The 57,671-nt window shown below is 48.8% G+C and carries 45 protein-coding genes, 1 tRNA gene and 1 riboswitch (1 of these 47 only partly in view); of the genes, 27 read left to right on the forward strand and 19 right to left on the reverse strand.

Going from position 1 to position 57,671, the window contains the following annotated elements; translation table 11 throughout:
* Nucleotides 1-58: 58 nt before the first annotated feature.
* The 4 genes from BLU99_RS10420 to BLU99_RS10435 all read right to left on the reverse strand — a co-directional run bounded on the left by BLU99_RS10420 (nucleotide 59) and on the right by BLU99_RS10435 (nucleotide 4,645).
* Nucleotides 59-838: an ankyrin repeat domain-containing protein gene (locus BLU99_RS10420; RefSeq protein WP_091901841.1), complete on the reverse strand. Its 780-nt coding sequence runs from the start codon at nucleotides 836-838 to the stop codon at nucleotides 59-61.
* A 36-nt stretch (nucleotides 839-874) separates the two neighbouring features.
* Nucleotides 875-1,186 carry a mediator of RNA polymerase II transcription subunit 6 family protein gene (locus BLU99_RS10425; RefSeq protein ID WP_176771123.1) on the reverse strand — a complete coding sequence of 104 codons (312 nt, stop codon included), beginning with the start codon at nucleotides 1,184-1,186 and terminating at the stop codon, nucleotides 875-877.
* Between the two features lie 124 nt (nucleotides 1,187-1,310).
* Complete coding sequence (locus BLU99_RS10430; protein WP_176771124.1) at nucleotides 1,311-2,630, reverse strand: RHS repeat domain-containing protein; 1,320 nt, start codon at nucleotides 2,628-2,630, stop codon at nucleotides 1,311-1,313.
* A gap of 356 nt (nucleotides 2,631-2,986) precedes the next feature.
* Nucleotides 2,987-4,645, reverse strand: coding sequence for a nucleoside kinase (locus BLU99_RS10435; RefSeq protein WP_091901847.1), 1,659 nt, complete (start codon nucleotides 4,643-4,645; stop codon nucleotides 2,987-2,989).
* Nucleotides 4,646-4,754: 109 nt separating this feature from the next.
* On the opposite strand from BLU99_RS10435, the gene BLU99_RS10440 reads away from it, so the two are divergent.
* The 3 genes from BLU99_RS10440 (at nucleotide 4,755) to pnuC (ending at nucleotide 9,642) form a co-directional block, all read left to right on the forward strand.
* Nucleotides 4,755-6,485, forward strand: coding sequence for a Na/Pi cotransporter family protein (locus BLU99_RS10440; protein ID WP_091901848.1), 1,731 nt, complete (start codon nucleotides 4,755-4,757; stop codon nucleotides 6,483-6,485).
* Nucleotides 6,482-6,577, forward strand: a riboswitch (TPP riboswitch). Its footprint overlaps the gene before it by 4 nt.
* A 52-nt stretch (nucleotides 6,578-6,629) precedes the next feature.
* On the forward strand, nucleotides 6,630-9,056 hold the full coding sequence (locus BLU99_RS10445; RefSeq protein ID WP_091901850.1) for a TonB-dependent receptor: 2,427 nt from the start codon (nucleotides 6,630-6,632) through the stop codon (nucleotides 9,054-9,056).
* Nucleotides 9,057-9,060: 4 nt separating this feature from the next.
* A complete protein-coding gene (gene pnuC / locus BLU99_RS10450; protein ID WP_091901851.1) occupies nucleotides 9,061-9,642 on the forward strand; it encodes a nicotinamide riboside transporter PnuC in 582 nt (193 codons plus the stop codon).
* An 82-nt stretch (nucleotides 9,643-9,724) separates the two neighbouring features.
* On the opposite strand, the gene BLU99_RS10455 is transcribed toward pnuC, so the two are convergent.
* From BLU99_RS10455 to BLU99_RS10475, 4 genes are all read right to left on the reverse strand, one after another.
* Nucleotides 9,725-10,375, reverse strand: a complete 651-nt coding sequence (locus BLU99_RS10455) for a DUF6563 family protein (protein WP_144006135.1) — start codon at nucleotides 10,373-10,375, stop codon at nucleotides 9,725-9,727.
* Between the two features lie 20 nt (nucleotides 10,376-10,395).
* A complete protein-coding gene (locus tag BLU99_RS10460) occupies nucleotides 10,396-10,827 on the reverse strand; it encodes a hypothetical protein (RefSeq protein ID WP_091901855.1) in 432 nt (143 codons plus the stop codon).
* 249 nt (nucleotides 10,828-11,076) lie between these two features.
* Nucleotides 11,077-11,511: a hypothetical protein gene (locus BLU99_RS10465; RefSeq protein WP_144006136.1), complete on the reverse strand. Its 435-nt coding sequence runs from the start codon at nucleotides 11,509-11,511 to the stop codon at nucleotides 11,077-11,079.
* A gap of 391 nt (nucleotides 11,512-11,902) precedes the next feature.
* Entirely contained in the window at nucleotides 11,903-12,658 is a 756-nt protein-coding gene (locus BLU99_RS10475; RefSeq protein ID WP_144006137.1) for a hypothetical protein, read from the reverse strand.
* A 226-nt stretch (nucleotides 12,659-12,884) separates the two neighbouring features.
* Between BLU99_RS10475 and BLU99_RS10480 the strand changes: the two genes are divergently transcribed.
* A complete protein-coding gene (locus tag BLU99_RS10480) occupies nucleotides 12,885-13,679 on the forward strand; it encodes a Cof-type HAD-IIB family hydrolase (RefSeq protein ID WP_091902046.1) in 795 nt (264 codons plus the stop codon).
* 106 nt (nucleotides 13,680-13,785) lie between these two features.
* Here BLU99_RS10480 and BLU99_RS10485 read toward each other — a convergent pair whose 3' ends face one another.
* The 4 genes from BLU99_RS10485 to dapF are packed head-to-tail and all read right to left on the reverse strand — an operon-like array spanning nucleotide 13,786 to nucleotide 22,847.
* Entirely contained in the window at nucleotides 13,786-16,002 is a 2,217-nt protein-coding gene (locus BLU99_RS10485; protein ID WP_091901865.1) for a glutamine synthetase III family protein, read from the reverse strand.
* Between the two features lie 29 nt (nucleotides 16,003-16,031).
* On the reverse strand, nucleotides 16,032-17,387 hold the full coding sequence (locus BLU99_RS10490) for a glutamate synthase subunit beta (protein WP_091901868.1): 1,356 nt from the start codon (nucleotides 17,385-17,387) through the stop codon (nucleotides 16,032-16,034).
* Between the two features lie 20 nt (nucleotides 17,388-17,407).
* Nucleotides 17,408-21,940: a glutamate synthase large subunit gene (gene gltB, locus BLU99_RS10495; RefSeq protein ID WP_091901870.1), complete on the reverse strand. Its 4,533-nt coding sequence runs from the start codon at nucleotides 21,938-21,940 to the stop codon at nucleotides 17,408-17,410.
* A gap of 49 nt (nucleotides 21,941-21,989) precedes the next feature.
* Nucleotides 21,990-22,847 carry a diaminopimelate epimerase gene (dapF, locus tag BLU99_RS10500; RefSeq protein WP_091901872.1) on the reverse strand — a complete coding sequence of 286 codons (858 nt, stop codon included), beginning with the start codon at nucleotides 22,845-22,847 and terminating at the stop codon, nucleotides 21,990-21,992.
* A gap of 309 nt (nucleotides 22,848-23,156) precedes the next feature.
* Between dapF and BLU99_RS10505 the strand changes: the two genes are divergently transcribed.
* The 7 genes from BLU99_RS10505 to asnB all read left to right on the forward strand — a co-directional run bounded on the left by BLU99_RS10505 (nucleotide 23,157) and on the right by asnB (nucleotide 32,286).
* On the forward strand, nucleotides 23,157-23,504 hold the full coding sequence (locus BLU99_RS10505) for a P-II family nitrogen regulator (RefSeq protein WP_091901875.1): 348 nt from the start codon (nucleotides 23,157-23,159) through the stop codon (nucleotides 23,502-23,504).
* A 118-nt stretch (nucleotides 23,505-23,622) separates the two neighbouring features.
* The gene (locus BLU99_RS10510) at nucleotides 23,623-24,876 is read left to right on the forward strand and encodes an ammonium transporter (protein ID WP_091901877.1); all 1,254 of its coding nucleotides are present in this window, start codon (nucleotides 23,623-23,625) and stop codon (nucleotides 24,874-24,876) included.
* Between the two features lie 30 nt (nucleotides 24,877-24,906).
* Nucleotides 24,907-25,608, forward strand: coding sequence for a TorF family putative porin (locus BLU99_RS10515; protein ID WP_369807722.1), 702 nt, complete (start codon nucleotides 24,907-24,909; stop codon nucleotides 25,606-25,608).
* Nucleotides 25,609-25,682: 74 nt separating this feature from the next.
* On the forward strand, nucleotides 25,683-27,071 hold the full coding sequence (locus BLU99_RS10520; RefSeq protein WP_091901881.1) for an ammonium transporter: 1,389 nt from the start codon (nucleotides 25,683-25,685) through the stop codon (nucleotides 27,069-27,071).
* 197 nt (nucleotides 27,072-27,268) lie between these two features.
* Nucleotides 27,269-28,879, forward strand: coding sequence for a CTP synthase (locus tag BLU99_RS10525; RefSeq protein ID WP_091901884.1), 1,611 nt, complete (start codon nucleotides 27,269-27,271; stop codon nucleotides 28,877-28,879).
* A complete protein-coding gene (locus tag BLU99_RS10530; RefSeq protein WP_091902049.1) occupies nucleotides 28,860-30,599 on the forward strand; it encodes an amidophosphoribosyltransferase in 1,740 nt (579 codons plus the stop codon). Before BLU99_RS10525 ends, BLU99_RS10530 begins: the two co-directional genes overlap by 20 nt.
* A gap of 22 nt (nucleotides 30,600-30,621) precedes the next feature.
* A complete protein-coding gene (asnB, locus tag BLU99_RS10535) occupies nucleotides 30,622-32,286 on the forward strand; it encodes an asparagine synthase B (RefSeq protein ID WP_091901886.1) in 1,665 nt (554 codons plus the stop codon).
* Nucleotides 32,287-32,350: 64 nt separating this feature from the next.
* Here the strand turns inward: asnB and BLU99_RS10540 are convergent, their stop codons facing one another.
* Complete coding sequence (locus BLU99_RS10540) at nucleotides 32,351-33,616, reverse strand: LL-diaminopimelate aminotransferase (protein WP_091901889.1); 1,266 nt, start codon at nucleotides 33,614-33,616, stop codon at nucleotides 32,351-32,353.
* A 321-nt stretch (nucleotides 33,617-33,937) separates the two neighbouring features.
* Here BLU99_RS10540 and BLU99_RS10545 point away from each other — a divergent pair, with 321 nt between their 5' ends.
* Genes BLU99_RS10545 through BLU99_RS12320 form a run of 3 tightly spaced genes read left to right on the forward strand, consistent with a single transcriptional unit; the run spans nucleotide 33,938 to nucleotide 37,075 of the window.
* Nucleotides 33,938-35,746: an AMP-dependent synthetase/ligase gene (locus tag BLU99_RS10545; RefSeq protein ID WP_091901891.1), complete on the forward strand. Its 1,809-nt coding sequence runs from the start codon at nucleotides 33,938-33,940 to the stop codon at nucleotides 35,744-35,746.
* Nucleotides 35,747-35,767: 21 nt separating this feature from the next.
* Entirely contained in the window at nucleotides 35,768-36,892 is a 1,125-nt protein-coding gene (prfB, locus tag BLU99_RS10550) for a peptide chain release factor 2 (protein WP_091901893.1), read from the forward strand.
* A 27-nt stretch (nucleotides 36,893-36,919) separates the two neighbouring features.
* On the forward strand, nucleotides 36,920-37,075 hold the full coding sequence (locus BLU99_RS12320) for a hypothetical protein (protein WP_176771125.1): 156 nt from the start codon (nucleotides 36,920-36,922) through the stop codon (nucleotides 37,073-37,075).
* Between the two features lie 71 nt (nucleotides 37,076-37,146).
* Here the strand turns inward: BLU99_RS12320 and BLU99_RS10555 are convergent, their stop codons facing one another.
* Nucleotides 37,147-37,431 carry a VanZ family protein gene (locus BLU99_RS10555; RefSeq protein WP_255397550.1) on the reverse strand — a complete coding sequence of 95 codons (285 nt, stop codon included), beginning with the start codon at nucleotides 37,429-37,431 and terminating at the stop codon, nucleotides 37,147-37,149.
* A 177-nt stretch (nucleotides 37,432-37,608) separates the two neighbouring features.
* Between BLU99_RS10555 and BLU99_RS10560 the strand changes: the two genes are divergently transcribed.
* The 8 genes from BLU99_RS10560 (at nucleotide 37,609) to BLU99_RS10595 (ending at nucleotide 45,760) form a co-directional block, all read left to right on the forward strand.
* The gene (locus tag BLU99_RS10560; RefSeq protein ID WP_091901895.1) at nucleotides 37,609-38,973 is read left to right on the forward strand and encodes a sodium-dependent transporter; all 1,365 of its coding nucleotides are present in this window, start codon (nucleotides 37,609-37,611) and stop codon (nucleotides 38,971-38,973) included.
* Nucleotides 38,974-38,979: 6 nt separating this feature from the next.
* Nucleotides 38,980-40,350, forward strand: coding sequence for a sodium-dependent transporter (locus BLU99_RS10565; RefSeq protein ID WP_091901897.1), 1,371 nt, complete (start codon nucleotides 38,980-38,982; stop codon nucleotides 40,348-40,350).
* Nucleotides 40,347-41,051: a ComEA family DNA-binding protein gene (locus BLU99_RS10570; protein ID WP_091902053.1), complete on the forward strand. Its 705-nt coding sequence runs from the start codon at nucleotides 40,347-40,349 to the stop codon at nucleotides 41,049-41,051. The genes BLU99_RS10565 and BLU99_RS10570 overlap by 4 nt, the downstream gene beginning before the upstream one ends.
* Nucleotides 41,052-41,133: 82 nt before the next feature.
* Nucleotides 41,134-41,334 carry a Sec-independent protein translocase subunit TatA/TatB gene (locus BLU99_RS10575; protein WP_091901899.1) on the forward strand — a complete coding sequence of 67 codons (201 nt, stop codon included), beginning with the start codon at nucleotides 41,134-41,136 and terminating at the stop codon, nucleotides 41,332-41,334.
* Nucleotides 41,335-41,344: 10 nt separating this feature from the next.
* On the forward strand, nucleotides 41,345-42,079 hold the full coding sequence (tatC, locus tag BLU99_RS10580; protein WP_091902056.1) for a twin-arginine translocase subunit TatC: 735 nt from the start codon (nucleotides 41,345-41,347) through the stop codon (nucleotides 42,077-42,079).
* Between the two features lie 18 nt (nucleotides 42,080-42,097).
* Nucleotides 42,098-43,573: a 4Fe-4S binding protein gene (locus BLU99_RS10585; protein ID WP_091901902.1), complete on the forward strand. Its 1,476-nt coding sequence runs from the start codon at nucleotides 42,098-42,100 to the stop codon at nucleotides 43,571-43,573.
* A gap of 37 nt (nucleotides 43,574-43,610) precedes the next feature.
* Complete coding sequence (locus BLU99_RS10590) at nucleotides 43,611-45,029, forward strand: aldo/keto reductase (protein WP_091901904.1); 1,419 nt, start codon at nucleotides 43,611-43,613, stop codon at nucleotides 45,027-45,029.
* Between the two features lie 5 nt (nucleotides 45,030-45,034).
* Nucleotides 45,035-45,760, forward strand: coding sequence for a DUF2461 domain-containing protein (locus BLU99_RS10595; RefSeq protein WP_091901906.1), 726 nt, complete (start codon nucleotides 45,035-45,037; stop codon nucleotides 45,758-45,760).
* A gap of 88 nt (nucleotides 45,761-45,848) precedes the next feature.
* Here the strand turns inward: BLU99_RS10595 and BLU99_RS10600 are convergent, their stop codons facing one another.
* The 5 genes from BLU99_RS10600 to murF all read right to left on the reverse strand — a co-directional run bounded on the left by BLU99_RS10600 (nucleotide 45,849) and on the right by murF (nucleotide 51,856).
* On the reverse strand, nucleotides 45,849-47,111 hold the full coding sequence (locus BLU99_RS10600) for an alpha/beta hydrolase (protein ID WP_091901908.1): 1,263 nt from the start codon (nucleotides 47,109-47,111) through the stop codon (nucleotides 45,849-45,851).
* A gap of 280 nt (nucleotides 47,112-47,391) precedes the next feature.
* Nucleotides 47,392-47,467: transfer RNA gene (locus BLU99_RS10605), tRNA-Pro, on the reverse strand.
* A 104-nt stretch (nucleotides 47,468-47,571) separates the two neighbouring features.
* Entirely contained in the window at nucleotides 47,572-49,611 is a 2,040-nt protein-coding gene (locus BLU99_RS10610) for a hypothetical protein (RefSeq protein ID WP_091901910.1), read from the reverse strand.
* A complete protein-coding gene (locus BLU99_RS10615) occupies nucleotides 49,589-50,455 on the reverse strand; it encodes a hypothetical protein (RefSeq protein WP_144006138.1) in 867 nt (288 codons plus the stop codon). The genes BLU99_RS10610 and BLU99_RS10615 overlap by 23 nt, the downstream gene beginning before the upstream one ends.
* 45 nt (nucleotides 50,456-50,500) lie before the next feature.
* On the reverse strand, nucleotides 50,501-51,856 hold the full coding sequence (gene murF, locus BLU99_RS10620; protein ID WP_091901915.1) for a UDP-N-acetylmuramoyl-tripeptide--D-alanyl-D-alanine ligase: 1,356 nt from the start codon (nucleotides 51,854-51,856) through the stop codon (nucleotides 50,501-50,503).
* 88 nt (nucleotides 51,857-51,944) lie between these two features.
* On the opposite strand from murF, the gene folP reads away from it, so the two are divergent.
* The 5 genes from folP to BLU99_RS10645 all read left to right on the forward strand — a co-directional run.
* The gene (gene folP, locus BLU99_RS10625; protein ID WP_091901917.1) at nucleotides 51,945-52,745 is read left to right on the forward strand and encodes a dihydropteroate synthase; all 801 of its coding nucleotides are present in this window, start codon (nucleotides 51,945-51,947) and stop codon (nucleotides 52,743-52,745) included.
* Nucleotides 52,746-53,525, forward strand: coding sequence for a diadenylate cyclase CdaA (gene cdaA, locus BLU99_RS10630; protein ID WP_091901920.1), 780 nt, complete (start codon nucleotides 52,746-52,748; stop codon nucleotides 53,523-53,525).
* A gap of 23 nt (nucleotides 53,526-53,548) precedes the next feature.
* Complete coding sequence (pta, locus tag BLU99_RS10635; RefSeq protein WP_091901923.1) at nucleotides 53,549-54,559, forward strand: phosphate acetyltransferase; 1,011 nt, start codon at nucleotides 53,549-53,551, stop codon at nucleotides 54,557-54,559.
* A gap of 9 nt (nucleotides 54,560-54,568) precedes the next feature.
* Nucleotides 54,569-55,759 carry an acetate kinase gene (locus tag BLU99_RS10640; protein WP_091901925.1) on the forward strand — a complete coding sequence of 397 codons (1,191 nt, stop codon included), beginning with the start codon at nucleotides 54,569-54,571 and terminating at the stop codon, nucleotides 55,757-55,759.
* A gap of 248 nt (nucleotides 55,760-56,007) precedes the next feature.
* Nucleotides 56,008-57,671, forward strand: partial view of a CotH kinase family protein gene (locus tag BLU99_RS10645; RefSeq protein ID WP_176771126.1) — the 5' portion only. It continues 61 nt past the right edge of the window; 1,664 of the gene's 1,725 nt are visible here — the first part of the coding sequence; its start codon is at nucleotides 56,008-56,010; its stop codon lies off the right edge, out of view.

Below are 57,671 nucleotides of genomic sequence, written 5' to 3' on the forward strand. Positions count from 1 at the left end.
AGTCGTAAGGGGCAAGCCATTGGGACTTCCCTTTCTACCATCCATTCCTTGTCACAAATTAAGGCTGTTCTTTTCGAGATTGTGCATCTATATAGTCAATAATCCGTTTTGCAACAATACTATCTTCTGCAGTAACGATCCTTCTTTTTAGCATCAGATCCCTAAAAGACAAAGTATCTCCCGTATCTATAGTTACCACATATGAGTTCTTATAATCTGCCTTGCATTCAAAAAACAGATATTCTAATACGTCGGGAGCCATTTTCTTTTCGGCAGATAATAAAGGCGTATCATGATGATCAGCTTCAACAAAGAAATTTACGTCTGCTCCTGCTGCAACTAGCATTTTCGTTTTTTCCAGACTTGTAAATGCTGCTCGTATCAAAGGAGTCTCTTCGCTTGGAAGATACGATAGAGTCTCATTTCTTTTAACATGATCATTGGGATCTCCCCCATGTGCAAGCAGAAACTCTAATATATCTGAACGAATGAAATAGTCTGAAGCAATTGCTATCGGTGATGCCCCTCTATAAGTATCATGTGCATTCGGATTCGCGCCATGATTTATAAGGAACCTGACGGCATCTATGTTCTCATTTAAGATAGCCCAAAACAAAAGAGTTTCACCAAATCTCGGTTCTCTGAAATCAACATCAATTTGTCCTTTAGCTAATATCTTTTCAGCCTTGGCGAAATTGTTCTTTGAAACACACCTTGCAAGTTCCCACGCTTCCGTTTCCTTCCATAGTCTTATATCATCTCCAAGATAGTTTCTCTTTCCAGAACAACCCATAATGGCTAATGCCACTAATACACAGATATACTTACATGCGTTCATTTTCTTTATTCCCCTCCTGTAATCTAATTGATTATTTTACTTATCTACTTCCATTAGAATAATCTCTGGCCCTTCTTCTCCCTGTTTCCTATACACTTTATTTACCCTTCCTCTTCCATCAGTCACGAAATATAATCGATATGCCGTAGCATCACCAATTGAGGAATGCAGTATCTCATATGTTTCAGAAGCAACTATCGGTATATTTTTATATTCCTTAGGAGCCTGATATATATTTCCATCTGCGACTATCCTATAATAATTTCCCAAAGAATCCAACTTTACAGAGGTCGATCCCTTTACCTTTTCCACTTTTGATATATGAAAAGACATCTTTGCATTCTCCATATATACATGAAGTCTTATTATCGGATAATTATCAACTGTATATACAGTAAAACTATTAGGGTCAAAACCTATCACGTTACTGTGACAAGATGACAAAAACAATGTCATAACAAATACTAAAACACTATTGAGTCTGCTCATTCCTCTTCTTTTGCTCTTCATATAACTTCCACCATTCGTCAATTTGCTGGACTTTCTGCATATTCGACATATTCGAATTGAGTAAATCTTGTAAACAGTTCTTTCCATAATTAGTATTTAGAAATCTATTAAATTCTAGAAAACGGTCCCCATTAGCATTTGCTTCTTTCTCTTCCGGAACATCATCATGACTTCCATATCTCATATACTGTGATACAAAATGAAGAAGATACTGGAGTTTGCCTTCGGCCTGCTCTATATGTTTGATGTGTGTCACTTCATGTGAAGCCATAAGCAACCATTCTGAAACATCTTGTCCATAACCATTTCCATTATAATCTGCTTTTTTGTCTGCAAAATAATTTTCGGTAAAGGTCATCGTAACATTATTTGGGGCACTTCCTATGGTGATTCCTCCACCTCCCTTATTCGGACTATACCATGGATATTCTCTGCCAAATCCTCTCTCCATAATATTCACATCTCGAATATACTCTTCTTTAACTCCTGTAACCAAAGAGAGAAGATGTGCGGCGGGTTTTGTAAATGTGTAATAATCTGCTCTATAGAAACTCGCTTTATGAAAAGTCAATACTCCTTTGGGATATAATCCTTTGATATCTATATATTTCACCGGATTATTCAAACAATACGCATACGGGCTGACGCCGTAGTACTTCTCGCAGAGGGGATCGAGGCGGTCCCACCTTGCCAATATCGGGTCGTGCTGGCGGGCGCCGTAGTCGTAGGTGTTCAGGCCGAACGTGCCGTCGAACTCCTTGCCGTTGTACTTATACTGCTGGAAATTGGGGCTCAAGACCATCGCCTTCAGCGTGTCCACGAGCTGGCCGCCGAACGGGTAGTAGTTCACGCGCTGCTTCATCGCGCCCGACGAGGTCACCGTCTCACGCACCGTGCCCAGATGGTCCTTGTTCTGGTAGTAGAACGTGAACTTGTCCGTCGTGCCGCTGGCCGTCGCCTGGGCATAGCCGCCGTCGAAGAGGTACTTGTCGATCTTGCCGTTCCTCACCACCAGGCTGCCGCCCAGCAGGTAGTCCGTCGAGTCCGTGCTCTGGATCTCCGATGCCTTCAGCTCCACCTGCTGCCCGATCGCACGGCTGATGTTCGCCTTGGCCGTGTAGTGCACCATGCGCAGCTTCTGGCCCGTCGCACTGTAGACGTACTTCGTGATGCTCCCGTTGGTGAAGTAGATCTTCTGGGGATTGCCGCTCAGGTCGTAGGTATAGCTATCGCTTATCATCTTCCAAACCGTATGGTTGATTCCGAGGACAAATATAGGCAAATTGTTCGAGACTACCAAATCTGTGAGGTAAATTGTGGGATGGTCCTTCGATGCTTCGACAAACCCAAAAAGGAGATACCCCCCCCCCCTCGCTTTTTCTAGTTCACAACTTCTTCCGAGCACTTTTTTAGGCACTTTTTTAGGACAAAAGGAGAGATGGCGGTCCGTCAATCCTAGTCCCTTCGACAGGCTCAGGGACCGCGGTGGTTGGGGCTCAGCAACCATGGAAATCGGGGATTTCCGACTGACAGAAAACGCGGAGGCCCCCTCATATACTTTTAGCCCCCCATAGGGGGCCAAGTATAGAGGGGGACACCTCTGGCTTATTCTGTCAGTCGGCCGCCGCCATCGTTCAACTAATACTTGAACGACGAGCCGCCGAGGAATTCACGGAGGAGGGAGGTCGGGGGGATCTGGGTGTCGGGGATGGGCGTGATGTAGCGGAGGAACTTCAGCAGGCGGTAGGCCTCGGCATATTCCGGACAGTTCTCCGGCACCTGCTCCAGCAGTGGCTCGGCCTGACTCTTGATAACAGCCAACTCGAAGAGCATGGCGGTGTTGAACATCGCGTCGGCATTCTCCTGGAAGGGGAAGATCCATTTGTTCTCACCAGCACGGACCGACGGCCATCGGCGGATGGTCTCACGGGCACTGACAGCCCGATACTTATGGTCGCGGATGATGCGCCGCAGCAGACGGTTGTCGGTGGTAGGGATATAGTTGTGGTTGTCGAGCAGCACCGTCGTAAGTGCTGAGGCATAGACACGGAAGATCTGCTCCTTGGGTATCTGTGCGGTCAGCTCGGGGTTCAGGGCGTGGATGCCCTCCACCACCAGAATCTCATTGTCACCGAGGCGCAGGCGTCGGCCGCTCTTCTGACTGGTACCTGTGGGGAAGTCGTAACGTGGCAGTTCCACCTCGTCGCCGCGGAAGAGGGCGGTGAGCTGTTCGTTGAGCAAGGGCAGGTTCAGGGCATGCAGGTGCTCGAAGTCGTAGTCGCCTTTCTCGTCGCGCGGTGTCTGGTCACGGTCCACGAAATAGTCGTCGAGTGAGATGTTGACGGGACGGATGCCATTGACGGCCAACTGTATGGACAGGCGCTTGCAGGTCGTGGTCTTGCCCGAGCTCGAGGGGCCGGCGATGAGCACGAGCTTGACGCCTTTCCGTTGTGTGATCTCATCGGCAATCTTCGCGATTTTCTTCTCCTGCAGGGCTTCCGATATCTGGATGAGGGTGGAGCTGTGGCCTTTCTGTACCACATCGTTCAGGTCGCCGATGGTGCTCAGACCAAGGATGTTCTGCCAGTTGTGGTGCTCCTTGAAGATGCCGAACATCTTATCCTGAGGGATAATCTCGCCCAGCTCGTCGGGATGCTCGCGAGAAGGGATGCGCAACAGCAGACCATCGTAGTATTTCTCTAATCCGAAGAGATAGAGTTGCGAGGTGTTCGTCAGCAGTGAACCGTAATAGTAGTCCATGTAGCCGTCAATGTCGTAGAAGGTGGTGTAGAGCCGTCCAAGTCCTTGCAGGAGCTTCACCTTCGACTTATAGTGGAGACTCTCGAACAGTTTAATAGCTTCTTCTGTGGTGGTCTCATGACGATGTATCGGCAGAGCCGCGTCGATAATCTCCTGCATCCGTCGGCGGATGGCGCCCGCATCGTCGAGGGTGACGGGGCGGCCGATATGCAGGTTGACATAGTAGCCGTTGCTCACGGGGATATCGATGACCACCTTACATGGGTCGTAGAGATCGCGGACGGCCTTACAGAGCACGAAGAACAGCGTCCTCGTATAGGCGCGGGAACCGCTTGTCGAGGTGATGTCGAGGAACTCCACCTCTTTCTGTTTGTAGATACGGTAGTGCATACCTTCTACCTTGTTGTTCACGTGGGCTGAGATAGGACCGTGCTTCAGTTCCAGTCCGCTGAGATGATACACATCTGCCAGTGTGGCACCGATCGGTACGTTGATGGTGGTGCCTGTATTGCGACAAAAAACTTGTGCTGTTTCCATTTTGATGATGATTTTCGACCACAAAGATAACGAAAAAACCAAAGAAGTGTTGGTGCATTTAGATTTTTTTATTATTTTTGCAGCAAAATTCAAATCATAGGATTTCTTTATGCTCGTTTTGTTCAAACTCCTTGGCTCGCTCGCCCTTCTGATGTTTGGTATGAAGTCGATGAGTGACGCCTTGCAGAAGATGGCGGGTCCGCAGTTGCGACACGTCCTCGGTGCAATGACCACCAATCGTTTTACGGGAATGCTGACAGGTATGCTGGTGACAGCATCGGTCCAGTCGTCGACGGCTACGACGGTGATGACGGTCTCGTTCGTCAATGCCGGACTGCTGACGCTGGCACAGGCCATCTCGGTGATTATGGGTGCGAACATCGTAACGACGCTTACGGCCTGGATCATGTCGGCCGGAATGTCGTTCGACATCACCAATGCAGTCTATCCTGCGTTCCTCATCGGCATTGTGCTGATCTACCTGAAACGCTATCGTTATATCGGTGACTTCCTCTTCGGCTTGTCGTTCCTGCTCTTAGGACTGGGCACGCTCCGGTTGACTGGCACGGAGATGCATCTGGGTGAGAATCAGGTACTGCTTGATTTCTTCGCCTCCTTTGATCCCGACTCCTTCGTGACTACATTGATCTTCTTGTTCCTTGGTGGTGTGATGACATTCTGCGTGCAGTCGTCGGCAGCCGTCATGGCCATCACCATGATTCTCTGCTCGAGTGGCGCTTTGCCGATCTATCAGGGTATCGCCCTGGTGATGGGTGAGAATATCGGTACGACGGTCACGTCTAACCTTGCCGCCCTCTCGGCCAATACCCAGGCGCGTCGGGCCGCCTTGGCGCATATGTTCTTCAATGTGTTCGGCGTGGTGTGGATCCTGTTCGTCTTCCGTCCGTTTATTGATGCTGTCTGTGGTCTGGTGGGTTACGATGTCGCCATGGTGAAGGGAGAGGTAGCCATCAAGGTGTTCCTGGCCAATGCCGCTAAGCTGAGCTTCGTGCTTGCTGCCTTCCATACCTGCTTCAATGTGGTGAACACGTTCATCCTCATCTGGTTCATCCCACAGATCGAACGTTTCGTATGCTGGGTCATCAAACCAAAGAAGGTCGACGAGGAAGATGAGTTCCGTTTGCATTTCATCACTGCTGGCTTCATGAAGACTCCGGAGCTTTCCGTGTTCGAGGCCCAGAAAGAGATACAGGCCTTCTCAGAACGTATGCAGCGTATGTTCAATATGGTGCGTGAGCTGCTGACGCTCTCGTCGAGCACCAGTAGTAAGAAAGACAGTAATGGGGCTGACTTCAACAAGCTCTACTCGCGGATTGAGAAGTACGAGGGTATCTCTGATAACATGGAGTTGGAGATAGCCAACTATCTCGACCAGGTCTCAGATGCTCATCTCTCCGATGACACCAAGGCCAAGATCCGCTCCATGCTCCGTGAGATCTCCGAGCTAGAGAGTATCGGTGACGCCTGCTTCAATATGGCACGTACCATCTCACGGAAATACAACGGCAAGCAAGATCACTTCAATGAGAGACAGTATGAGCATATCCATCAGATGATGGAGCTGACCGACCAGTCGCTCACACAGATGAACCGACTGATGATGGGACGGAAGGAGACCTTCGATGTGAACCGCACGTTTAACATCGAGCATGAGATCAATAACTTCCGTAGTCAACTGAAGTCGCAGAATATCACCGACGTGAACAACCACGAGTATACCTATGCCGTAGGTACAATCTATATGGACCTCATCAACGAGTGCGAGAAGCTCGGCGACTATGTGGTGAATGTCGTGGAGGCCCGTATGGGTATTCGCTGATTATCAAGGGGTGCCCACGGGCGTGGGCTGAGATGATACCCTCTAACCTGATCCGGATCATACCGGCGTAGGGATGGATAGTAGGCTTAATCAACACAAATCCCCCTTTACAATAGATGAAAATAGTAAAAGGTAAGTAAAGGAATGAAAAGATTATTTTTAGGAATGACAGCGCTGCTGGGCGCCATGAGTGTGAATGCCCAGAACAAGGCTGCCTTGTATGACTCCACACAGGTGGAGCAGTTGCAAGAGGTCGTAGTGAAAGGTGTACGTGCGCAGAAGAACGCACCGTATGCCGTTACAAACATGAAGAAGCAGCAACTCGACGCCTTCTCGAAGACGGGGCGCGAACTGCCTCTCCTCTTCTCACAGACACCCGGTATCCTGGCGTGGAGCGAGAATGGACTGGGCACGGGAACGACGGCCATGCGTATCCGTGGTGCCGGTGGCTCACGTATCAACGTGACGCTCGACGGTGTGCCCCTGAACTCGCCCGAGGACCAGTGCGTGTTCTGGGCCAACATGAACTCCTATGGTTCTCTGCTCGGCAGTGTGCAGATACAGCGCGGTGTGGGAACATCGACCAATGGTGATGGTGCCTTCGGCGGTACGGTGGCCCTGGCGTCAGCCTCGCCCTTGCAGACCCCGAGTCTGGAGGTGTCGGCCTCGTATGGCTCCTATAACACCTTTAATGTCGGTGGAAAGTTCTCATCCGGTCTGTTGTGGAACCATCTGATTATCGACGGTGCCTATCATGAGACGCATACCGATGGTTTTGTCCATGGTACCAGTGGCCGTTCTGGTTCTTACTATGGCGGTCTGACATGGCTAGGCGATAACTTCCGTCTGAGCTATAAGAATATCGGCAACTTCGAGCGTACCGGTCAGGCTTGGAACGGTGTGACGGCAGGTAATGATGATTACTCTCTGATGGATGGCAGCTACGACGACGGCTCATGGTCGTACAATGCCAAGACGGGTATCAGAACTTATCAAGATATGTGGAACGCCGGACTGGGTAAGTTTAATTCTCTTTATGAGCGACTTGCTACCGGTAGCGACGGACTCTTCGTGAAGGATGCCAACGGAAACTACCAGACGGAACGCTACCGCATGGCCGACGGCACCATCTGGGACAAGACTACCGATAACTTCTGGCAGGACCATAACATCCTCTCCGCAGCATGGACTATCAATGACCACTGGAGCACGACAGCCTCGCTGCACTACACCTATGGTCATGGTTACTACGAGGAGTTCCGCTATAATAATAAACTGGTGAAGTATGGCATTAAAGCGGCCGATGCCGATGGTACGAACATCAAGCGCTCGGACTTCGTGCGTAAGAAAGGACTGACACAGCATACCTATGGACTGGTGTGGAGCGCCAACTACAAAGACGATCTATGGGATGTCATCGGTGGACTGTCAGTCCAGAATTTCGATGGTAATCATTTCGGTTTCCTGACCTATGCCTCCAACGAAGTCGTCAGACAGCAGTTCCTGGGCGGCGGTGCCTATCGCTACTACGATTCAGATGCTCATAAATTCGACGGGAATGCGTACCTGAAGGCTGCTCGCCATCTTGGTGAGCAGTGGGATGTATTTGCCGACGTGCAGTATCGGTATGTGGGTTATAAGACTGATGGCTATAACGACAAGTACAAAACCGACAAGGCTACCGGTGAGATCCTGACCCATTATCTTGACATCAACGAGAAGTATCACTTCTTTAACCCGAAGGCTGGCTTCTCATGGCATACGGGTGGCCATCGCGTCTATGGTTCTGTGGCCCTGAGTCATCGCGAGCCTGAGCGAAACAACTTCACCGACAATGGTCACCGTGCCTATCCGAAGGCAGAGCGACTGACGGACTATGAATTGGGCTATACCTATAACAGCGGTATCTTCCGTGTAGGGGCGAACTTCTTCTATATGGACTATACCGACCAGTTCGTGCAGACCGGAGCCGTGAGCGATATCGGTGAGCCTCTGACCACAAATATCAAAGACAGCTACCGCATGGGTGTGGAGCTGCAGGCCGGTGTGGATCCCACATCGTGGCTGACCATCGAGGGTAACGCCTCACTGAGCAGGAACAGGATCAAGGACTTTGACGAGACCGTGAACATCGACTGGGACGACGACCCCGACGACGGACAGTGGGAGACCATCCACTATGATCACTCTACGCTGGCCTTCAGTCCTTCTGCCATCCTGAATGGCTTCGTCACCCTGCATCACAAGGGGTGGCAGGCCGTATGGCACACCAACTTCGTGTCGCGCCAGTATCTCGACAATACAGAGAACGCCGACCGCTCGCTGCCCTGCTACAGCGTGTCGAACGCTTCTGTCAGTTATACTCTGAAGCCAAGGAAGGTCATCAAGGAGACGATCTTCGGCCTGAACTTCAATAACGTGTTCAACCGTCGGTATGCCGCCAGCGGATGGTCGTACTCCTGCATTCTCCGCAACTATGGCAATCATCCGAACGACAACCGTTACTACCAGCTCGGCTTCGTTCCGATGGCGGGCTTCACGGTGTCGGGCAGTGTGACGGTAAGGTTCTAAGAAGATGATGGACTTCCTGATAGCACACTGGCTTGATATCCTGACCACCATCCTGGGTCTGGCCTATATCCTGTTGGAATATAAGGCGAGCGTATGGATGTGGGTCGTGGGTTTCCTGATGCAGGCATTGGGCATCGTGCTCTACTACCAGAAAGGACTCTATGCCGACTGCGGCATGGAGTTCTACTATCTGTCGATGACGGTCTATGGCTACTGGAAGTGGGTCCGTGGGTCAGCCTCGAAGACCGTCCTGCCCATCCGTCATTTCCCTTGCCGGCTGGTACTCCCGTGGTTGGCATTGATCGTTGGTGTGTGGGGCCTTATCTATTGGCTTCTCGTGACGTACACCAACTCGACCGTGCCCCTGGCCGACAGTTTCACGACCGCCTTAAGCATCGTCGGTGTCTGGGCCCTGGCTCACAAGTATCTGGAGCAGTGGTTCATCTGGATTGCCGTCGATGTGGTGACGTGCGTGCTCTATTTCTATAAGGATATCCCCTTCAAGGCCAGTCTCTATGGTCTCTACGTCGTGATAGCCATCCTCGGCTGGTTCAAGTGGCGACGGATGATGAAGGAAGAGTCATAAAGCATATAACCATCTAACCCTCTGGGTGTCGGTCTTTCGGCCTTGTCGGGTTAGATGGTTATATGATTACCTGATAACGTTATTAGTCTATCAAGCCCAGGTGTTGTAGAATCGGGAACACTGTTGCTGCAGACTGACGATCTTTTTTCTTTTTGATGGCATTATACTCATCGGCCACCTTCTGATGGTCCTTCAGAACCTCAGCCATGAAAGCATCGTCAATCAGTCGGATGTTCACCTTACCCTTCTTTGCGTCCGACTCTATTAGGTAGCACACCTGATTGCTCATCTGCGAAGAAGCAGCAATGGCTCCGCCAACAGCGCCGCCGAGACCTCCGAGCAAGCTCTGACGGGTAAGGGCTGCCTTCCCGATTATCTTATTGACGATGCACAGTTTGTCGCCATCATAGCGGTAGCCTTTCGTATAGCCGTTGCCGAAGCCGGTATTCTCGAAGCGCAGGTTGCGACAATTCACATAGATGGTGTCTTTGCATATCACTGCAAAGGCCTCTTTCTTGATGATCTCATCCTGTGCTTTGTCGCCCGTTGTCAGCTTGTAGTCGTTGCCGCCTACCCACAACTGATGTGACTTGCTGTGACCATTCAGATAGACGGTGTCGATCTCTGTCCACTGGTCGGCCTTGAAATCCTCATAACTCTTACAATACTTGTTCTGTGCCGTTGCCGTCATGGCAATAGCGAGACATAACATCACTAATCCTTTTCGTTTCATTTTTTTATGGTTTATGGTTTTTAAAGAATGCTCCCTGTAAGTCTCCTCACGATATTGCTACATCCAAGAAGACACATGACTCCACCACATGCAAAGGCCACTGCATAAAGAAAACAAATCCACCTCATAATGGATGGCTTCTTGTCTAACTCCTCAAAGTCTTTTCTATATTTTTCTTTCTCATCCCAATAATATAGCCAACCAACAACAAATAGGCCAGGAATAACTGAAAGTAACCAAGCATCATTATCTGGCATATTATATGTTTTGTCAATAAAACCTCTAACCACTAATAACACCACAGTCCACACAATAGCCCATACATACAATGTGATAGATAGGCAAAACAGTACGCCACCAGTTCCAATATAATAGGATTGATAGAAGCGGATTCCAAAAACATAATCTATTTGATAAAATCCATAATAAATGTAATTTATGACTTTTTTCACTGCAGATGTTTAAAAGGCGAGTTGTATTCGCATAGTATGCAATATAATAAGAATTCGCCTGCAAAAGTAGAACAAATATATTAATTTTCCAAACATAAGAAGTACTATTTTATGCAAAAACTAAGCAAGACGCATGGGAGGGCGTGTTGGTTTGAGTGTTACTTTGCAGTTTTTCCTTAACCTGACGATGGGAATCTCGGTAAAAAAGCGTAATTTTGCAGCGCAAAAGACATCTTTGTCCCTATTCTGTCATTGAGAGTCCTCGTTTTTTAGAATGAGACGATAGGACCATTCTTCCCCCAAACCAAAGAAATGCCCTCCACTTTTGTGAAATGTCCAGTTCTTTTCGTTTCCCCATTTCTCTGGGGATAGTGTTTTATCCCCTATAGAAATAGAGCTGATATCCTCCCATAAAGGAGTGTGAGACTCTATAGTAGCATTCATCCATCCGAACTTCTCACAAATGAATTCACTCTTTCTTATAATTACATTCTCTTCATTTGGCGTATACCATTCAATGCTATCTTTTCTTTGAATATAGCACTCTGTAGAAGGTCGCATGACGATTGTTGCTGCGCTATCACATTCGTTACATATAGTATATGTAACAGTAGAATACGGATCACATGCACTCGTTAAAAGTACAAATGGCAGGATAAACCTCAAATTAACTTCCTTTCTCATAAGGCTATATAATTAAGTAACTAAAGATATAGAATTGTCTTGCTCTTTATACGGTTTGCCTTTCCCCGTGACAACCATGATCTTCAATCAATATGCTAAAATATAATTCCCTGTTTTAATTTTGCTTACGATATCCTCATATCGAAGAATCGTATGTGCATAGAAGTATACTTTATCTTTGACGATATCATCAAATACTGGAACATAATCTATTGGATAGTGTTTTGAAAACACACGTATAACCGAACTATTAAGAACCGTCATATCATTGGCTACATATTGAAAATAGCATTTATAATCATTATCTACTTTCACACAGAAAAGATCACCTATCTTTGTTATAATCCTTTTAGCCATATCAAAAGTTGATCTTAATTTATCGTTCTTATACTCATTCTGCATCTATTATTCTCTCGATATTCTCTCTATCGATGGAATACCCCCCTAGAAGTTGCATCTTGTTGTTTGTTGGGAAAGTGAAATCACGTATCTCACCATCTACTAAGAAATCAGGACCAAATGCACATATCGACAAGAACATATTGTCACTATTAATATTTATCGAAATAGTATCTCCATCTAACAGCTTGGTTATTTGTGACTTTAATAAGTCGACATCTTCATGACACATGCAGTTCCTTCTGATTATCTTATCCTCAGACAAAGAAAAACTCAAAGAAAGAATGCCGGAATTCCTATTGTTATATACTTTGATATGTAAGGCATCATCTCTGTTCAATTTAGGATCATAATCAAAATCCCCACTTCTTATATAATCCAACATACAGTCAAACGACTCAAGATAACTAATGTCTAATGGCAGGTTAAACTCATAATTAATATTATACTTTTCTTTCCAGATTTCAATCTGATGTGTTATGCCTTCATCATTTTGAGCAAAATGAAAGGACAAAGATTTGTCACATGACTTAAAACCAAAACAATCTATCTTATTGTCGAGAAAATCATGAATGTTGTCGGTAATATATTGCAAGTCTCTGTTACTAAATCTAGTTGTGAAGTTTGTCGCAAAATCCGTGTCGGTTATGTCATTAAACAATCTTATGCCAAACTTAACATTATAGTATCCATTCCCATATGAACACTTTAAGACTTCTATCTCTAACGATTTATTTGTTATTTTCATAATGCAAAAGTAGAACAAATATATTAATTTTCCAAACATAAGAAGTACTATTTTATGCAAAAACTAAGCAAGACGCATGGGAGGGCGTGTTGGTTTGAGTGTTGCTTTGTAGTTTTTCCTTAACCTGACGATGGGAATCTCGGTAAAAAAGCGTAATTTTGCAGCGCAAAAGACGAAGAGTAATGAATGGGAAGGGGAGGCTTCCCGAAAAAGATACTATCAAGACATGAATAGAAGCTATGCTTTATTTTTCGATATCGATGGTACACTGGTGAGTTTTAAGACTCATGAGATACCGGACTCGACGGTCCGTGCGCTGACACAGGCGAAGGCCAACGGCCATCGTGTGTATATCGCCACGGGACGGCCTCCTATCATCATCACGAACCTTGGTGCGATTAAGCACCTGATAGACGGTTATGTGACCACCAATGGCGCCCGCTGCTTCGTCGGCGAGGAGACGGTGTCGTGTAATGCCATCCCGGCTGAGGAGGCCCGTCTGGTGGCGGATGATGCCAGGGAGAAGGGCTATGGACTGATCATTGTGGGGGAGCGTGACCTGGCTGTCTTCGACCCGAAAGGTGACGTGGATCGTATTTTCCGTCTAGAGCTGGCCGTGCAGAACCTGCACCTGGCACGACCTATAGACGAAGTGCTTCAGCAGCCCGTGCTCCAGTTGACGCCATTCTTCCCTGATGACTACGAGCCGCTGCTGATGGAACGGATTCCTGGCTGTATATCCGGGCGCTGGCATCCAGAGTTCACCGATATTACCGCAAGGATGGCCGACAAGGGGCGCGGACTGCTGGCCATGGCTGCCCATGAGGGGATAGAACCGGCACACACGATCGCCTTCGGTGATGGTGGAAACGATACCTCGATGATACGTACTGCCGGCATCGGCATCGCCATGGGAAATGCCGTCGAAGCCCTGAAGCAGGAGGCAGATTATGTGACGTCCTCTGTCGATGACGATGGCGTATGGTCTGCCTTGCAACATTTCGGTATCATATCCGAATAAAAGAAAAAAGGCATCCGGCACTATCACAGTGCCGGATGCTACGCAAACTTCAAACCGCTCGGCTCGCAGGTCATGCAAGCCTGAGCAAGAACCAAAAAAAGAAATATTACCGAATGAACAGCAGTTCGCGGTACTTAGGCAGTGGCCAGAGGGCATCATCGACGATGAGCTCGAGCTTGTCAATCTGATAACGGATATCGTCAAGCTTCGGTTCTACCTTATCGTGATACTCGATGGCTTTCTCATGTTCATCTGTGATCTTGTTGGCCAGCTTACGGGCGTTCACCAGTTCCTCTACACCCTTTTCGATGGTTGAGGTGCGCTCGGCAATCTCCTCGATGAGCTTGATGTTACGGGCAGACAGCTTCTCGGCCTTGTCGGCGGGGAAGATGGCCGACATATCCTCTACGTTGTGGAGCAGGGCGCTCTGGTAGCGGGTGGCCACAGGGATGATATGGTTCATCGAGAGGTCGCCCAGCACGCGGGCCTCGATCTGGATCTTCTTCGTGTAGGTCTCCCATTTTACCTCGTTACGTGCCTCCAGCTCCTTCTTCGACATCACACCGAGACTCTCGAACATCTTGATGCTCTCGGGGTCGAGGTAGCGCTCGAAGATCTTCGGACAGCTCTTCTCCACGTCAAGACCACGCTTCTCGGCCTCCAGTACCCATTCGTCGCTATAGCCGTTACCGTCGAAGCGGATGGGCTTGCAGGTCTTGATGTCCTCACGGAGTACGTCGATGATGGCATGGAACACAGCACTGTGCTCTGTACCGTCAAATTTCTTGGCGGTCTCGGCTACACGGCTATCGACACGTTTCTTGAAGTCTACCAAGGCCTCGGCCACGGCACTGTTCAGGGCGATCATCGCACTGGCGCAGTTGGCCTCTGAACCTACGGCGCGGAACTCGAAACGGTTGCCGGTGAAGGCGAAGGGTGATGTACGGTTACGGTCGGTATTGTCGATGAGCAGTTCCGGAATCTCAGGGATATCAAGCTTCATACCCTGTTTGCCGGCCATCGAGAAGAGATCGTCCTTGTCGGCCTTCTCGATATGATCGAGCAGTTCGGTGAGCTGCTTGCCGAGGAATGAGCTGATGATGGCTGGGGGAGCCTCATTGGCACCCAGACGATGAGCGTTGGTGGCACTCATGATGGAGGCTTTCAGCAGTCCGTTGTGCTTATAGACACCCATCAGTGTCTCGACGATGAAGGTGACGAAGCGGAGGTTCTGCTCGGCAGTCTTACCAGGAGCATGGAGCAGGACACCATTGTCGGTGCTCAGCGACCAGTTGTTGTGTTTACCGGAGCCGTTGATGCCTGCGAAGGGCTTCTCGTGGAGCAGGGCGCGGAAGCCGTGCTTGCGGGCCACACGCTTCATCAGCGACATCAGCAGCATGTTATGGTCGACGGCCAGATTGGTCTCCTCGAAGATAGGAGCCACCTCGAACTGGTTGGGTGCCACCTCGTTGTGACGGGTCTTACAAGGGATGCCGAGTTCCAGGGCCTGGATCTCAAGATCCTTCATGAAGGCAGCCACACGCTCGGGGATAGAGCCGAAGTAGTGGTCGTCCATCTGCTGGTTCTTGGCTGAGTCGTGACCCATCAGTGTGCGACCGGTGAGCAGCAGGTCGGGACGTGCGGCGTAGAGGCCTTCGTCGACCAGGAAATACTCCTGCTCCCAACCGAGGTTGGAGGTGACCTTCTTCACGGCCGTGTCGAAATAATGGCAGACGTCGGTGGCGGCAACGTTGACGGCCTTCAGGGCACGTAACAACGGAGCCTTGTAGTCGAGGGCCTCACCTGTATAAGAGATGAAGATCGTAGGAATACACAGGGTGTCGTCGATGATGAACACCGGTGATGTGGGATCCCAGGCAGAATAGCCACGTGCCTCAAAGGTGGCACGGATACCACCAGAGGGGAACGATGAGGCGTCGGGCTCCTGCTGAACGAGCAGCTTGCCGGAGAACTCCTCGATCATACCGCCCTTACCGTCGTGCTCGATGAATGAGTCGTGCTTCTCGGCCGTGCCCTCGGTCAACGGCTGGAACCAGTGGGTATAGTGGGTCACGCCGTTCTCCTTGGCCCACTGCATCATACCTGTTGCCACGGCATCGGCGATATTACGCTCCAGGCGCGCGCCGTTGTCGATGACGTCGATCATCTTCTCGTAGACGTCCTTCGGCAGGTACTTGTACATCTTCTCACGGTTGAAGACCTTCTTTCCGAAATACTCATAAGGTCTCTCACTCGGTGCCTTTACGTCGAGGGGCTTCTTTGCGAAAGCCTCGCCGACCATCTGAAATCTTAATGCTTCCATAATCTTTCCTTTCTATGATTTGGTTTGTGTTACTTTGTTGACAGATAAGTGTTGACTTTTGCGGCGGTCTGCTTGCCACTGGCCATGGCGCGGACAACGAGGCTGGCGCCATTGGCGGCATCGCCGCATACGAAGACGTTCTCCGCATATTGCGGATGGTCGGGCTTCAGGAATCCCATGGCCAGTAGCACGAGCTCGGCCTTGATGATCTCGGGCTTACCTTTCTCGACCATGATGGGACGACCGCCGTCGGGGTTGGGCTTCCAGTCGATCTCCTGGACGCGTACTCCCGTGAGTTTACCGTCTTTCCCGAGGAACTCCAGAGAGTTGATGTTCCAGCGACGTACACAGCCCTCCTCGTGACTGGAGGTGGTCTTCAACGTACGGGGGAAGCCGGGCCAGGGATTCTTCGGATCGACGGGTCCTTCGACGGGCTTCGGCATGATCTCGATCTGAGTAACGCTCTTACAACCTTGGCGGTGTGCCGTTCCGATACAGTCGCTGCCGGTATCACCGCCACCGATGACGAGGACATCCTTGCCCTTGGCCGTGATACGCTCCTCCTTGGAGAACTCCATGCCGGCGAGCACCCTGTTCTGTTGGGCGAGCAACTCAAGGGCAAAGTGTACGCCCTTCAGGTCGCGACCGGGGATATTCAGGTCGCGGGCTGTCGGTGTGCCTGTGGCGATGACGACAGCATCGTAACCGGCAAGACCGTTGACAAGCGACTCGCTGGTCATCTCCTCGCCGTAACGGAACTCGATGCCCTCCTCCTCAAGCAGTCGCAGACGACGATCGATGACCGCCTTGTTGAGCTTGAAGTTCGGGATGCCGTAGCGGAGAAGACCGCCGGCGGCTTCGGCTTTTTCAAAGACCGTGACCTGATAACCCATGTGGTTCAGATCGTTGGCGGCAGCAAGACCGGCAGGCCCTGCTCCTACCACGGCCACCTTCTTACCATTGCGAAGGGGATGATGAACACTGACGTAGCCCTCACGGAAAGCCGTCTCGGTGATGGCACACTCGTCTTCACGGTTGGTGGTCGGCTCATGCTCAATCAGGTTCAGCACGCATGCCTTCTCGCAGAGGGCAGGACAGATACGTCCGGTGAACTCTGGGAACGGGTTTGTGGCGTTGAGCAGACGGTAGGCCAGCTCCCAGTCGCCTTTATATAGGGCGTCGTTCCATTCAGGCGGTTTGTTGCCTAACGGACAAGCCCAGTGGCAGAAGGGAACGCCGCAGTCCATGCAGCGTGATGCCTGTGCTCTGCGCTCTTTGGTGTTGAGTGTCTGTTCGACCTCACTGAAATCGTGGATCCTATCTTGGATAGGACGGTAGCCGGCTTCCTGCCGGTGTATCTCTAAAAATGCTTTTGGATTTCCCATTGTCTCTTTCTGTTTGAAGTTTAATAGTCGCGCTGCATGTCTGCAATCTTCTGTTTCAGTTTGTTCATCTGCTCTTCGTGGAGCACACGCTTATATTCGATGGGGACTACTTGGATGAAGTCCTCGACATAGCGGTTCCAGTCGTCGAGCATCGTACGGGCCAGCTTGGAGCCTGTATAGAGGTAGTGCTGACGGATGAGCTCGTGCAGTTCCTTACGGTACTGACTCTCCTCGACGAGGTTGATCTCTACCATATCCATATTACAGAAGTAGTCGAAGTTGTGGTTCTTGTCCCAGACATAGGCGACACCACCCGACATACCTGCGGCGAAGTTACGTCCGGTCTCACCGAGGACGACCACCCGGCCGCCTGTCATGTACTCACAGCAGTGGTCGCCTGCACCTTCGAGCACGGCGATAGCACCGGAGTTACGCACACCGAAACGCTCACCGACTTTTCCGTTGATATAGAGTTCACCGGAGGTGGCTCCATAAAGACCTGTGTTACCTGCGATGATATTATCTTCTGCATTGAAGTTGGAACGTACCGGCGGAAGGATAGCGATGCGACCGCCACTGAGACCTTTTGCGAAGTAGTCGTTGGTCTCGCCCTCCAGCTTGAAGCTGACACCATGAGACAGGAAGGCACCGAAAGACTGACCTGCGGAGCCCTTGAACTTCACGTTGACGGTATTGTCGGGCAGACCGGCAAGACCGTACTTCAGAGCGATGGACCCTGAGAGCATGGCACCGACGGCGCGGTCGGTATTCTTGATGGCATAGTCGAGGTTCACCTCGTCCTGCTGGTCGATGGCTCGTTGGGCGGCTTGGATGATCTGCTGGTCGAGGGTTGTTCCTTGCATGCCCAGAGGTACCGACGGCTTGTGCACATCGCCGGTGAAGTGGCGCGTGCCTTCTGTCTGATTCAACAGTCGGCTGAAGTCGAGTACAGAGGACTCGGTCTCGATCAGTTCCGTATGACCGACAATGTCGGTCAGTCTCTTGTATCCCATCTCGGCGAGGTACTCGCGCACCTCCTGAGCGAGGAACGTGAAGTAGTTCACGAGATGCTCATATCTGCCGAGGAAATGCTTACGTAACTCAGGGTTCTGAGTGGCGACACCCATCGGACAGGTGTTGAGGTTACATTTGCGCATCATGACACAGCCCAGAACGATCAAGGCCGCAGTTCCGAAGCCGAACTCCTCGGCACCGAGGAGTGCCATCAGGATAATGTCGCGACCGGTCTTGATCTGTCCGTCAACCTGCAGACGCACACCGCCACGCAGTCCGTTCCGAACCAGTGTCTGCTGGGTCTCACTGAGACCGATCTCCGGTGAGATTCCCGCAAAGCGCATGCTGCTGGCAGGACTTGCGCCTGTTCCACCTTCGGCACCCGAGATGACGATGAGGTCGGCTTTCGCCTTGGCGACACCTGCGGCAATCGTGCCTACGCCACTCTCAGCCACCAGCTTCACGCTGACGGTGGCCTTCGGGTTGACATTCTTCAGGTCGAAGATCAGTTGGGCCAGATCCTCGATGGAATAGATATCGTGATGAGGTGGGGGCGAGATGAGTGAGATGCCTGGGATGCTATGACGCGTCTTGGCAATGACCTCGTTCACCTTGAAGCCAGGCAGCTGTCCGCCTTCACCGGGCTTGGCACCCTGTGCCACCTTGATCTGGATCTCTTCGGCATTTACCAGATATTCAACGGTCACACCAAAACGACCACTGGCCACCTGCTTGGTCTTACTGCTGAGGCTGATGCCGTCGACCTCGGTATGGAAGCGCTCGGAATCCTCGCCGCCCTCACCCGTATTACTACGGGCGCCCAGCTTGTTCATGGCCAGACAGATGGCCTCGTGAGCCTCTTTTGAGAGGGCGCCAAACGACATGGCACCTGCTACAAAGTGCTTGACAATCTCTTCGACGGGCTCCACCTCGTCGATGGAAATGCTCTTCTTGTTTCCACTCTTGAGCTTGAGGAAGTCGCGAATGAAGATAGGATCCTCTTTCTGGTCGACGAGCTTGGAGTATTCCTTGAATTTCTCGTAGGAACCAGTGCGGCAGGCCAATTGTAATGTAGCGATCGTCTCTGGGTTCCAGGCATGTCGGATACCATCCTTACGCCAATGGAACTGTCCGAGGTTAGGCAGGAACTTCTCGCTGGTGTTATCTGTGGAGATCGCTTTCTCGTGCATGGCGATGGCGTCCTGTGCGATCTTCTCCAGACCAATGCCACCGATGGTGCTGACTTCTGTGCCAAAGTAGGTCTTGAGCAGATTCTCGCTCAGTCCGATGCTTTCGAAGATCTTTGCACCACGATAGCTACGGATGGTAGAGATGCCCATCTTGGCCATGATCTTGAAGAGTCCCTTCTTGACGGCCTTGATATAGTTCTTCTCAGCAGTCTCGTAATCCTCCTGTATCTTATGACGCTTGACAAGGTCGTCGAGGATGGCGAAGGTCATGTAAGGACAGAGTGCTGATGCACCGTAGCCCAACAGTAGGGCGGCGTGCATGGTCTCACGGATTTCACCCGACTCCACGATCAATGCCGTCTGAACGCGTTTGCCGACGGAGATCAAGTAATGGTGCACGGCCGAGACGGCGAGCAGAGAGGGAATGCAGCCTCCTCCGATCTCTCCAAAGGTGGGGAGTGCCTTGCGTATCTCTTCCTCACGGTCGGTCAGGATGATATAGTTGTAACCATCGTCGACGGCCTTTTCCGCATCCTTGCATAACTGATCCAGGGCGGCCCGCAGACTCTCCCCACCTTTAGAAGGGTCGGGGGAGGTGAAGGCGATTGGCAGTTTGATGGTGTTGAATCCTTTGTAACGGATGTTACAGAGGATGTCCAGTTGCGTGTTGTTCAGGATGGGGTGCGGCAGACGTACCATCTTACAGTTGGTCTCGTCGGGGTTCAGGATGCCCGTGCCGACACGTCCGATATATTCTGTCAGCGACATCACCAGTTCCTCACGGATAGAGTCGATGGCGGGGTTCGTGACCTGCGCGAACTGTTGACGGAAGTAGTTGAAGAAGACCTGAGGTTTGTCGGAAAGAACAGCAAGCGGGGTGTCGTTACCCATCGAGGCCGTCGGCTCCTGACCGTTGACGGCCATCGGTGCGATCGTTCCGTCGATGTCTTCCTCGCCATATCCGAACATCTGCTCTTTTTGCAGCAGATGGTCTACGGCATTCTCGACATGACGACCGCTCTTTAGCTTCTCCAGCTGAATACGGTTCGTCGACAGCCACTGGCGGTACGGATGTTCGTTGGCCAGCTGCTGCTTGATTTCTCCGTCGTAGTAGATTTTTCCTTCCTGGGTGTCGATAAGCAGGATCTTTCCTGGTTGTAGTCGTCCCTTCTCTGCAATCTCTGTCGGGTCGAAGTCCATGACACCGACCTCTGAGGCCACGACCATCGTGTCGTTTTTCGTGATGGTGTATCTTGCCGGTCGCAGACCATTACGGTCGAGCATACCTCCAGCAAAGCGGCCGTCGCTGAAAAGCAGGGCGGCAGGACCGTCCCATGGCTCCATAAGTATGGAGTGGTATTCGTAGAATGCTTTCAGGTCTTCACTGATCGGGTTCTTGTCGTTGAACGATTCTGGTACGAGGACGCTCATGGCATGAGGCAGTGAGAGACCGCTCATGACGAAAAACTCCAATGCATTATCCAGGCTCGCCGAGTCGGACATGCCCGGTTGTATGATGGGCGAGATCTGTCTGATATCGCCAAGCGTCTCACTGCTCAGGACACTCTCGCGTGCCTGCATCCATCCTCTGTTACCGCGGATGGTGTTGATCTCTCCATTGTGTGCTAGAAGACGGAAGGGCTGGGCCAGCGACCATGTGGGGAATGTGTTGGTGCTGAAGCGTGAGTGTACCAGAGCCAGTCCGCTCGTGAAGTACGGGTTCGTCAAGTCAGGGAAGTACTGACGTACCTGTATGGACGATAGCATACCCTTATAGACGATATTGGAGTTGCTCAGTGAGCAGATGTAGAAGTCTTTGTTTGATATACGGCATTCGATCTTCTTACGGATCATGAATAAGGTGCGTGCGAAGGTGTCGACCTTATCGTCGTTCACGCCGGTGATGAAGATCTGTTTGATGACAGGCTCTGTCGAGCGGGCTGCCTCACCGAGACAATCGGGGTTTGTCGGTACATTACGCAGGTGCATCAACTGCAGTCCCTCGCGCTCGATCTCCTCGATCATCACACTGAGAATGTCACGCTGTTCTTTCTCGTCCTTTGGCAGGAAGACCAGACCTGTGCCGTATTTGCCTTTTTCAGGTACGGGGATTCCCTGAAGCAGGATAAACTCATGCGGAATCTGCAACATGATACCTGCTCCGTCACCGTCTTTTCCGATCTCCGCTCCACGGTGCCTCATGTTTTCAAGCACACGTAGCGCATTGTCTACCAGTTCGTGACTCTTACTTCCGTGGATGTTCACAATCATTCCAACGCCACAGGCATCATGTTCGTATTCTGCCTGATAGAGCCCTTTCCGGGTTTCTGTTTGCTCTTTCTTTTCCATTTGGTTTATGATCATCTCTTTTTGGGTTGTTTGAAGTATTTGTTATCTGTTATTCGGGAAGGTTGATCTCACCGTCGAAGACGAATGCGGCTGGTCCTGTCATGTAGACGTGTCCGTCGCTCTCACGCCATTCGATATCGAGCGTTCCTCCGTCCATGACGATACGACTCTTCCGACCCGCTCTTCCGGTAAGACATGCTGCTACGGCGGTGGCGCAGGCACCAGTGCCGCAGGCCATGGTGATGCCGCTACCCCGTTCCCATACCCTTGTGCGGATGCTTCCGTCGGACAAGATCTGTGCGAACTCAATGTTACAACGCTGCGGGAAGTACGGGTGGAGCTCAAGGAAAGCACCATAATGAGCGACATCGGTCTGATTGATGTCGTTAACGAAGATGACGAAGTGGGGGTTGCCCATCGAGACAAATGTTCCGATGAACTCGGTGTCGATGGCCCCCACGACACCGTCGCGCATCTCACCACCACCGACAGCCAGCTGCTTGCTGTTGCGAAGCACCGGCTTAAGCATGTCGACGGTAACGCTCTTAACCTCTCTCTCTTCGTTTATATCTAATGAGAGCGTTTTGATGCCTGATGGGGTGAGAAGTTTAATCTCTGACTGTGATGTCATCTCTCTCTCATACAGGTATTTCCCAATACAACGGGCGGCATTTCCACACATCATAGCCTCGGAACCATCAGCATTGAAGATTCTCATGGAGAAATCGGCCTCGGGTACCGGTGACTTGCCAATCAGCACTAGTCCGTCGCTGCCGATACCTTGGTGGCGGTTGCTCCAGGCCATGGCTGCGGCAGTGGGGTCAGGGATACTATATAATAAGGTATTGACATAGATATAGTCGTTCCCGGCTCCGTGCATCTTGGTGAAGTGTATCTTTTCTGTCATTTTGCTTTCTTTTTCGACGAAAATCTTTCTTTTTGTCTTATTGACGATGCAAAGGTAATTCTATTTGAAAGAGAAAAAGAGGAATAGCTGACGATTTTATCTACATTTTGCGCTCAACTTATAGATTGTAAGATAAAGGGCGTGGTTTTCTTTCGAATTGAAAGCAAATGATATGTGGATTATGCAAAAGGATAGCTTTTGTGTATTATTGATATCAAAATGTATCACAAATGGTTTATTTTGCTTTCAAAATGTCGTAACTTTGCACTCGAAAGCTTTCGATGTGTAACAAATAATAGGTAACAAGGTATGAAAAGGATTGAAGCAATCATCCGTAAGACAAAGTTTGAGGATGTGAAAGAAGCGTTGTTACAGTCGGACATCGACTGGTTTGAGTATCATAACGTGCATGGTATCGGACAGAGCCGTGAGGAAAGGATATACCGTGGCGTCCAGTACTCAACGGATGTGATAGAGCGTGTGGCACTGACGATTGTCTGCCGCGACCAGTTCGTAGAGCCTACGGTGAATGTCATCCTGAAAGTTGCCCACACGGGTGAGGTCGGCGATGGTCGGATCTTTGTGAGCGACATGATCGACACCTGGAGCATTCGTACGGGTGAGCATGGTGATACCGTATTAAGGGATAAGAAATAAAAACCCTAGCCTCCTTCGAAAGGAAGGCGTAACAACACAAACACAAAAAACACAAACCCCACGTCTCCGTTCGGGTTCCCCCTCCAAGTGGAGGGGGTTAAGGGGAGGCTTATGAGATATGAATGAAATAGGATTATCACTCGATACTGTATGGATGTTGTTGGCTGCCATGTTGGTTTTCTGGATGCAGCCGGGATTCGCACTGTGCGAGGCAGGTTTTACCCGTAGTAAGAACACAGCAAACATCTTGATGAAGAACTTTGTGGACTTTATGTTCGGCTCGTTGCTGTTTTTCTTCCTCGGTTTTGGCTTTATGTTTGGCAGCGAAGGCGCAGGTTTTATCGGTATGCCCAACTGGGGCGACCTCTCATTCTATAAAAGTGATCTGCCGGTAGAGGGCTTCCTGATTTTCGAGACGGTGTTCTGTGCTACCAGTGCCACGATCGTGAGCGGTGCTATGGCCGAGCGCACAAAATTCTCGATGTATCTGATCTATAGTGCCGTCATTTCACTGTTCATATATCCGATTGAGGGTCACTGGACGTGGGGTGGAGGCTGGCTCTGCAACGATGCTGCCGACAGCTTTATGATGAGCACTTTTGGTGATGTGTTCCACGATTTCGCAGGTTCTGCCATTGTGCATAGCGTGGGTGGTGTGCTGGCTTTGATCGGTGCTTTGGCTCTCGGTCCCCGTATCGGTAAGTATGCGAAGGACGGCAAGAGTCGTGCTATTCCTGGTCATAACCTGACGATGGCTGCACTTGGTGTATTCATCCTCTGGCTGGGATGGTTTGGATTCAACCCAGGCAGTCAGTTGGCAGCCTCTGGCGAGGTGAACCGTGTGGCTATCTCGCATGTGTTCCTTACCACAAACCTTGCTGCAGCCATGGGTGGCGTAGCTACGATGTTTGTCACGATGCTGAAGTATGGTAAACCTTCGCTATCATTGACGCTGAATGGTGTTCTGGCTGGTCTTGTTGGAATTACGGCAGGTTGTGATATGGTCAGTCCGATGGGAGCTGTTGTGATCGGTCTTGTCTGTGGTGTGGTACTGGTCTATGCCATCGAATTCATTGACCATAAACTCCATATCGACGATCCTGTGGGTGCTTCTTCCGTTCATGGTGTCTGTGGTATTCTCGGAACCCTGATGACTGGTCTGCTTTCAACGACCAATGGTGCTTTCTATGGTCACGGCTGGGGATTCTTCGGAGCAGAGTGCTTCGGTGTCTTGGTCATCGATCTCTGGGCTGCTGCATGTGGCGTGGCTTTGTTCTATGGAATCAAGAAGATACATGGTCTGCGTGTCGGTACTCGTGTCGAGGAAGAAGGACTGGATATCTATGAACATGGAGAAGCTTGTTATAACTAAATGAGTATAGGATATTAAAGAATGAAACATATGAAAAAGATTATATTATTTGTTTTGGGTTTGGTCGCTGGAACGACCGTTTATGCACAGGAGGTAGAAACAACAGTAGCTGCGGATGTGGTGAGTCAGTATATATGGCGTGGCCAAGACTTGGGTAACGTTTCGTTGCAGCCAACGCTTGGTGTCGAATATAAAGGTTTATCACTTTCGGCTTGGGGGAGTGTAGGCCTCTCTCAGCCAGCCGACACCAAGGAGTTTGACCTGACATTCGGCTATACTACTGGAGGGTTGACGATCGGTGTTACAGACTACTGGTTCGATGCCGGACTTGACCCTGAAGGACGCTATTTCAAGTACGATGCCCATGGAACGAACCATGTGTTTGAGGCAACGGTCGGTTATGACTTCGGAGTGCTCTCCTTACAATGGTATACGAACTTTGCTGGCAACGACGGCGTGAACAAGGAAGGCAAGCGTGCCTATAGTAGTTACGTGGAGGCTAATGTCCCATTCAAGCTTGCTGCTGTTGACTGGACTGCTACGGCCGGTGTCGTTCCTTCTGCCACGACGCTTTACGGAACAACAGGTTTCGCTGTCACCAACCTCGCACTGAAGGCAACGAAAGATATCAAGGTGACAGACTCGTTCTCAATCCCAGTCTTCGGACAAATTGCTGCCAACCCCTGTTCTCAGAAAGCATATCTAGTATTCGGCTTCACGCTGCAGCCGTAATCTTATATTCCCCTCCCTTCCGTCACTGATGATGGAAGGGAGGGCTTTAATGCAAACTTTTAATACACCAAAAAATGAAGATTAAGAAACGTTGGAAGATCCTGATGACGGCGATGACGCTGATTGCCGTGGTGGGTCTGGCGGTGGGAGAGCCGTCGTTTGAGTGTGACTGGTCCGTAATCTCGGCTGCAGATGTGGCATGGCTGATTACGGCTACAATCTTTGTACTGATGATGACGCCAGGTCTGTCGTTCTTCTACGGTGGTATGGTGGGGGCGAAGAATGTTATCTCGACGATGCTCCAATCGTTTATCGCCATGGGACTGATCTCGGTGCTATGGGTGGTCGTTGGCTTCTCGTTGTGTTTTGGCGATGACATTGCAGGAGTAATCGGCAACCCGCTCACATTCCTGATGTTCAATGGTGTGGGTGGAGCCGTCTATACGACTCCGGCCGGTCATGTGTTGGGTGGAGCTACAATACCACTGGCACTCTTCGCCTTGTTTCAGATGAAGTTCGCCATTATCACGCCATCGCTGATTACTGGCTCGTTCGCTGAGCGTGTGAGGTTCTCGGCCTATATGTTCTTTATGATGTTCTTTTTCTTTGTCATCTACTGTCCGCTGGCACATATGACATGGCATCCTGAGGGATTGTTTATGAAATGGGGTGTCGTGGATTTCGCAGGTGGTATCGTGGTGCATGCCTCCAGTGGTGTGGCTGCACTGGCCGGTGCGATTTTCTTAGGAAGACGTAAGGCAGAGACACGTAAGAGTGAGCCGGCGAACATTCCTTTCGTGTTGTTAGGTGCTGCGATGTTGTGGCTTGGATGGTTCGGCTTCAACGCCGGTTCGTCACTACATGCCGATGGACAGGCTATCAAAGCGTTCCTGAATACAAACACCGCCTCGGCTACGGCTATGATGACGTGGATATTCTTCGACTGCCTGCGTGGTCGAAAACCGTCTGCCATGGGTGCTGCCGTAGGTTGCGTGGTTGGATTGGTGGCCATTACACCGTCTGCAGGCTATGTCACAGTGGGACAGAGTATCTTTATCGCCTTTGTTATCACGCTCATCTGTAACGTTGCTGTCTACTGGCGCTCACACACCAGTATTGACGATGCACTCGACGTATTCCCGACGCACGGTACAGGTGGTATTTTCGGTACCGTACTGACAGGTATCTTCATACAAGAAGGTCTCATCGCTGGCACGTGGGAGGGCTTTGTGGTATTCTTGTTCCATCTGTTGGCAATCGTCATAGTGTTCGTCTATACCTTCGCCATGAGTTGGTTGGGTTATAAGCTTATCGATCATCTTATCCCTATGCGTGTTTCGGCCTATAGTGAGAAAGTCGGTCTCGACTTCTCGCAGCATGACGAACACTATGGTCTTGCTCATATCGGTGAACGTGAGTTGGCGGAGTATGAGGAGCATATCAGAGAGAAACAGAAAGGTTGAAGAATGAATCAGTAAACTTACGTATTGTAACAGACTGGATGTGATTTGCAACTAAATGACGACGAATAGATGGTTGTGGTTATGAAAGAGATTACGAATTGTAAGTTCGGTCAATTTTTAACAATTAAAATATCGGCTGCGCGGATGGTTTTCGATAGAATTATCATATCTTTGCAGTCCATAAATACATTTGATTTATGGAAACAAAATACATCTTTATTACTGGAGGCGTGGCCTCGTCGTTAGGTAAAGGAATTATCTCGGCATCGTTAGGAAAACTGTTGCAGGCACGTGGCTATAAAATCACGATTCAGAAGTTCGATCCGTATATCAACATCGATCCTGGGACACTGAACCCCTACGAGCATGGTGAGTGCTATGTGACGGCCGACGGTATGGAGACCGATCTGGACTTAGGACACTATGAACGTTTTACGGGTATTGAGACCAGCCGCGATAACAGTGTGACAACAGGTCGTATCTATCTGAGTGTCATAGAACGTGAACGGCGTGGTGACTATTTGGGAAAGACGATTCAGGTGGTGCCGCATATCACCGACGAGATCAAGCGTCGCATCCTTCTGAATGCCACGAAGCAGGACTTGGATTTCGTCATTACAGAGATTGGTGGAACTATCGGCGATATCGAGAGTCAGCCGTTTTTGGAGGCCATCCGACAGTTGCGATGGGAACTCGGTCGTAATGCCATCAATGTGCATCTCACCTATGTGCCTTATCTGGCTGCTGCCGGTGAGCTGAAGACCAAGCCCACGCAGACGAGTGTGAAGCAGTTGCAAGGCTTGGGTATCCAGCCCGAAGTGTTGGTGCTGAGAACGGAACATCATCTGAGCGATGAGTTACGTGCCAAGGTCGCTCATTTCTGTAATGTCGATGTTGAAGCTGTTATCCAGAGTCAGGATCTGCCAAGCATCTACGAGGTGCCGGTGAACATGCAGCATCAGGGACTGGATTCCATCTGTCTGAAGAAAATGGGGGTAGAGGTAGGACCGACACCCGGTCTTGGTCCTTGGCGCAACTTCCTTGAGCGTCGTAAGAAAGCCACTAAGGTGGTTCGTGTCGGACTCGTAGGTAAGTATGACTTACAAGATGCCTATAAGAGTATTCTGGAGAGTCTCGCCCATGCAGGAACCTATAATGACTATAAAGTGAAGACCACCTTCATCAATAGCGAGCATATCACGTCAGAGAATGTGGAGAAGCAGTTGGAAGGGATGAATGGTATTGTGATCTGTCCGGGGTTTGGCACGCGGGGCATCGAAGGAAAGATTATTGCTGCTGAATATACCCGTACGCATGATGTCCCGACGTTCGGCATTTGTCTTGGTATGCAGATGATGGTCATTGAGTTCGCGCGAAATGTGCTTGGTTACAAGGATGCCAATAGTGCAGAGATGAATCCTGACACACCGCACAATGTGATTGACATGATGGAAGAGCAGAAGAGTATCACCCAGAAGGGGGGTACGATGCGTCTTGGTGCCTATGAGTGTGAACTTGTCGAAGGTAGTCGCACATGGGATGCTTATGGTGAGGAGACACTCATCAAGGAGCGTCATCGCCATCGTTATGAGTTCAACAATCGGTATCAGACCGAGTATGAGGCGCATGGCATGAAGTGCGTGGGCATCAACCCGGCAGCTAACCTTGTGGAGATCGTGGAGATACCTGAGAAGAAATGGTATATCGGCACGCAGTTCCATCCGGAATACTCATCGACAGTACTGAATCCGCATCCTCTGTTTATGGACTTTATAAAAGCTTGTATCCATGGAGCAACTGAAGCATGAGTGTGGTGTGGCGATGATTCGCCTGCTGAAACCGCAGAGTTACTACGAACGAAAATACGGTACGTGGGCATACGGTTTTAACAAACTCTATCTGATGATGGAGAAGCAGCATAACCGTGGTCAGGAGGGTGCGGGAATTGCTTCTGTGAGTCTGACCAAGGAACCGGGTACGGAATATATGTTCCGTGAGAAGGCCGAGGGTAAGGACGCTATTACAGAGATTTTCAGTCGTGTGACTCAAGAGATGGCAGGTGAGTTGTTGATGGGTCATCTGCGTTACTCGACCACGGGTAAGAGTGGGTTGACGTTTGTGCATCCCTTCCTGCGCCGTAACAATTGGCGCGCCAAAAACCTCTGCCTGTGTGGAAACTTTAACATGACTAATATCGAGGAGGTCTTTCAGTTCCTGACCCAGCAAGGACAGTCGCCGCGTATCTACGGTGACTCATATATCACACTTGAACTGATGGGACACCGTTTGGACCGTGAAGTGGAACGGTTATATATCATCGCCAAAGAACAGGGATTGACAGGTACGGACATCACAGACTATATCGATAATCACGTTGAGATGGCTAATGTGCTGAGGACAACGATGCAGCATTTCGACGGTGGTTATGTGATGTGCGGATTGACAGGTTCTGGTGAGATGTTCGCTGTGAGGGATCCCTGGGGGATTCGTCCTGCGTTCTATTATCGTGATGACGAGATTATAGCCCTTGCCAGTGAGCGTCCTGTGCTCCAGACGACGTTTGATCTGTCGTCGGAAGATATCTGTGAGCTTCAGCCTGGTGAGGCACTCATCGTGCATAAAAACGGTGAGAGCCGGCTGGAACAGATTATGCCTGCTCAACAGTTGAGCGCCTGTTCGTTTGAGCGTATCTATTTCAGTCGAGGATCTGATTGCGATATTTATCAAGAGCGCAAACGTTTGGGTGAGCAACTTACACCTGCTATTCTCAGGGCCATTGACAATGATGTGGATCATACTGTATTCTCCTATATCCCTAATACTGCCGAGGTGGCCTTCTATGGCATGACAGACGGCTTCCGTAAACTTCATGGGGACGTGAGGACGGAGAAGGTGGTGTGGAAAGACATCAAGTTGCGTACCTTCATTGCCGATAACTCCGAGCGTAATGATCTTGCAGCACATGTCTATGATGTCAGTTATGGTTCGCTGAAAGCACACGAGGATAATCTGGTGATAATCGACGACTCGATTGTGCGCGGTACTACGTTGAAAGAGAGTATCTTCAAGATTCTTGACCGTCTGCATCCAAAGAAGATTGTGATGGTATCGAGTTCGCCTCAGATCCGTTATCCCGACTATTATGGTATTGACATGTCGCGTCTTGAGGAACTCTGTGCCTTCCGTGCCGCCATCGCACTGATCAAGGAGCATGGCATGCAACAGTTGATAGCCGATACCTATCATGCATGTAAGACCGATCCTTTATCTGCAAACTACGTACGGGATATTTATGCACCGTTTAGTGTCGATGAGATTAACCATAAGATTGTGGAGATGCTCCGACCAGAGGGAATGCAGTCGCCCGTCGAGTTGGTGTATCAGAGTATCGAAGGACTGCATGAGGCTTGTCCTCATCATCCAGGAGACTGGTATTTCACCGGCTGTTATCCTACCCCCGGTGGTATCCGGATGGTGAACAGGGCTTTTGTGAGTTATGTAGAAGATGTGTTGAAGATGCAATTGTAAATCCGTAAATCGTAATATTATTATGTGTGGAATTGTTGGAATATTCAATGTAAAGGAGCAAACATCCGAACTGAGGCAGAGAGCACTGCGTATGAGTCAGAAAATCCGTCACCGTGGTCCAGACTGGTCTGGTATCTATTGTGGTGGAAGTGCTATCTTGGCTCACGAACGTCTGAGTATTGTCGATCCGGAGTCGGGTGGTCAACCGCTCTTCTCACCGGACAGGCAACAGGTACTTGCCGTCAATGGTGAGATATATAATCATCAGCAGATCCGAGAGAGATATGCAGGAAAGTATGATTTTATGACGGGCAGCGACTGTGAGGTTATCCTCGCGCTTTATCGCGACAAGGGTATTGATTTCCTTGAGGATCTCAGTGGTATTTTCGCTTTTGCGCTTTATGATGAGCAAAAGAATGAGTTCCTGATTGCCCGTGACCCCATAGGAGTGATTCCCCTTTATATTGGATATGACAACGACGGGAAGGTGTACGTGGCCAGTGAGCTAAAAGCACTTGAAGGTCAGTGTGATCATTACGAGCCGTTCCTTCCGGGACATTATTATTGGAGCAAGGAACCAGGCATGAAACGGTATTATCAGCGTGACTGGATGAAATATGATGCTGTTAAAGATAATCCTGCCAGTGTTGAGGCTGTCCGTGATGCCTTGAAAGACGCCGTGCGTCGTCAGTTGATGTCCGATGTGCCTTATGGCGTGTTACTATCTGGTGGCCTTGACTCTTCAGTCATTTCTGCAATTGCGGAGAGATTCTCGGAGAAACGTATTGAGAACAACGGTCAGACACGTGCTTACTGGCCACGTCTGCACTCTTTCGCTGTTGGTTTGAAGGGAGCACCGGACTTGGCCAAGGCAAAGATGGTGGCCGATCATATCGGTACTGTTCATCATGAGATCAACTATACCATTCAGGAAGGGCTTGACGCCATTCGCGACGTGATCTACTTCATTGAAACTTATGATGTAACAACGGTTCGTGCCTCAACACCGATGTATCTGTTGGCGCGTGTCATCAAGTCGATGGGTATTAAGATGGTGCTTTCAGGTGAGGGTGCTGACGAGATCTTCGGTGGATACCTTTATTTCCACAAAGCCCCTGATGCACAAGCTTTCCATGAGGAGACTGTCCGTAAGCTCTCCAAACTGTATCTCTATGACTGCCTGCGTGCAAACAAAAGTTTGTCGGCATGGGGCGTGGAGGGTCGCGTGCCGTTCCTCGACAAAGAGTTCCTCGATGTGGCTATGCGGACCAATCCCGAGGCAAAAATGTGTCCTGGAAAGACCATCGAGAAACGTATCGTCCGAGAGGCCTTTGCCGATATGCTGCCAGCCGAGGTGGCTTGGCGACAGAAGGAACAATTCAGTGACGGCGTGGGTTATTCGTGGATTGACACACTGAAGAAGATAACCTCTGAGGCCGTCAGTGATGAACAGATGGCACATGCCGCTGAACGTTTTCCTGTCAATCCCCCAAAGAATAAGGAAGAGTATTATTATCGGAGTATCTTTGCCGAACATTTCCCCAGTGAGTCGGCAGCACGAAGCGTTCCCAGTGAGGCGAGTGTGGCTTGCAGCACAAGCATCGCATTGGAGTGGGATGCCGCATTCAAGGGGATGAATGACCCAAGCGGGCGTGCCGTCAAGGGGGTTCATGAACAAGCCTATTAATATCTGAGAAGGCTGGATGTCATTTCGATATCCAGCCTTCTTTGTTTATGTTGTGTTTGTGTTGTTATTTCAACCAGTTTTGAATGCGTTGTAAAGCCTCGTCGGTCTGTTCATGACTGCCGAAGGCTGTGAAGCGCACATAGCCCTCACCGCTGGGGCCGAAGCCGACACCTGGCGTGCACACGACATGGGCGCCATAAAGCATCTCTTCGAAGAATTTCCATGAGAGACTACGGGTAGACGAACGTAGTCCGTGGGTGCTGGAGGCTTCTGGGGTCTTCGCCCATATATAAGGGGCGTTCTCTCCGCCATAGCACTCAAATCCAAGAGAGCGGAGGGCTTGGAGCATTTTGCTCGCATTCTGCATGTAATAGTCGATCGTGGAACGTATCTGTTCTTTTCCTTCTGGCGTATAGATGGCTTCTGCAGCACGCTGACTGATATAGCTTGTTCCGTTGAACTTCGTACATTGCCGACGGTTCCAGAGCGGGTTCAGAGGGATACGTTCGCCACTGAGAGTCGCAGCAGTCAACTCCTTCGGAACTACGGTATATCCGCATCGTACACCGGTAAAACCTGCGGTCTTGGAGTAGCTGTGAAACTCGATGGCAACCTTTCGCGCACCTTTTATCTCGTAAATAGAATGGGGAATCGTGTCGTCTTGTATATAAGCCTGGTAGGCGGCATCATAGAATATGAGTGTGTCATTCTTCAATGCATAGTTCACCCATTTGCGTAATTCTTCCTTGGAGATGACGGTTCCCGTAGGATTATTCGGGTAGCAGAGGTAGATGACGTCTACACGCTTGTCGGGAATCTGTGGCACAAAGCCGTTCTCTGCCGTACAGGGCATGTAGATGACATTCGACCATTTCCCGTTCTCGTCTTGTGTGCCTGCCCGTCCGATCATCACATTGGAATCGATGTAAACGGGGTAAATTGGATCTGTGACGCCGATGGAGTTATCCCACCGGATGAGTTCCTGAATGTTACCAGTATCACTCTTGGCACCGTCGTTGATAAAAATCTCGTTGATATCAAGATGGATACCACGCGGCAGGAAGTCGTTTTTTAGAATGGCCTCGCGAAGGAAATCGTAACCTTGTTCTGGTCCATATCCGCGGAAACTGCTTTGTACTGCCATCTCGTCGGCGGCCTTATGGATGGCGTCGATGACGGCTGGAGCAAGTGGCTGTGTCACATCACCAATGCCAAGACTGATGACATCGGCTTTAGGGTGCATTGCTTTGAAGGCATTAACCTTTTTGGCGATGTCAGCGAACAGATAGTTGTTCGGCAGTTTTAGAAAATGTTCGTTTACTAGTGCCATAACGTTTTTGTTACCTTTCGGACTTAATCTCTTTCTTCTTGTTCTTTTCTGTTGCAAAGATACAGCGTTTTGGTATAATTAGCAAAGATTGGCTAACTTTTTTCATGTTCATTCGACGGCAAAGTAACAAATCGAAACCAAAAGACTAAAAATAATAACAGATTGAAAGAGTGCTATTCCATTTTGATGCTTGTTCATTTTTAGGAGGGGATATGGGTATCCTTTGGATGGATAATAGTTGGGGCGTTTTCCTTTTTTCCCTGATATAATTTGGCTATCTGCGTCATTTTGCTTACTTTTGCACCAAATATCTCATTTGTTATGCAGACAAACAGTCATTTATCGCGACTTATCCATGATCAGGCCAAGAAATATGGCGACCGGGAAGCCTTGATTTACAAGGATTTTGGTAGCACGGAGTGGAAGTCGTATTCGTGGAACCAGTTTTCTGAGACAGTCAGAAAGGTCTCGAATGCCCTGTTGAATATGGGTGTTAAGGTGCAGGAGAATATCGGTATATTCTCACAAAATACAGTACAGTATCTGTTCTGTGATTTCGGCGCATGGGGAGTTCGTGCGGTGACGATACCTTTCTATGCCACGAGTAGTGAGCAGCAGATACAGTTTATGGTTAATGATGCGAATATCCGTTTCCTCTTTGTCGGAGAACAAGAACAATATGACAAGGCTCGTCGAGTATTCCCGACCTGTCGAACCATGGAACGCATCATTGTCTTTGATAAAAAGGTGCGTATCTCTGACCAAGATGCTAATACGATGTATTTCGATGATTTCCTGAAGATGGGTGAGAATTTTCCCCGTCAGACAGAAGTTGATGCCATTCAGGCATCGGCATCGATGGATGATATTGCCAATATCCTCTATACGAGTGGTACGACGGGTGATTCCAAGGGCGTTATTCTGACCTGTGGTCAGTATGATGCTGCCATGATTGCTAATGATAAGTGCGTGCCAGTAGGAGAGAACGATCGTGTGTTGAACTTCTTGCCGTTTACCCATATCTTTGAGAAAGGGTGGAAGATCCTGTGTCTCACAGAAGGTGCACGACTGATTGTTAATACCTATCCGCAAGAGGTACAACAGTCTATGAAGGAAACTCATCCTACCTGTATGTCGAGCGTCCCCCGATTCTGGGAGAAGGTCTATATGGGTGTGCAGGAGCAGATTGAGAAGGCCAATCCCGCCAAGCGGAAACTGTTCCGTCATGCCGAGAAAGTCGGTAAGAAACATAATATTGATTATGTTTCAAAAGGCAAGCGTCCGCCGTTGGCACTCCATTTGGAGTATGAGATGCTTAACAAGACGGTATTCTCATTGGTCCGTAAAGAATTAGGACTTGAAAACGCCCATTTCTTCCCCACAGCAGGTGCAACGGTAAACCCGAAGGTGGAGGAGTTCGTCCATGCCATCGGTCTGAATATGGTCGTTGGGTATGGACTGACAGAGAGTCTTGCGACAGTGAGTTGTAACCATCTTGGTGAACCGTATACGGTTGGTGGCGTCGGCATTCCCATAGAGGGCATAGATATCAAGATCAGTGACGAAGGTGAGATCTTGTTGAAGGGACCGACTATCACCCGTGGTTATTATAATCGTGACGACCTGACAAAGGCAGCCTTCACAGAAGACGGCTATTTCCGTACGGGTGACTCCGGTTATCTGAAGGGGGGTGAGTTGTTCCTGAAAGAACGTATCAAGGATTTGTTCAAGACGTCGAATGGTAAGTATATTGCGCCACAGATGATTGAGTCGAAACTTTTGGTAGATAAGTATATTGACCAGATTGCCATTATTGCCGATCAACGGAAGTTTGTCTCTGCGCTCATTATTCCCGTCTATTCGTTGCTGGAGGAATATGCTCGTGCGCATAAGATCCCGTTTGAGAATAGGGAACAACTTTGTACTAGTCCCCAGATTTGTGAAATGATGAAAGAACGTATTGACACGCTTCAGCAGCAATTGGCGCATTATGAACAGATCAAGCGCTTCACCTTGTTGCCCCATCATTTCTCTGTGGAAAAAGGAGAGTTGACCAACACGTTGAAGATTAAGCGTCGCGTGCTGAACGAGAACTATAAAAAAGAGATCGATGCGATGTACGCAGAGTAGTTTATTGTATAGAGTTTATAGATGATTACGCAAGACCAGTTGAAAGATGTTCTAGAGAGGGCGGAGGCGTTGCACCGTTATCTGGAAATTGACAAGAAAAAGATAGAATACGAGGAGGAGGATCTCCGTACTCAGGCACCCGATTTCTGGGAAGATCGGAAGCGTGCCGAGGAACAGATGAAGAAAGTCAAGGGCATTAAGAAATGGCTTGATGGCTACCAGGAGGTACGTACGATGGCTGATGAACTTCAGCTTGCCTTTGATTTTTATAAGGACGAGATGGTGACGGAGGAGGAGGTCGATGAGACCTATCGTAAGGCTGTTCGGGCTATTGAAGATTTGGAACTGAAAAATATGCTGCGCCAGAAGGAAGATCCCATGGAGGCTGTATTGAAGATTAACTCCGGTGCCGGTGGCACTGAGGCACAGGACTGGGCCTCGATGCTGATGCGTATGTATATGCGTTGGGCAGAGGCGCACGGTTATAAGGTGACCATATCTAACCTTCTTGACGGTGATGAGGCCGGCATCAAGAGTGTGACGATGCAGATAGAAGGAGGCGATTATGCTTATGGATATCTGAAATCGGAGAATGGCGTACATCGACTGGTGCGTGTATCTCCGTTTAATGCCCAAGGCAAACGCATGACCAGTTTTGCTTCGGTGTTCGTGTCGCCTCTTGTCGATGACACGATTGAGGTGTATGTCGATCCGGCCAAATTGTCGTGGGATACCTTCCGTAGCTCAGGTGCCGGTGGTCAGAACGTGAACAAAGTGGAGTCGGGCGTCCGTCTGCGCTATTGGTATACGGATCCTGATACAGGAGAGGAAGAGGAAATCCTCATTGAGAATACGGAAACCCGTGACCAACCGAAAAATAAGGAACGTGCGATGACGTTGCTCAAATCACAGCTCTACGACCGTGCCATGAAGAAGCGTCTGGAAGCTCAGGCCAAAATCGAGGCTGGTAAGAAAAAGATAGAATGGGGTAGTCAGATTAGAAGTTATGTGTTTGATGATCGTCGTGTGAAAGATCATCGCACGAATTATCAGACCACCGATGTTGATGGCGTGATGGATGGTAAGATCGACGACTTTATTAAGGCGTATCTGATGGAGTTCCCCGTTAATGATGAAGAAAACTGAAAACCAAATAATTAAAAACGTAGAATTATGAGTCAAATTGCAAAAGCATCAAAGGCTACCCATAAGAAGGCAGCTTATCAGAAGAAACAGGAAAAAGGTGGAAAGAAGGTGATGGAATGGATCTTTGGCGTATTGGTCCTTCTTGCAATCGTACTTATCTTCTTTTACATCTCCTCCATGTAACATGGATCCTTGGGGAGTTGAATGGAATACAGACATCTCCTTGGGTTCTTGTGTATCACGCCAGGCATTTTTTAATGTCTGGCGTGATAACGTAAGAGGACCAGGCCAATCAGTGCAGCCGTGGAGACGCCTATCGCGTTTGCTGCTAGATCCAACCAGTCGCCAGCTCTTCTCCCCCCTGTACAATACTCTTGTAACAGTTCGATGAGCCCACTCATTAGGATGGGCATCAGCCATGCCCAGACAAACAACTTTCCGTAATTGGGACGGGTGTGTCTGCGAAGGTACTCTATCCAAATGACCAGACAGGTGATGCCATACATCACCATGTGAACCCATTTGTCGATAAATGCCACATCGTCAAGTCTTGTGGGGGGCGGTGTGAAGAATGACAGATACCAGATGGCTGCAAAAAGCAGGCAGGAAAAGGGATAATTTCTGATAAAATACAACGGGAAGCGCATATTTACTTTCAATTTGAGTGCAAAAGTAAGAATTATTTTATACTTTTGCAAACGAAAAGAAAAAAACATATGGCTAAACTGGAGAGAGCAAGTTTTGGAAGTAGGCTTGGCGTCGTTCTGGCTACGGCAGGTTCCGCAGTCGGACTGGGTAATATATGGCGTTTCCCGTATATGACAGGACAGAATGGCGGTGCAGTGTTCATCATGATCTACATCTTCTGTGTGCTGTTGTTGGGTATCCCCTGTATGATCAGTGAGTTTATCATCGGCCGTTATGGACAGGCGAACACGGCTCGTTCCTTCCGAAAACTGTCGGGTGGTAGCATGTGGTCACTCATCGGTTATATGGGTGTACTGACTGGTTTTCTGATTTCAGGCTATTATGCAGTTGTCTCCGGTTGGTGTCTTGAGTATATTTGGGCATCCTTATTAGGGAAGCTTCAGGGAGACACAGAATATATCAGTAACTATTTCGTGACTTTCTCTCAAGATCCAGTAAAACCGTTGTTTTGGACATTCCTGATATTGTTTGCCACTTATATGATTATTGAGAACGGTGTGCGTGATGGTATCGAGCGTGCCTCGAAGTTGATGATGCCCACACTGTTTATCTTGTTGTTGGTAATTGTGGGCGCGTCATGTATGTTGCCCAACGCAGACAAAGGTATTGAGTTCCTGTTTAAACCGGACATGTCAAAGTTGACAGGGGATGTCTTCCTGGCGGCTCTTGGGCAGTCATTCTATTCGCTTAGTATTGCGATGGGGTGTATCTGTACCTATGCCAGTTATTTCTCCAGACAAACGAATCTGACTAAATCAGCCGTACAGATTGGCGTAATCGATTTCCTGGTGGCTTTGTTGGCAGGATTAATTATCTTCCCTGCAGCCTTTTCGGTAGGTGTAAAGCCAGACAGCGGTCCTTCCCTGATCTTCATCACCTTACCAAATGTGTTCCAACAAGCATTCGGTGGTATTCCGTCTTTAGGCTATGGTGTTTCGGTGTTGTTCTATATCCTGTTATCCATGGCCGCGCTGACGTCGCTGATGTCGCTGCATGAGGTGAGTACAGCTTTCCTTCAGGAAGAGATGGGAACTACCCGTAAACGTGCAGCCCTGATGGTGACGGTGGGCTGTATTGTGATGGGTGGTGTCTGTTCTTTGTCGTTGGGGGCCTGGAATGGACTTCGGATGTTTGGTATGACGGTCTTTGACATGTTTGATTTTGTTACAGGTCAGCTTTTCCTCCCGATGGTGGGATTTCTCACCTGCATCTTTATCGGTTGGTTTGCTCCTCATAAGATCGTACGTGATGAGTTTACCAACCAAGGAACCCTCCGTAATGTGACGATGTTCCATTTTTATTTATTCCTAGTGAAATATGTTTGTCCGCTCTGTATCTTGTTTATATTCCTGCATCAGTTAGGTTTATTATAGTGCATTATGGAACAGAGAGGTGTGTTTGGTAGCAGACTGGCAATAGTCCTTGCAACAGCTGGTTCGGCGGTTGGCTTGGGTAATGTGTGGCGTTTCCCTTTTATGACAGGACAGAATGGTGGGGCGGTCTTCATCCTAATTTATTTCGCTTGTGTGTTGTTGTTGGGCATTCCCGGCATGGTGAGTGAATTCGTTATTGGACGACATGCACAGTCGAATGCAGCCCGAGCCTATGGGAGCATGGGACACCGGAGTTGGCGGTTTATCGGTTATCTCGGTATCCTCACTTCTACCATCATCCTAGGGTTCTATGCCGTTGTGGCAGGTTGGTGTCTTCAGTATTTGTTTGCTTCTGTAGCCGGACAACTGACGGGTGATGCGGCATATGTCATTCGCTATTTTCAGACTTTTTCTGCTGATCCTATTAAGCCATGTCTGTGGGGAGTGGCTTTTGTCCTGATTACCCACTTGGTGGTCTCTAAAGGTGTGAACGATGGTATCGAACGAGCTTCGAAGTTGCTGATGCCTTTGCTCTTGATCCTGCTTGTTGTACTGGTTGTGGCCTCCTGCATGCTTCCGGGAGCATATCGGGGTGTCGAGTTCCTGTTAAAGCCTGATTTTTCTAAAGTAAGTGGAAATGTGTTCCTTGAAGCATTGGGACAAGCTTTCTTCTCGCTGAGTCTGGGCACTGCCTGCCTCTGTACATATGCTTCATATTTTAAACGTGATACCGATTTGTTGAGATCGGCCACTCAGATAGCCTTGCTTGATTCGGGTATTGCCATCCTGGCAGGCTTGATGATCTTCCCTGCAGCATTCTCTGTGGGTGTGCAGCCTGACAGCGGGCCTTCCCTTATCTTCATTACCTTGCCAAATGTGTTTCAAGAAGCTTTCGGTGCTGTTCCTGTGGTGGGCTATTTTATTTCGATTCTTTTCTATGCCCTTCTAGTCTTTGCGGCACTGACATCCACAATCTCCATGCATGAGATTGGGACGGCATTCTTCCACGAAGAACTGCATCTGTCCCGTCGACGGGCGGCATGGGTGATTACCGGGGCCTGTGTGCTGTTGGCTGTGATTTGCTCCCTCTCTGTGGGTGCCTATGATGGTCTTCGCCTATTTGACATGCCGCTGATGGACTTCTGCGACTTTCTCACCGCTCAGTTTATGTTGCCGGCAGGTGCTTTCCTGACAAGTATTATGCTGGGCTGGTTTGTCAGTCGGCGACTGGTACAGGAGGAATTCCTCATGGGTCAGACTCATGACACAAGCCGTATGGTGAAGAGAGCATTCTTCCATATCTGGTTGTTCTCTGTGAGGTTTGTTGTCCCGATCTGTATTCTTCTCATCTTCCTCCATCAGTTCGGAGTCATATGATCCGCGAGTTCTTCTATCTCCAGAAGTCCGACCGGAAGGTGATCCTGACCTTACTTGTTGTGATGGTCGTGGCCCTGTCTGTGATCTTTCTGACGGGTGAGGAAAATAGTGAGACGAATGCATTGACACCGACTGACACCACCGTCATAAAATCGGGGTATGATAAGCAACGCAAGCCGCGTACGTCAGATATCCGTACCCGTGTAGTCTATCGTGATCGTCCTTATTATAGCAGCGATAGTCGTGCTTCGTCGCATCGCACCTCTGAGTCACGCGACTCTTCTGTTTTTCGTTATCCGGTGAAGATCCGTGAGACAGAATATGTCGTGCTTAATTCTGCCGATACAACTATTCTACAAACAGTTCCTGGTATTGGTCCTTATTATGCACGACAGATCGTACGTTATGGTGAACGGCTTGGAGGGTACGTCAGTGTTAGCCAACTTGATGAGATTGAGGATTTCCCATTGGAATCAAAGAAGTATTTTGTGATTAAGGATTCCACCCCGCGGAAGTTGAATGTGAACCGACTGACGCTCAATGAACTGAAACGACATCCTTACATCAATTTCTATCAAGCTCGAGCTATCACCGACTACCGCCGCTTGCACGGTCCTATTCGTTCGTTGGATGAACTGCGACTCTCCAAGGATTTCTCTTCAGAAGCTATCAGTCGACTATCACCTTATGTGGAGTACTGATTTTAGTTAATAAATGATAGCAGATGCTTGGCTTATGCGTTTTTTTCGTATATTTGCAACAGAAACTTAAAATACGAAGGAAATGTCAGAATCATTATTGTTGTTTATGAATGTTGGTCCGACGGAGATCATCATTATCGCACTTGTTGTGCTGCTGCTTTTCGGTGGCAAAAAGATTCCCGAGTTAATGAAAGGTCTTGGCAAGGGAGTCAAGAGCTTCAAGGAAGGAATGAACGAAGTAACGAATCTGGAAGAAGAGGAAAAGGAACAGTCTGAGAAGTAGTATGAGTGGTATGACGTTCTGGGATCATCTCGATGAGCTCCGTACTGTTATCATTCGCATCCTTTCTGTGACGGTGGTCGCTGCAGTGGTGGCCTTCTGTCTGAAGGACGAATTGTTTACCATCGTGCTGGCTCCCCGATCGAGCGATTTTATCACCTATCGGCTGATAGGCGGCGAGCCTTTCTTTCTCTCATTGATGAATACAGGACTGGCCGAGCAGTTCATGATTCATCTTAGAACGGCGATGTATGCTGGTGTGTTAGTGGCGATGCCGTATATCATCTATCAGTTGTTCTGTTTTGTCTCGCCTGCACTTTACGCCAAAGAGCGTCGTGGTGCCACCATCCTTGTCGTGAGCGGCTATGTGATGTTTATGCTTGGTACTTTGCTGGACTATCTGCTGATTTTTCCTTTGACAGTGAGGTTCCTCGGCACCTATCAAGTGAGCCCTGACGTGACGAATATGCTCACCCTTCAGTCATATATGGACACATTGCTGATGATGAATCTCGTCATGGGTATTGTCTTTGAGTTACCCGTCGTCAGCTGGCTCCTGGGGAAGATGGGACTGGTGAATGCAGAGGTGATGAGTCTGTGGCGCCGACATGCCTTCGTGGCGATATTGATTATCGCTGCGATTATCACGCCGACGACGGATGCTTTTACACTCTTTGTGGTGGCTATGCCGATATGGTTGCTTTATGAACTGAGTATCTGCGTGGTCCGACTGACAGGAAAGAAATAACTAAATAAATACTTAATTATGCTACGTAAAATCAGAACGATCCTTGCCGGGGTGTTCTTTGTACTGATCACCTTGTTGTTCCTCGACTTTACGGGAACGATGCATCATTGGCTCTCATGGATGGCGAAGATACAGTTCTTGCCAGCTGTGCTAGCCCTCAATGTGGGTGTTGTCGTTGTGTTGGTGCTTTTGACACTCCTTTTCGGTCGCATTTATTGCTCGGTTATCTGTCCGTTGGGGGTATTCCAAGATGTCATCGCACGACTTAATCGCAAGAAGAACAAATATAGTTTCTCGAAAGCGCTGTCATGGCTTCGCTATACAATGCTTGGGGTGATGGTCGTAGCTTTGGTGGCGGGCATAGGCTCTGTTTTCCAGCTGTTGGCTCCTTATAGTGCATATGGCCGTATCGCCACCATGCTATTCCAACCGGTCTGGAAGGCCGGGAATAATATCCTGGCTTCTATTGCTGAGCATGTCGACAGTTATGCTTTCTATCATGTAGAACAGGTGGCGGCAGTAGGGGCTGTGATGGCCATTGCGGTGATTACTTTTATTGTTGTATCCGTGTTGGCCTTGCGGAACGGACGTACCTATTGTAATACCATTTGTCCTGTGGGAACGGTCCTCTCGTTCTTTGCTCGTTTCTCTTTCCTGAAGATACGTTTTGACGAAGAAAAGTGTAAGAACTGTTCTTTGTGCTCAAAGAACTGCAAGGCGGCCTGTATCGATTATAAGACACACACTGTCGACTATAGTCGTTGTGTGGTCTGTGGAAATTGTATCTCAAAATGTAAGTTTGGCGCTTTACGCTATGATTCCCGTCTTCAGCGCCAGAAAGAGAAGTCTGAGAACTTGTCCGTAGATACCTCCAAACGGTCGTTCTTACTTGCTTCGGCCATGGTGACAACTGCAGCTTTGGCACAGAAGAAAGAAAAACTGATGGACGGTGGCTTGGCAGAACTGGAAGATAAAGTCGCACCGGAGCGACAGACGGCTTTGACACCTCCGGGATCTTTGTCTTTCCAGCATTTCGCCCAGCATTGTACGGGTTGTCAACTCTGTGTCTCGGAGTGTCCGAACCATGTGCTTCGACCTTCTGTCAACCTGATGCATCTGATGTTACCAGAGATGTCGTATGAGCATGGCTATTGTCGTCCTGAGTGTAACCGTTGCTCGGAGGTGTGCCCAGCAGGTGCTATACGGCTGATTGGTCACGATGAGAAGTCTTCGATACAGTTGGGGCATGCCGTTTGGATTAAGAAGAACTGTGTACCCATCACTGATGGTGTGGAGTGTGGAAACTGTGCACGCCACTGTCCGTCTGGCGCGATTGATATGGTGCCGCTCGATGAGAATGACGAAGAGTCACCGATGATTCCTGTTGTCAACGAGGCAGCCTGTATAGGCTGTGGTGCCTGTGAATATGTCTGTCCGTCGCGTCCGTTCTCGGCTATCTATGTCGAGGGACATGAGGTGCATAGGAAGATATAGTAGGTTATATAGTAAGTCGTTAAAGTAGTAAAGTCCAATGAAAGACAAGAATATCTCCCGTCGTTCGTTCCTGAAGATCTTCGGAGCGGGAACCGTCGCCACTGCAGCCACGTTGGTCGGCTGTAAGAATACAGATAAAGCTGGGAAACAGGCTGTCAGCGAATATCGGAATCAGGTGGAGCCTCCTGTGGGTAAGATGACCTACCGTGTGAATCCGAAGACTAAAGAAAAGGTGTCGCTTCTGGGTTATGGTATGATGCGTCTGCCGACAAAGGTGGATAAACCTGATGAATTTGATCAGGAGATGATCAACAAACAGATAGACTATGCCCTTGAGCATGGCTTGAATTATATCGACACATCGCCAGTCTACTGTCAGGGAAAGTCGGAACGCTGTACGGGTATTGCCCTTAGTCGCCATAAGCGCAGTGAATATCTTGTGGCTACGAAACTCTCCAACTTCAACCATGATTACTGGTCATTCGAGAAGTCCAAGGAGATGTACCTCAACTCGATGAAGGAATTGCAGGTCGACTATATTGACTATTATCTGCTGCATGCCATTGGTGGTGGAATGGAGGAGTTCAATGGCCGATATATTGACAATGGTATCATGGATTTCCTGCAAAAGGAACGACAGGCAGGTCGCATCCGTAACCTCGGTTTCTCTTTCCATGGAAAGAAAGAGGTGTTCGATGAGATGATGGCACGACATGACGAGTTTCGGTGGGATTTCGTTCAGATTGAATTGAATTATCTCGATTGGGACTATGCTAACGAGATAAGTAACGCTAATGTGGATGCAAGCTATCTTTATGCCGAGTTACAGAAACGTGGCATTCCTGCTGTTATCATGGAACCGCTTTTAGGTGGGCGTTTGGCAAACCTCCCACAGTATCTGGCAACAGAATTGAAGAGCCATGCTCCTGAGCGCAGTGTCGCTTCGTGGGCATTCCGTTATGCGGGAAGTCATGAGGGCGTACTTTGTGTACTTAGTGGTATGACTTATATGGAACATCTGAAGGATAACCTGTTGTCTTATTGCCCGCTTGTACCACTGACGGAAGACGAGATGCGTTATCTTGACAAGGAGGTCGCAAAGAAGATTGTCGGATTGGAGAATATCCCTTGCAACGATTGTAAGTATTGTATGCCTTGTCCTTACGGTATAGATATCCCGGCAATCTTTGTGCATTATAACAAATGCAAGAACGAAGGCTCGCTACCGATGGGTGTTGGAGACAGCGAGTATCGCAAGCACCGTCGTCAGTATTTGATATCACTAGACCGTGTCGTGCCTCGTGACCGTCAGCCCGACCACTGTATCCAGTGTGGTCAGTGCGAACCCCATTGTCCACAGAGTATCCGTATCCCTCGTGAACTCCGCAAGATCGACGAGATGATAGAGAGTCTAAGGCGTGATCCCTTGGGGTTGGGTGTAAATGATAAGAAATAGATAATATGGATGCTAAAAGAATTATAGGATTCCTGCGCCAATTGATGGCGAACAATAATCGTCCTTGGTTTCAGGAACATAAGAAAGAATATGAGGCTGTCAGAGCGGAATTCGAACGCGGTATTGTCCAGGCGATAGAGCGTGTCACGACTTTTGATCCTGAGGTCGCTCATTTGCAGGTGAAGGATTGTACTTATCGTTTCTATCGCGACACGCGTTTCTCGCCCGACAAATCTCCTTATAAGAACCATCTTGGCGCTTATATCAATGCTAAGGGGAAGATGGCTTTGCGTGGTGGTTACTACCTGCATTTGGAACCAGACCATTGTGTTGTGGCGGTGGGAAACTACTGGCTACCCACAAACATTCTTACATCCTGTCGCAACGAGATGATGGCGAACACGGATGAGTGGCTCAAGTGTGTGGAGAACCCGGAGTTTCTGAAATACTTTGGCAGTGATTTGGTTAACAGTTCCAAAGAACCGATGAACATCCCTTATTGGGACCAACCTCAAGGATTCGGGTTAGAGAAACTGAAGACTTGTCCTTCGGGTTTCCCCCGTGACTGGCCATATGTGCATTATCTGCGTCTGAAGAACTATTGTGCCTGGCATGCCGTTCCTGATGACTTCTTCGAGGGCGACGCATGGCTTGATGAGGTTGAGCGTATGTTCCGTGCCGCCAAACCGATGATGGATTTCATGAATGCAGTTATCGATGATTACGAGTGATATATACGTAAGAAAACTGTTCTTATGGACAAAAAAAGGTGAAGCATATATTGCTTCACCTTTTTTTGTTTGATTCTATGTTTAGTGCTTATTTGAAAAGCAACTGTGCGAACTGATATAGGCTCCGACGCCAGGTCTGCCACTCATGTGCAGTCTCGGGTGAGATGTAGCTGTGAGCATTGATGCCAATGGCCTTCAGATCCTCGGCAACCTTACCTACGCTGGTTTCACCTTCTGCCATTCCTGTTTCCTTGCCGCCAGCACTCATAAAGAGTACCTTATTGGTCTTCTTGAAGTCAGGAATATCGGTTAGTTCGTCAGCACCGATAGTGCCACCGCTGAAGATGCCGACATAGGAGAATGTGGTGGGATTGTTCAGCGTGATACCGTGGGTCTGCATACCGCCCATTGAAAGACCTGCCATAGCACGGTGCTCTGCGTCGGCAACCACACGGTAGTTCTTCTCAACCATCGGGATGATGTCCTTAATCAGTACTTCCTCGAAAGCACCACCCATACGTCTGGCCATCTTGGCAAAGTCAGCTCCACTCATACGTGGACGAGCACCACCTTGAGGAGCACCCTGCGGACGTGGTCCTTGAGGAGCACCTTGTGGGCGTACGCCACCGGGACGTGGACCGCCAAAGCCCATAGGCTGCTCACCCGGCTTGCGGGCGTTCAGACCATTGTCCATAAAGATGATGAAGGGTACGGCCTTACCTGCGGCAATCAGATTATCCATGATAATGCCTGTCTTGCCCTGAGCACTCCAGCCCGTCTCGTTCTCACCCATGCCATGCTGCAAGTAGAGCACAGGATATTTTTTATCTGGATTAGAATAATATTCTGCTGGCAGATAAATGTAGCCGTGGCGCATCTTCTGAGTTACTGATGAGTAATAATATACCTCGTTGACAGAACCCTGAGGAACATTCTTGACTGTATAGAAGTCCTCGTCGGCAGCGGGAACGTCGATACCGCTTCCCCAACGGCTGGCACCGTAGTAGTACAAACTATTTGGATCGGGCACGTTTGCACCATCGATGTTGAGCTGATAGTAATGGAAACCTTCGTCCTGAGGCTCTGAAGTACCAGTCCACACTCCGTTCTCATCCTTGGTCATCTCATAGATTTTTCCAGCAATGTCAAGTCCTACAAATGTGGCCTGAGGTGCGGTAATCTGTGCACGGACCTGACGCTTAGAGTTAATGGCCGGGAACTGTTTGTTCTCTTGGTTGGTTGTCGCAGGTTTGAAGTCCTCAACCTCTGCTTTTACAGAAGGAACAATAGGATTCTGCGCGATTGCTGTGAGGCTTGTGAGAGCCATCAACGAAATTAATAGCTTTTTCATAAAATTAAAGTTTGGTTTTTAAATTTGATAATGAGTTAATTGTTACTTTTACACTTCTATCTTGTTTGACACATCATAAATGCAAAAGTAAAATCGATAGTTCTAATCTTAGAGAAGATTAACAATTCAAAAACCAGATTACTCAAAACAAACTGGGAAAAGTGAGGTATTATGGTTAGTATTACGAATGGCCATTTCGATGTGAAAATAGAGATATGGCGTAACTATAAGTCCTATATGAAAAAAGGAAGTGACTAATTTGCTAGTCACTTCCTTTTTTTGGTCGGGATGAGGCGACTCGAACGCCCGACCCCTACGTCCCGAACGTAGTGCGCTACCAACTGCGCTACATCCCGATTTTTTAAATCGGCTGCAAAGGTACTGCTATTTTTTGAATTTCGTGCAAGAAAATAGATAAAAAATTAGAAATAAGCGGAAAAACGCCTAATCCGCTCTCTCTTTACCGACGGTTATAAGCTTGCAGAAACTGTTTGTATTCATCGCACTTCGACACGTATCCACTGGGTTTATTGATGCTCTTCTCATACTCCACCAAGGAGGCGAAGGCTTTGTATTGCGCAGACTGTGGAGCAGGGTGACGGTCGTATTCATAGGTGTTACTGTTCCATGTCAGTGTATACCAGGGTGAAGGATTCATATAGATGTATGCTTTAGCGAAGAGTACTTCCTCTTTCAGTCTTGTGTCTTTAGAGTTGTCTGCTTTTCGCAGGAGTTCTGCGGCCTTGGCGGCGAGGTCTGTCTCATTGATACGGACAGAGTCGGAGACATTCTTCCCGTCACGCATTAGGAACCAGCAGTCACCTGTATAGCTAGCTTGCGCATAGCGTATGGCTAATTCGTAGTATCGTTTCTTTAGCTCTTCACCCGACAGCACGTTTAATTCGCCTTCCATGCGTTGCATCTCCCGTGCGAAGGTAAGTTTTGGGTTTGACTTTAGTTTGCCGTTATGATTACTATAGAGAACAGCACTTCTCAGCCACTGCCGTTTGATCCAGGGAGCAACGTCATACTTGCGATTGGCGGCATAGACGGCATAGCCTTTCTTCTCATAGTACGATGTCGGAATGTCCTTCAGCCACTGGATGGCCTTTTCCCACTGACAAAGACGCATATACTTCGTGCCAATGAGATCCTCCAACGCATGTTCTGTCTTTTTCTGGTGAGTCCATAGAAAACGATCAAGGGGCGTGCGAGGAGACCGGAGTGTATACTGGAGGTAGTCCTCCAATCTTTCTACCTTCATGGTGTCGATATAGGTCTCGTATTCATAAGTGCCGGTCGCATTAAACAAGGCGGCCATCCGTTCTGGACTTTCAGCATAGCGTTTCTTGAGAGTTTGGTAGGTGACGCGGTTCAGTACGTTCTGATAATGGTTTTCGGCTTGTTTGCTAAACAACCACTCTAGTTCTTGTGCCAGCCAGTTGTCATAATTCTCACTCTGGGGAACGAGAGCCGACTCGATATATAGACGTAATACGCGGGCGTTGTCTTTAATCCGCTCTGTGCCAGACAGAGTCGTTGCTGTTCGGATATCCTTCAGTGCCCGTTCCTTACTACCAAACATATACTCTAACCAGGCTTTGGCACTTTTCCAGAGGGCAGGAACCTCTGTTTTTCTTTCTTTCACAACTTGCTCACAGAAGTTACGCATCTGCTTGGCTTCGTCTTGTGAGATGTCGCGGATGAAAAGCTTACCGCCAAACGCCTCACCCTCACCATGTGGCTGACAGGCATCATAGGCTTCCTGTGAGTTGTTGACGAAATCTTGTAGTAGGAAGGGTAGCACTTTGGCATTGGGGTCGCGGAGATACTCCTGACGGATGGCGGCGAAAGAGCGCTTCTTATAATATTGTGTCATCAGACTATTATAGTCGCCCATCTCGGCAAACAACTCTCCTGCCTTTGCCTCCTGACCGGTTTTGTACAGGGCTCCGGCATAGATGTTCTTCATCATGTCCTTGTAGACGGTCTCGATATACTGACTCGCAGTCTGCTCCCAGAAGTTGATGTTTGTATCATGCTGCCCGAGCATCATGTTGGAACGCATATAGAGAAGGGCATGCTGCGAACGAAGCCGTGTTTTCAGTTTCCCGGCAGCGTAGCTGCGGATAGCTTGCAGATTCTTTCTGCAAGCGTTGATCTCTTCCTTGGTGGGGTAGTTCCATTCCCGTTGCTTCCGTTCCTCAATGGCCACGCATCTGAGGTATTTCTCGAGATTCTGCACATAACTGACCATCAGAGCGTCGCCCTTTTTCCGGGCAGCTTTGATGATGTCGTCTGCACGGAAGAAAAAATAACTGTCATCGTTCTGTCCAAGGTAGGCCTTCCAATTGTTTCTGGTTATCTCATCCATACGGTTACTGAACTCTGTCCGCTCATAGACGCTAAACAGATAGTAGTTGTGATTGTCTGCCCAGTAGCAGGCCAGCATGGGCAGTGCGATGACTGCCAACAGACTAGTGGTGATAAATCTCCTCATAGATTTCCGGTTTATATCTGTGAATATTCTCTTTGTCAAGATGATAAGTAATGATGCTACGTTTCAGACCGTCACGTCTCTGTTCTACAGCTCGTTTCACTTTCAGAATCTCCTCTGCCTCTACAGTGTGCTCGACATGCACCCCCCGAATAATCCTCAGCCACGAGAATACGGGATAGGCGGTGGACAATGGAAGGGGATAATCATTGAGATGTTTCAGATAGGGCGATACATCCCGGATGTCGAGGATAGGGTTCCGCTCCATATAATTCTCTGGATGGCCTGTGTTATAGATCATCAGCACCCCGTAGTCTGTAGGTGGAGGAGTCATCGATAACTGGTGTAAGCGGATGGTGGTCGAAAGTTGTTGGCTCCATGCCTGTTTGACTTCTCGTAGGAACTCATAATATACGTTTCTGCTTCTGACAGTGTAGTCACAGTCAATCTGTATCTCCCGGACATTCGGGATGCCGTTGGTTTCATTCATCTGACGGATGCGTCTCACGAGCTTTTCTGCCAGTCCTTGATGCGACTGATGCATGCAGTCCTCCATGATATAGACAGTCGGGATGATTTCTATATTCCTTGGTAAGGTGTCGCTAAACGATATGGTTGCATTTGGCATAGGCCCCCGACCCTGTGTCGTGTCCATCACCACATCGAAATATCTGCAGTAGATCTTTTGGATATGGTATTGATTCAGGAATACCCGTTCTGTCGAGTCGAGCCGGAAGTCGGTGCGCCAATAATAAACGGCGTTCCCTTCTTCTAACTCTTCCTGTCTCTGACAACCTGTCATCAGCAGACAAAGGAATAGACCTGACCAGATAGTTATTTTCTTCATGATCATCAATGGTAATATCATGATGAAACCTTTCAACTACGGTAGTTATAGTAGTTCCGGCAGTTGGAAAAGCTTGGTGCCGTTGGAGCCTTTGATCAGAATGGTCTTACCCTCAGGCGATTGTGATGTGATGGCTGTCTTTACCTCCTCCACATCATGGAATTTCCTAAAATCGCAGTTGGTCTTGGCAAACTCGTCGCCGACGAGCCAGACATCCTCAAGGTCCATTTTCTTTAGATAATCAATAACATGCTGGTGCTCTTCGACGGAAGCGTCGCCAAGCTCACGCATGTCACCAAGAATCACCATTTTATGGTCTGCTTGTATCATCTGGAAATTCTCTAGTGCGGCAGTCATACTTGACGGATTGGCATTGTAAGCATCGACGATGAGGCGGTTGTTCTTGGTGACAGTCATCTGCGAACGATTATTACTCGGAACGTAGTCCTCCAGTGCCGCACAGATCTTCTTGCGATCGACACCGAAGTTAATGCCTACGGCGATAGCCGCCAACAGATTGTCGATGTTGTACGAGCCCACGAGTTGGGTCTGTACCTTGTGCCATTTTGTGGAACGGCCCTCTTCTTCGAGTGTCATCAATGGTTCGCGCCAACGGAACTTGAGGAATGGATCATTGGCAGTAATCTCACCGCTAATGCACGTATATTGGTTCTCTGGATCGGTGGAGTACGGACTGATCCATATATCCTCGTCCTCCCCGATCTGATCGATGAGATATTCATTGTCGGCATTGAGGAAGATGAGAGCGTCCTCTTGGGTGCGAAGAAAGTCATAGAGCTCACATTTCGTCTTGATGACTCCCTCGAAGGAACCGAAGCCCTGCAAATGAGCCCTACCCACATTCGTAATTAGACCACAGGTTGGTTCGGCAGTCTCGGCAAGTGTCTTGATGTCACCAGGGTGACTGGCTCCCATTTCGATAACAGCGATCTCATGCTCCTTCGTCAGACGGAAGAGCGTCTTGGGTACGCCGACATCGTTGTTGAAGTTTCCTTGTGTATAGAGCACATTGTATTTCTGTGAGAGAACAGCGGCAATCAACTCTTTCGTAGTCGTCTTACCGTTGGTGCCGGTGATGCCGATTACTGGGATGTCGAACTGGCGACGGTGCTCACGGGCAAGATCCTTGAAAGTCTGCAAACAGTCGTCGACAAGGATAAACTGTCCACTATGGTCGCCCGATTGTTGCTCTTTGGCGATTTCCGGGTCATCGACAATCGCATAGGCACATCCTTTTTCTAAGGCAGCCTCGGCAAACTTGTTCCCGTCGAACGACTCTCCCTTCAACGCCAAGAAGATACTTCCCTCCGGACAGTCTCGACTGTCGGTCGTGATGCAGGGATGTTGCAGATACAGCTGATACAGTTCCTTGATATCCATCGTCTTCACTATTTTTTGTGCAAAATTACAAAAAAACTATGAACTATGAACCATCAATTATGAATTATTTCGTATCTTTGTAGGCGATATGGACTATATGATAAATGTACACGGCAGGCTGATGGACTTGTCGGAACCACAAGTGATGGGTATCCTGAACGTGACACCCGACTCTTTCTATGCTGGAAGCCGAAAACAGACAGAGCGGGAGATAGCCGAACGAGTCCATCAGATCATAGAGCAAGGAGGGACGATGATAGATGTCGGCGGATGTTCTACCCGCCCTGGTTGTCAGGTCGTATCGGAACAGGAGGAGATGGAACGGTTGCGTTTCGGCCTTGGTATTGTGCGTCGCGAAATCCCTGATGCTGTTGTTTCTGTTGATACATTTCGTCCCGATGTGGCACGTATGACCGTGGAGGAGTATGGTGCCGATATTATCAACGATGTCAGTGAGGGCTCTACAGAGATGTTCCGGATGGTTTCTCGTCTGCGCGTACCTTATATATTAATGTCTGTCCGACCGACAATGCGAGAGATGTTGCTCTCGTTTGCCCAAGAGGTACAGCAGTTGCGCGATTGGGGTGTGAATGATATCATTCTCGATCCCGGCTTTGGTTTTGGGAAGTCGTTAGAACAGAACTATCAGGTGATGGGTGAACTGGAGAAACTGCAGGTCTTGGATCTTCCTGTGCTTGTGGGAGTGTCTCGTAAATCAATGATATTCAGACTTTTTGGATGTACCCCAATGGAGTCCTTGAATGGAACGTCTGCCCTTAACACTATCTCACTGATGAAGGGGGCGAGCATTCTTCGTGTGCATGATGTGAGTGAGGCTGTGGAGTGTTGCAAGATAGTCCAGTCGTTAACGGTCAAAAATCAAGAATAGATGTTTTTTGAGTTCGGACTGAAAGATATTATTGACATTCTGTTGGTAGCGCTGACGCTTTACTATATCTACCGACTGATGCGTGAGTCGCGTTCGCTGAACGTGTTCATCGGCATCATGGTGTTTGTCATCTGCTGGCTTTTCGTGTCGCAGGTATTACAGATGCGTCTACTGGGGTCTATCCTCGACAAACTTGTCAGTGTGGGTGTCATAGCCTTGATCGTGCTCTTTCAGGACGATATCCGGAAGTTCCTATATAATTTGGGCGCCCACCGTCGTATAAGGGCATTCTCTCAGTTCTTTACTTCTACGAAAGGTAAGGAAAAAGGACGGCGCGACGTCAAGGAGACGATTATGCCAATCGTGATGTCGTCGATGAACATGAGTAAGGCCAAGGTCGGCGCCTTGATTGTCTTGGAGCGGACAGTGCTTCTGGATGATATTGTTGTTACGGGCGACCAGATTGACGCGGTCATTAATCAGCGCTTGATAGAGAATATCTTCTTTAAGAATTCACCTTTGCACGACGGAGCCGTCGTCATATCGAAGAAACGTATTAAAGCGGCAGGATGTATTTTGCCCGTCAGTCATGACTTGGACATCCCCAAAGAATTGGGTCTTCGTCATCGTGCAGCCATGGGTGTCTCTCAGGAGAGCGATGCTGTGGCTGTTGTTGTCTCAGAGGAGACGGGAGCCATCTCTGTTGCTGTCAGGGGCGAGTTCCGCCTCCGGCTTTCGGCAGAGGAGTTGGAGAGTATACTGACTAAGGAATTAGAGTAATTTTTTAATATAAAAAACAAACGATGGATTTATTAGGTCAAATTGTAGCGCGTGCAAAATCTAACAAGCAGCGCATCGTGCTCCCCGAGGCAACAGAGGAGCGTACACTTCGTGCAGCCGATAAAGTGCTGGCTGACGATGTTGCAGATATCATCCTGATTGGTAATCCCGATGAGATCAACAAACTCGCAGCAGAATGGGGACTGACGAGTATTGGAAAAGCAACTATTATTAATCCGGAAACTAGTCCGAAAGCAGAAGAGTATGCAGAGAAGTTGGCTGAGCTCCGTAAGAGTAAGGGCATGACTATTGAGGAAGCCCGTAAGCTTGTGAAGAACCCCTTGTATTTCGGATGTATGATTATTAAGACAGAAGGCGCTGATGGTCAGATTAGTGGTGCCCTGTCGACGACGGGCGACACCCTGCGCCCGGCACTTCAGATTATCAAGTGTGCCCCTGGTATCACCTGTGTCAGCGGTGGTCTGCTGCTGATCTCCAAGGAGAAACAATATGGTGAGGATGGCGTGCTTGTCGTCGGTGATGTCGCCGTGACACCGATGCCTGATGCCGCTCAGCTGTCTCAGATCGCTGTCTGCACCGCTCAGACAGCTAAGTCGGTGGCCGGATTTGCCGAGCCTCGCGTGGCTATGCTGAGTTTCTCGACAAAGGGATCTGCTAAGCACGAAGTCTGCGACAAGGTCATTGAGGCTACCCGTCTGGCAAAGGAACTCGATCCTACGTTGAAGATCGACGGAGAACTGCAGGCTGATGCTGCTCTTGTGCCCAGCGTGGGCGCAAAGAAAGCGCCCGGCTCCGATATCGCTGGTAAGGCTAATGTCTTGGTGTTCCCGAATCTCGAGGTCGGAAACATCGGTTATAAGATGGTTCAGCGTCTGGGTGATGCTATTGCCATCGGTCCGATCCTCCAGGGTATCGCACGTCCTGTGAATGATCTCTCTCGCGGATGTTCCGTGGATGATATCTATTATATGGTGGCCATCACGGCTTGTCAGGCTATGGATGCCAAAAAGTAATTTGAAAGTATGAAGATATTAGTGCTGAATTGTGGCTCGTCATCCATCAAGTACGCATTGTATAATATGGATGATAAGAGCGTGATGACGTCGGGTGGCGCTGAGCGTGTGGGACTCGACAACGCTTTTGTGAAAGTGAAGTTGCCAAATGGTGAGAAGAAACAGATTATGCATGATATCCCCGAGCATACGGAGGGCGTGAAATTCATCTTCTCGTTGTTGACCGACCCTGAGATAGGCGTGATCAAGTCGCTTGATGAGATTGATGCGGTTGGCCATCGTATGGTACATGGCGGAGAGAAGTTTAATAAGTCGGTCATCCTGACCGACGAGGTGCTGAAGGCTTTTGAAGAGTGCTCTGATCTGGCTCCGCTGCATAACCCCGCCAATCTGAAAGGAGTTAATGCCGTCAAAGAGTTGATGCCAGGTCTGCCCCAGGTGGGTGTGTTTGATACGGCATTCCATCAGACGATGCCACCGAAGGCATTCATGTATGCTATTCCTTATGAGCTGTATGAGAAATACGGCATCCGTCGTTATGGATTCCATGGCACCTCTCATCGTTATGTCTCGCAGCGTGCCTGTGAGTTCCTGGGTATCAAGCCGGAGGGAACAAAGATGATTACCTGTCATGTAGGTAATGGTGGCTCTCTTGCTGCCATTGTCGACGGAAAGTGCATTGACACGTCCATGGGTCTTACCCCATTGGAGGGTCTTGTGATGGGTACCCGTGCCGGTGATATTGATGGAGGTGCAGTAACCTTCATCGAAAAGAAACTTGGTCTTGATGCCGATGGTATGTCCAACCTGTTGAATAAGCAGAGTGGAGTGGCTGGTATCACTGGCGGTTCCAGCGATATGCGCGATGTTGAGAATGCTGCCAAGGAGGGTAATCCCCGTGCCAGACTTGCTCAAGAGATGTATTTCTATCGTATCAAGAAATATATCGGAGCCTATGCTGCGGCCATGGGTGGGCTCGACGTTATCGTCTTTACTGCTGGTGTCGGAGAGAATCAGGTCAGCATGCGCTCAGAGGTGTGCAAGAATATGGAGTTCCTCGGTGTGAAGTTCGACGAGTCAAAGAACAGCGCACGTGGTGAGGAGGCAATCATCTCTGCCGATGACTCGAAGGTGAAGGTGGTTGTCATCCCGACCGATGAAGAGTTGATGATTGCTACCGACACGATGAATCTTCTGTAATCGTACGATGGTAACATCTGATAATCAAGGGTAGTCCTTCATGGGCTACCCTTTTTCTGTGTCTGAGCAGACAGGGATATGTATTTGTCAGTTTCTTATAAAAAAATTACAAAAAATGCAAGAAGTAACAAAAAAAAGATTAATTTTGCATCGCACTATGGACTTTGCCGATTACTAACACTTGTGGAACGATGGAGTCTGTTGTGGTAGTACGTAAATATGTTTATGGTCAAATATTAGGATTAGAAATGAAAAAGTTTGTTTTTTTCTGTATGGCGTTACTTTGCTTCTCAGCATGTAAGACGGATCTTTCAGAGATTGAGGAGCGAATTGATGAGATAGAAAGACAAGGCAAGAATCTTGAGCAGCAGGGTAAGAACCTTGAGCAACAGGGAAAGGATCTTGAGAACAAAAGTAAGGATCTTGAGCAACAGGGTCAGGACTTGGCCGATGAGACCGAGAGACTGCAGAATGATCTGGATAACACCCAGAATCGGATAGACGAGATAGAGAAAGAGATGAATAAAGTAGAGCCGAAGTTGCTCTCTATGGAATTCCTGGCTTCTGAGAATCCGCTCCTACTCGTGGAGAATACACGGTGCGATATCAGTGCCGATGGTATTGTGGAGTGCTGGGTCGTCAATATTATGAGTTCCAAAAAACTTATTCCTCATTTCACTTATCAGGGAGAGAACGTCACGATTGGTGGCAAGGCTGTTGAGAGTGGCGTCACGGAGGTTGACTTCAGTCAGCCCGTCGTCATGACCATCACTTCATCTGACAAGACGAAGGATTATACTATTAATGTCCACTCGTACACTGGTCTGCCTATCCTTTGGATTGAGACCATGAACAGAAGTCAGGTCTCTGTTGTCGAGAGATTCTATAATGCCCAGTTCAAGCTGGCAGAGAACGTGACAACCCGTTCTTCCGGAAGTGTAATTGAGGCAAGTGGAAAGATTAAAGGTATTGGCTCAACACAGTGGTGGAAACCAAACCTGACGGGCAAGACATACACGGAACTATGGAAGAATACTTACGAACTCCAGTTCAATGGTGTCATCTCGGTACTGGACGAGGCGAAGAATAAGGCTTGGGCACTTATTCCTAATGCCGATGATATCACGATGCTTCGTAATCAGACCGCCTATGCTATGGGAAAGATCAGTAAGTTGGCGTTTACACCGCGCTTCCATTATGTCGATGTCATGATGAATGGGGTTTACTTTGGTACCTATATGATTGGTGATAAGATTGAGGTGGGGGCCGACAGAGTCAATATTAGTAAAGACGGCTTTATCCTGAAGATTGACGCAAAGACCTCTGGTACGAACTTCAGTGCACAGACCATCGAGAAACCGCTGAGCATCATTGCTCCGAGCGTGAGCTCTGGGGATGCGAACTATAAATATATCAAGAATTTCATTACGACAGCGGAAGATGCTCTCTTCTCGGAGGATTTCACCAATACCTCTACCGGATGGCAGAAATATCTTGATATGGACTCTTTCGTTGACTGGTATCTGATCAATGAGATTGCCAAGAACTCAAACGGCGCCTTTGCTGCCGACTGCTATATGACTCTTGAGCGGGATGGTAAATTAAAGATGGGTCCGATATGGAACTTTGAGAATGCTTTCGGAAATGTGAAGAATACCAGTTCGAATGGCTTTGTCGTAAAGAACTCAAACTGGTATGCTCGTCTGTTCAAGGATCCAGCATTCGTGACTAAAGTGAAGGAACGCTTCAACTATTTCTATAAGCAGCGTAACACGATTCTGTCGGAGATTAATTCCAACGCCCAGTATCTGCGCTATTCTGTACGAGAGAACTCCAACAAATGGGAGGTGTTCGACTCTTATAAGTCGTATAGCTCCGATGTCTCAGTGATGTATCAGAATGCCGTGGGTTC

It is taken from the genome of Prevotella sp. lc2012, assembly GCF_900107065.1.
Classification (GTDB): domain Bacteria; phylum Bacteroidota; class Bacteroidia; order Bacteroidales; family Bacteroidaceae; genus Prevotella.

Excerpts from the sequence above, each read along its gene's own strand:
- BLU99_RS10565 (WP_091901897.1), top strand. The coding sequence starts at position 38,980 with ATGGAACAGAGAGGTGTGTTTGGTAGCAGACTGGCAATAGTCCTTGCA.
- BLU99_RS10600 (WP_091901908.1), bottom strand. The coding sequence starts at position 47,111 with ATGAAAAAGCTATTAATTTCGTTGATGGCTCTCACAAGCCTCACAGCA.
- pta (WP_091901923.1), top strand. The coding sequence starts at position 53,549 with ATGGATTTATTAGGTCAAATTGTAGCGCGTGCAAAATCTAACAAGCAG.
- BLU99_RS12320 (WP_176771125.1), top strand. The coding sequence starts at position 36,920 with ATGAGTCAAATTGCAAAAGCATCAAAGGCTACCCATAAGAAGGCAGCT.
- BLU99_RS10560 (WP_091901895.1), top strand. The coding sequence starts at position 37,609 with ATGGCTAAACTGGAGAGAGCAAGTTTTGGAAGTAGGCTTGGCGTCGTT.
- BLU99_RS10575 (WP_091901899.1), top strand. The coding sequence starts at position 41,134 with ATGTCAGAATCATTATTGTTGTTTATGAATGTTGGTCCGACGGAGATC.
- BLU99_RS10440 (WP_091901848.1), top strand. The coding sequence starts at position 4,755 with ATGCTCGTTTTGTTCAAACTCCTTGGCTCGCTCGCCCTTCTGATGTTT.
- folP (WP_091901917.1), top strand. The coding sequence starts at position 51,945 with ATGGACTATATGATAAATGTACACGGCAGGCTGATGGACTTGTCGGAA.
- tatC (WP_091902056.1), top strand. The coding sequence starts at position 41,345 with ATGACGTTCTGGGATCATCTCGATGAGCTCCGTACTGTTATCATTCGC.
- BLU99_RS10435 (WP_091901847.1), bottom strand. The coding sequence starts at position 4,645 with ATGGAAACAGCACAAGTTTTTTGTCGCAATACAGGCACCACCATCAAC.
- BLU99_RS10610 (WP_091901910.1), bottom strand. The coding sequence starts at position 49,611 with ATGAGGAGATTTATCACCACTAGTCTGTTGGCAGTCATCGCACTGCCC.
- BLU99_RS10510 (WP_091901877.1), top strand. The coding sequence starts at position 23,623 with ATGAATGAAATAGGATTATCACTCGATACTGTATGGATGTTGTTGGCT.
- BLU99_RS10520 (WP_091901881.1), top strand. The coding sequence starts at position 25,683 with ATGAAGATTAAGAAACGTTGGAAGATCCTGATGACGGCGATGACGCTG.
- BLU99_RS10490 (WP_091901868.1), bottom strand. The coding sequence starts at position 17,387 with ATGGGAAATCCAAAAGCATTTTTAGAGATACACCGGCAGGAAGCCGGC.
- asnB (WP_091901886.1), top strand. The coding sequence starts at position 30,622 with ATGTGTGGAATTGTTGGAATATTCAATGTAAAGGAGCAAACATCCGAA.
- BLU99_RS10420 (WP_091901841.1), bottom strand. The coding sequence starts at position 838 with ATGAACGCATGTAAGTATATCTGTGTATTAGTGGCATTAGCCATTATG.
- prfB (WP_091901893.1), top strand. The coding sequence starts at position 35,768 with ATGATTACGCAAGACCAGTTGAAAGATGTTCTAGAGAGGGCGGAGGCG.
- BLU99_RS10540 (WP_091901889.1), bottom strand. The coding sequence starts at position 33,616 with ATGGCACTAGTAAACGAACATTTTCTAAAACTGCCGAACAACTATCTG.
- BLU99_RS10530 (WP_091902049.1), top strand. The coding sequence starts at position 28,860 with ATGGAGCAACTGAAGCATGAGTGTGGTGTGGCGATGATTCGCCTGCTG.
- dapF (WP_091901872.1), bottom strand. The coding sequence starts at position 22,847 with ATGACAGAAAAGATACACTTCACCAAGATGCACGGAGCCGGGAACGAC.
- BLU99_RS10445 (WP_091901850.1), top strand. The coding sequence starts at position 6,630 with ATGAAAAGATTATTTTTAGGAATGACAGCGCTGCTGGGCGCCATGAGT.
- BLU99_RS10475 (WP_144006137.1), bottom strand. The coding sequence starts at position 12,658 with ATGAAAATAACAAATAAATCGTTAGAGATAGAAGTCTTAAAGTGTTCA.
- pnuC (WP_091901851.1), top strand. The coding sequence starts at position 9,061 with ATGATGGACTTCCTGATAGCACACTGGCTTGATATCCTGACCACCATC.
- murF (WP_091901915.1), bottom strand. The coding sequence starts at position 51,856 with ATGGATATCAAGGAACTGTATCAGCTGTATCTGCAACATCCCTGCATC.
- BLU99_RS10515 (WP_369807722.1), top strand. The coding sequence starts at position 24,907 with ATGAAAAAGATTATATTATTTGTTTTGGGTTTGGTCGCTGGAACGACC.
- BLU99_RS10455 (WP_144006135.1), bottom strand. The coding sequence starts at position 10,375 with ATGAAACGAAAAGGATTAGTGATGTTATGTCTCGCTATTGCCATGACG.
- BLU99_RS10595 (WP_091901906.1), top strand. The coding sequence starts at position 45,035 with ATGGATGCTAAAAGAATTATAGGATTCCTGCGCCAATTGATGGCGAAC.
- BLU99_RS10545 (WP_091901891.1), top strand. The coding sequence starts at position 33,938 with ATGCAGACAAACAGTCATTTATCGCGACTTATCCATGATCAGGCCAAG.
- BLU99_RS10425 (WP_176771123.1), bottom strand. The coding sequence starts at position 1,186 with ATGGAGAATGCAAAGATGTCTTTTCATATATCAAAAGTGGAAAAGGTA.
- BLU99_RS10570 (WP_091902053.1), top strand. The coding sequence starts at position 40,347 with ATGATCCGCGAGTTCTTCTATCTCCAGAAGTCCGACCGGAAGGTGATC.
- BLU99_RS10480 (WP_091902046.1), top strand. The coding sequence starts at position 12,885 with ATGAATAGAAGCTATGCTTTATTTTTCGATATCGATGGTACACTGGTG.
- BLU99_RS10485 (WP_091901865.1), bottom strand. The coding sequence starts at position 16,002 with ATGGAAGCATTAAGATTTCAGATGGTCGGCGAGGCTTTCGCAAAGAAG.
- BLU99_RS10615 (WP_144006138.1), bottom strand. The coding sequence starts at position 50,455 with ATGAAGAAAATAACTATCTGGTCAGGTCTATTCCTTTGTCTGCTGATG.
- cdaA (WP_091901920.1), top strand. The coding sequence starts at position 52,746 with ATGTTTTTTGAGTTCGGACTGAAAGATATTATTGACATTCTGTTGGTA.
- BLU99_RS10590 (WP_091901904.1), top strand. The coding sequence starts at position 43,611 with ATGAAAGACAAGAATATCTCCCGTCGTTCGTTCCTGAAGATCTTCGGA.
- BLU99_RS10640 (WP_091901925.1), top strand. The coding sequence starts at position 54,569 with ATGAAGATATTAGTGCTGAATTGTGGCTCGTCATCCATCAAGTACGCA.
- BLU99_RS10525 (WP_091901884.1), top strand. The coding sequence starts at position 27,269 with ATGGAAACAAAATACATCTTTATTACTGGAGGCGTGGCCTCGTCGTTA.
- BLU99_RS10505 (WP_091901875.1), top strand. The coding sequence starts at position 23,157 with ATGAAAAGGATTGAAGCAATCATCCGTAAGACAAAGTTTGAGGATGTG.
- gltB (WP_091901870.1), bottom strand. The coding sequence starts at position 21,940 with ATGGAAAAGAAAGAGCAAACAGAAACCCGGAAAGGGCTCTATCAGGCA.
- BLU99_RS10465 (WP_144006136.1), bottom strand. The coding sequence starts at position 11,511 with ATGAGAAAGGAAGTTAATTTGAGGTTTATCCTGCCATTTGTACTTTTA.
- BLU99_RS10585 (WP_091901902.1), top strand. The coding sequence starts at position 42,098 with ATGCTACGTAAAATCAGAACGATCCTTGCCGGGGTGTTCTTTGTACTG.